This window comes from Variovorax paradoxus, from assembly GCF_009498455.1.
In the GTDB taxonomy this organism is placed as follows: Bacteria; Pseudomonadota; Gammaproteobacteria; order Burkholderiales; family Burkholderiaceae_C; genus Variovorax; species Variovorax paradoxus_H.
Map to the genome: position 1 here is coordinate 3,144,051 of NZ_CP045644.1, position 55,069 is coordinate 3,199,119.

Annotated in this window: 57 protein-coding genes (1 of these 57 running past the window's edge); 44 read left to right on the forward strand and 13 right to left on the reverse strand. The window is 68.3% G+C overall.

What is annotated here, in order from left to right:
* Nucleotides 1-162: 162 nt before the first annotated feature.
* Nucleotides 163-477, reverse strand: a complete 315-nt coding sequence (gene rpsT, locus GFK26_RS14330) for a 30S ribosomal protein S20 (protein WP_056571937.1) — start codon at nt 475-477, stop codon at nt 163-165.
* 118 nt (nt 478-595) lie between these two features.
* Between rpsT and murJ the strand changes: the two genes are divergently transcribed.
* From murJ to GFK26_RS14355, 5 genes are all read left to right on the forward strand, one after another.
* Nucleotides 596-2,149 (forward strand): murein biosynthesis integral membrane protein MurJ, encoded by a 1,554-nt coding sequence (gene murJ, locus GFK26_RS14335; RefSeq protein ID WP_153282531.1) that lies wholly within the window; start codon nt 596-598, stop codon nt 2,147-2,149.
* A 65-nt stretch (nt 2,150-2,214) separates the two neighbouring features.
* Nucleotides 2,215-3,066 (forward strand): SirB1 family protein, encoded by an 852-nt coding sequence (locus tag GFK26_RS14340; RefSeq protein WP_153282532.1) that lies wholly within the window; start codon nt 2,215-2,217, stop codon nt 3,064-3,066.
* A 10-nt stretch (nt 3,067-3,076) separates the two neighbouring features.
* Complete coding sequence (locus GFK26_RS14345) at nt 3,077-3,508, forward strand: bleomycin resistance protein (RefSeq protein ID WP_101489310.1); 432 nt, start codon at nt 3,077-3,079, stop codon at nt 3,506-3,508.
* A 124-nt stretch (nt 3,509-3,632) separates the two neighbouring features.
* Nucleotides 3,633-4,055, forward strand: a complete 423-nt coding sequence (locus GFK26_RS14350; RefSeq protein WP_153282533.1) for a YciI family protein — start codon at nt 3,633-3,635, stop codon at nt 4,053-4,055.
* Between the two features lie 31 nt (nt 4,056-4,086).
* Nucleotides 4,087-4,506, forward strand: a complete 420-nt coding sequence (locus GFK26_RS14355) for a YciI family protein (protein WP_153282534.1) — start codon at nt 4,087-4,089, stop codon at nt 4,504-4,506.
* Between the two features lie 7 nt (nt 4,507-4,513).
* Here the strand turns inward: GFK26_RS14355 and GFK26_RS14360 are convergent, their stop codons facing one another.
* Nucleotides 4,514-5,509 carry a formylglycine-generating enzyme family protein gene (locus GFK26_RS14360; RefSeq protein ID WP_153282535.1) on the reverse strand — a complete coding sequence of 332 codons (996 nt, stop codon included), beginning with the start codon at nt 5,507-5,509 and terminating at the stop codon, nt 4,514-4,516.
* 38 nt (nt 5,510-5,547) lie between these two features.
* Between GFK26_RS14360 and GFK26_RS14365 the strand changes: the two genes are divergently transcribed.
* Complete coding sequence (locus GFK26_RS14365; protein ID WP_153282536.1) at nt 5,548-6,840, forward strand: RNA polymerase sigma factor; 1,293 nt, start codon at nt 5,548-5,550, stop codon at nt 6,838-6,840.
* Here the strand turns inward: GFK26_RS14365 and GFK26_RS14370 are convergent.
* The 5 genes from GFK26_RS14370 to purM all read right to left on the reverse strand — a co-directional run bounded on the left by GFK26_RS14370 (nt 6,837) and on the right by purM (nt 11,353).
* Nucleotides 6,837-7,832, reverse strand: coding sequence for a GlxA family transcriptional regulator (locus GFK26_RS14370; protein WP_153282537.1), 996 nt, complete (start codon nt 7,830-7,832; stop codon nt 6,837-6,839). The two genes, GFK26_RS14365 and GFK26_RS14370, sit on opposite strands and share 4 nt — an antisense overlap.
* Nucleotides 7,802-8,431, reverse strand: coding sequence for a DJ-1/PfpI family protein (locus tag GFK26_RS14375; protein WP_153282538.1), 630 nt, complete (start codon nt 8,429-8,431; stop codon nt 7,802-7,804). The genes GFK26_RS14370 and GFK26_RS14375 overlap by 31 nt, the downstream gene beginning before the upstream one ends.
* 61 nt (nt 8,432-8,492) lie before the next feature.
* Nucleotides 8,493-9,065, reverse strand: coding sequence for a cysteine hydrolase family protein (locus tag GFK26_RS14380; RefSeq protein WP_153282539.1), 573 nt, complete (start codon nt 9,063-9,065; stop codon nt 8,493-8,495).
* A 110-nt stretch (nt 9,066-9,175) separates the two neighbouring features.
* The gene (locus GFK26_RS14385) at nt 9,176-10,264 is read right to left on the reverse strand and encodes an AI-2E family transporter (RefSeq protein ID WP_153282540.1); all 1,089 of its coding nucleotides are present in this window, start codon (nt 10,262-10,264) and stop codon (nt 9,176-9,178) included.
* Nucleotides 10,265-10,312: 48 nt separating this feature from the next.
* A complete protein-coding gene (gene purM / locus GFK26_RS14390; RefSeq protein WP_153282541.1) occupies nt 10,313-11,353 on the reverse strand; it encodes a phosphoribosylformylglycinamidine cyclo-ligase in 1,041 nt (346 codons plus the stop codon).
* 151 nt (nt 11,354-11,504) lie between these two features.
* Here purM and hda point away from each other — a divergent pair, with 151 nt between their 5' ends.
* The 6 genes from hda (at nt 11,505) to GFK26_RS14420 (ending at nt 16,522) form a co-directional block, all read left to right on the forward strand.
* Nucleotides 11,505-12,194 carry a DnaA regulatory inactivator Hda gene (gene hda / locus GFK26_RS14395; RefSeq protein ID WP_056571899.1) on the forward strand — a complete coding sequence of 230 codons (690 nt, stop codon included), beginning with the start codon at nt 11,505-11,507 and terminating at the stop codon, nt 12,192-12,194.
* Nucleotides 12,195-12,240: 46 nt separating this feature from the next.
* A complete protein-coding gene (pcnB, locus tag GFK26_RS14400; protein ID WP_153282542.1) occupies nt 12,241-13,881 on the forward strand; it encodes a polynucleotide adenylyltransferase PcnB in 1,641 nt (546 codons plus the stop codon).
* On the forward strand, nt 13,878-14,561 hold the full coding sequence (gene folK, locus GFK26_RS14405) for a 2-amino-4-hydroxy-6-hydroxymethyldihydropteridine diphosphokinase (RefSeq protein ID WP_153282543.1): 684 nt from the start codon (nt 13,878-13,880) through the stop codon (nt 14,559-14,561). Before pcnB ends, folK begins: the two co-directional genes overlap by 4 nt.
* A 38-nt stretch (nt 14,562-14,599) precedes the next feature.
* Nucleotides 14,600-14,725: a hypothetical protein gene (locus GFK26_RS34470; RefSeq protein ID WP_265590134.1), complete on the forward strand. Its 126-nt coding sequence runs from the start codon at nt 14,600-14,602 to the stop codon at nt 14,723-14,725.
* A gap of 125 nt (nt 14,726-14,850) precedes the next feature.
* Complete coding sequence (locus tag GFK26_RS14415; RefSeq protein ID WP_099791791.1) at nt 14,851-15,495, forward strand: DUF47 domain-containing protein; 645 nt, start codon at nt 14,851-14,853, stop codon at nt 15,493-15,495.
* A gap of 16 nt (nt 15,496-15,511) precedes the next feature.
* Nucleotides 15,512-16,522, forward strand: a complete 1,011-nt coding sequence (locus GFK26_RS14420) for an inorganic phosphate transporter (protein WP_153282544.1) — start codon at nt 15,512-15,514, stop codon at nt 16,520-16,522.
* A gap of 136 nt (nt 16,523-16,658) precedes the next feature.
* Here GFK26_RS14420 and GFK26_RS14425 read toward each other — a convergent pair whose 3' ends face one another.
* Both GFK26_RS14425 and GFK26_RS14430 read right to left on the reverse strand, forming a co-directional pair.
* Entirely contained in the window at nt 16,659-17,105 is a 447-nt protein-coding gene (locus GFK26_RS14425; protein ID WP_070062592.1) for a TM2 domain-containing protein, read from the reverse strand.
* Between the two features lie 8 nt (nt 17,106-17,113).
* On the reverse strand, nt 17,114-17,638 hold the full coding sequence (locus tag GFK26_RS14430; protein ID WP_153282545.1) for a GNAT family N-acetyltransferase: 525 nt from the start codon (nt 17,636-17,638) through the stop codon (nt 17,114-17,116).
* 179 nt (nt 17,639-17,817) lie between these two features.
* Here GFK26_RS14430 and rpsP point away from each other — a divergent pair, with 179 nt between their 5' ends.
* From rpsP to GFK26_RS14470, 8 genes are all read left to right on the forward strand, one after another.
* Complete coding sequence (gene rpsP, locus GFK26_RS14435; protein WP_153282546.1) at nt 17,818-18,081, forward strand: 30S ribosomal protein S16; 264 nt, start codon at nt 17,818-17,820, stop codon at nt 18,079-18,081.
* A gap of 15 nt (nt 18,082-18,096) precedes the next feature.
* Nucleotides 18,097-18,651, forward strand: coding sequence for a ribosome maturation factor RimM (gene rimM, locus GFK26_RS14440; RefSeq protein ID WP_153282547.1), 555 nt, complete (start codon nt 18,097-18,099; stop codon nt 18,649-18,651).
* A gap of 16 nt (nt 18,652-18,667) precedes the next feature.
* On the forward strand, nt 18,668-19,414 hold the full coding sequence (trmD, locus tag GFK26_RS14445; RefSeq protein WP_153282548.1) for a tRNA (guanosine(37)-N1)-methyltransferase TrmD: 747 nt from the start codon (nt 18,668-18,670) through the stop codon (nt 19,412-19,414).
* Between the two features lie 109 nt (nt 19,415-19,523).
* A complete protein-coding gene (rplS, locus tag GFK26_RS14450; protein WP_056572437.1) occupies nt 19,524-19,907 on the forward strand; it encodes a 50S ribosomal protein L19 in 384 nt (127 codons plus the stop codon).
* Nucleotides 19,908-20,034: 127 nt separating this feature from the next.
* The gene (locus GFK26_RS14455; protein WP_153282549.1) at nt 20,035-20,778 is read left to right on the forward strand and encodes a CoA pyrophosphatase; all 744 of its coding nucleotides are present in this window, start codon (nt 20,035-20,037) and stop codon (nt 20,776-20,778) included.
* Between the two features lie 58 nt (nt 20,779-20,836).
* Nucleotides 20,837-21,838: a CobD/CbiB family protein gene (locus tag GFK26_RS14460; protein ID WP_153282550.1), complete on the forward strand. Its 1,002-nt coding sequence runs from the start codon at nt 20,837-20,839 to the stop codon at nt 21,836-21,838.
* 4 nt (nt 21,839-21,842) lie between these two features.
* The gene (gene hisC / locus GFK26_RS14465) at nt 21,843-22,928 is read left to right on the forward strand and encodes a histidinol-phosphate transaminase (RefSeq protein WP_153282551.1); all 1,086 of its coding nucleotides are present in this window, start codon (nt 21,843-21,845) and stop codon (nt 22,926-22,928) included.
* A gap of 22 nt (nt 22,929-22,950) precedes the next feature.
* On the forward strand, nt 22,951-23,976 hold the full coding sequence (locus GFK26_RS14470; protein ID WP_153282552.1) for a hypothetical protein: 1,026 nt from the start codon (nt 22,951-22,953) through the stop codon (nt 23,974-23,976).
* A 25-nt stretch (nt 23,977-24,001) separates the two neighbouring features.
* Here GFK26_RS14470 and rsgA read toward each other — a convergent pair whose 3' ends face one another.
* Genes rsgA through GFK26_RS14485 form a run of 3 tightly spaced genes read right to left on the reverse strand, consistent with a single transcriptional unit; the run spans nt 24,002 to nt 26,627 of the window.
* Nucleotides 24,002-24,961 carry a ribosome small subunit-dependent GTPase A gene (rsgA, locus tag GFK26_RS14475; RefSeq protein ID WP_099791770.1) on the reverse strand — a complete coding sequence of 320 codons (960 nt, stop codon included), beginning with the start codon at nt 24,959-24,961 and terminating at the stop codon, nt 24,002-24,004.
* Between the two features lie 12 nt (nt 24,962-24,973).
* On the reverse strand, nt 24,974-25,324 hold the full coding sequence (locus GFK26_RS14480; protein WP_095746391.1) for a 4a-hydroxytetrahydrobiopterin dehydratase: 351 nt from the start codon (nt 25,322-25,324) through the stop codon (nt 24,974-24,976).
* A gap of 37 nt (nt 25,325-25,361) precedes the next feature.
* Nucleotides 25,362-26,627 carry a M48 family metallopeptidase gene (locus GFK26_RS14485; protein ID WP_153285970.1) on the reverse strand — a complete coding sequence of 422 codons (1,266 nt, stop codon included), beginning with the start codon at nt 26,625-26,627 and terminating at the stop codon, nt 25,362-25,364.
* A 62-nt stretch (nt 26,628-26,689) separates the two neighbouring features.
* Between GFK26_RS14485 and orn the strand changes: the two genes are divergently transcribed.
* From orn to GFK26_RS14515, 6 genes are all read left to right on the forward strand, one after another.
* A complete protein-coding gene (gene orn, locus GFK26_RS14490; RefSeq protein ID WP_070062329.1) occupies nt 26,690-27,286 on the forward strand; it encodes an oligoribonuclease in 597 nt (198 codons plus the stop codon).
* A gap of 250 nt (nt 27,287-27,536) precedes the next feature.
* Nucleotides 27,537-29,483 carry a DEAD/DEAH box helicase gene (locus GFK26_RS14495; protein WP_194274079.1) on the forward strand — a complete coding sequence of 649 codons (1,947 nt, stop codon included), beginning with the start codon at nt 27,537-27,539 and terminating at the stop codon, nt 29,481-29,483.
* A gap of 214 nt (nt 29,484-29,697) precedes the next feature.
* The gene (locus tag GFK26_RS14500) at nt 29,698-30,771 is read left to right on the forward strand and encodes an NAD/NADP-dependent octopine/nopaline dehydrogenase family protein (RefSeq protein WP_101489331.1); all 1,074 of its coding nucleotides are present in this window, start codon (nt 29,698-29,700) and stop codon (nt 30,769-30,771) included.
* Nucleotides 30,761-31,765: a 3-hydroxybutyryl-CoA dehydrogenase gene (locus GFK26_RS14505; RefSeq protein ID WP_153282554.1), complete on the forward strand. Its 1,005-nt coding sequence runs from the start codon at nt 30,761-30,763 to the stop codon at nt 31,763-31,765. The genes GFK26_RS14500 and GFK26_RS14505 overlap by 11 nt, the downstream gene beginning before the upstream one ends.
* Nucleotides 31,762-32,565: an alpha/beta fold hydrolase gene (locus GFK26_RS14510; protein WP_153282555.1), complete on the forward strand. Its 804-nt coding sequence runs from the start codon at nt 31,762-31,764 to the stop codon at nt 32,563-32,565. Before GFK26_RS14505 ends, GFK26_RS14510 begins: the two co-directional genes overlap by 4 nt.
* Nucleotides 32,562-33,440, forward strand: coding sequence for a quinone oxidoreductase family protein (locus GFK26_RS14515; protein ID WP_153282556.1), 879 nt, complete (start codon nt 32,562-32,564; stop codon nt 33,438-33,440). The genes GFK26_RS14510 and GFK26_RS14515 overlap by 4 nt, the downstream gene beginning before the upstream one ends.
* Here GFK26_RS14515 and GFK26_RS14520 read toward each other — a convergent pair.
* Nucleotides 33,437-33,913: a MarR family winged helix-turn-helix transcriptional regulator gene (locus GFK26_RS14520; RefSeq protein ID WP_153282557.1), complete on the reverse strand. Its 477-nt coding sequence runs from the start codon at nt 33,911-33,913 to the stop codon at nt 33,437-33,439. The genes GFK26_RS14515 and GFK26_RS14520 overlap by 4 nt on opposite strands.
* A gap of 144 nt (nt 33,914-34,057) precedes the next feature.
* Between GFK26_RS14520 and GFK26_RS14525 the strand changes: the two genes are divergently transcribed.
* From GFK26_RS14525 to GFK26_RS14610, 18 genes are all read left to right on the forward strand, one after another.
* Entirely contained in the window at nt 34,058-36,250 is a 2,193-nt protein-coding gene (locus tag GFK26_RS14525; protein ID WP_153282558.1) for an indolepyruvate ferredoxin oxidoreductase subunit alpha, read from the forward strand.
* Nucleotides 36,251-36,254: 4 nt separating this feature from the next.
* On the forward strand, nt 36,255-37,760 hold the full coding sequence (locus GFK26_RS14530; RefSeq protein ID WP_099791751.1) for an indolepyruvate oxidoreductase subunit beta family protein: 1,506 nt from the start codon (nt 36,255-36,257) through the stop codon (nt 37,758-37,760).
* A gap of 21 nt (nt 37,761-37,781) precedes the next feature.
* Complete coding sequence (locus tag GFK26_RS14535; RefSeq protein ID WP_153282559.1) at nt 37,782-38,768, forward strand: PDR/VanB family oxidoreductase; 987 nt, start codon at nt 37,782-37,784, stop codon at nt 38,766-38,768.
* Between the two features lie 31 nt (nt 38,769-38,799).
* Complete coding sequence (locus GFK26_RS14540) at nt 38,800-40,113, forward strand: aromatic ring-hydroxylating dioxygenase subunit alpha (protein WP_153282560.1); 1,314 nt, start codon at nt 38,800-38,802, stop codon at nt 40,111-40,113.
* Nucleotides 40,113-40,601: an aromatic-ring-hydroxylating dioxygenase subunit beta gene (locus GFK26_RS14545; protein WP_153282561.1), complete on the forward strand. Its 489-nt coding sequence runs from the start codon at nt 40,113-40,115 to the stop codon at nt 40,599-40,601. Before GFK26_RS14540 ends, GFK26_RS14545 begins: the two co-directional genes overlap by 1 nt.
* Nucleotides 40,602-40,611: 10 nt before the next feature.
* Complete coding sequence (locus tag GFK26_RS14550; protein ID WP_153282562.1) at nt 40,612-42,246, forward strand: AMP-binding protein; 1,635 nt, start codon at nt 40,612-40,614, stop codon at nt 42,244-42,246.
* Nucleotides 42,243-43,418, forward strand: a complete 1,176-nt coding sequence (locus GFK26_RS14555) for a thiolase family protein (protein WP_153282563.1) — start codon at nt 42,243-42,245, stop codon at nt 43,416-43,418. Before GFK26_RS14550 ends, GFK26_RS14555 begins: the two co-directional genes overlap by 4 nt.
* Complete coding sequence (locus GFK26_RS14560) at nt 43,415-44,668, forward strand: SDR family NAD(P)-dependent oxidoreductase (protein WP_153282564.1); 1,254 nt, start codon at nt 43,415-43,417, stop codon at nt 44,666-44,668. Before GFK26_RS14555 ends, GFK26_RS14560 begins: the two co-directional genes overlap by 4 nt.
* 16 nt (nt 44,669-44,684) lie before the next feature.
* A complete protein-coding gene (locus GFK26_RS14565; protein WP_153282565.1) occupies nt 44,685-45,497 on the forward strand; it encodes a cyclase family protein in 813 nt (270 codons plus the stop codon).
* Between the two features lie 145 nt (nt 45,498-45,642).
* Nucleotides 45,643-46,365 (forward strand): SDR family oxidoreductase, encoded by a 723-nt coding sequence (locus GFK26_RS14570; RefSeq protein ID WP_153282566.1) that lies wholly within the window; start codon nt 45,643-45,645, stop codon nt 46,363-46,365.
* A 66-nt stretch (nt 46,366-46,431) separates the two neighbouring features.
* The gene (locus GFK26_RS14575; protein WP_153282567.1) at nt 46,432-47,598 is read left to right on the forward strand and encodes an ABC transporter substrate-binding protein; all 1,167 of its coding nucleotides are present in this window, start codon (nt 46,432-46,434) and stop codon (nt 47,596-47,598) included.
* Nucleotides 47,599-47,623: 25 nt separating this feature from the next.
* A complete protein-coding gene (locus GFK26_RS14580; protein ID WP_153282568.1) occupies nt 47,624-48,769 on the forward strand; it encodes an ABC transporter substrate-binding protein in 1,146 nt (381 codons plus the stop codon).
* 26 nt (nt 48,770-48,795) lie between these two features.
* A complete protein-coding gene (locus GFK26_RS14585; RefSeq protein WP_153282569.1) occupies nt 48,796-50,115 on the forward strand; it encodes an aromatic ring-hydroxylating dioxygenase subunit alpha in 1,320 nt (439 codons plus the stop codon).
* Entirely contained in the window at nt 50,112-50,576 is a 465-nt protein-coding gene (locus GFK26_RS14590) for an aromatic-ring-hydroxylating dioxygenase subunit beta (protein WP_153282570.1), read from the forward strand. Before GFK26_RS14585 ends, GFK26_RS14590 begins: the two co-directional genes overlap by 4 nt.
* Nucleotides 50,577-50,615: 39 nt before the next feature.
* The gene (locus GFK26_RS14595; protein ID WP_101489348.1) at nt 50,616-51,779 is read left to right on the forward strand and encodes an ABC transporter substrate-binding protein; all 1,164 of its coding nucleotides are present in this window, start codon (nt 50,616-50,618) and stop codon (nt 51,777-51,779) included.
* Nucleotides 51,780-51,834: 55 nt separating this feature from the next.
* Nucleotides 51,835-52,890 (forward strand): branched-chain amino acid ABC transporter permease, encoded by a 1,056-nt coding sequence (locus GFK26_RS14600; protein ID WP_153282571.1) that lies wholly within the window; start codon nt 51,835-51,837, stop codon nt 52,888-52,890.
* Nucleotides 52,887-54,674 carry an ABC transporter permease subunit gene (locus GFK26_RS14605; RefSeq protein ID WP_153282572.1) on the forward strand — a complete coding sequence of 596 codons (1,788 nt, stop codon included), beginning with the start codon at nt 52,887-52,889 and terminating at the stop codon, nt 54,672-54,674. Before GFK26_RS14600 ends, GFK26_RS14605 begins: the two co-directional genes overlap by 4 nt.
* Nucleotides 54,671-55,069 carry the 5' portion of an ABC transporter ATP-binding protein gene (locus GFK26_RS14610; protein ID WP_101489351.1) on the forward strand. Its footprint extends 333 nt past the window's final position, so the window shows 399 of its 732 coding nt (coding positions 1-399); it begins with the start codon at nt 54,671-54,673; the stop codon falls past the right edge of the window. The genes GFK26_RS14605 and GFK26_RS14610 overlap by 4 nt, the downstream gene beginning before the upstream one ends.

Here is a 55,069-nt window from a genome sequence, read left to right on the forward strand (position 1 = left end):
TCCAGGTCTTTTTTTTGGGCTGCGCGGGTCGCTTTTGCCTGGATGGTTTTCGAGCGCCCATGAAAAAACCGCCCGAAGGCGGTTTTTCACTTTTGCTTGCTGCAGCGCACCCCGATCAAACGGCGGACTGGAGAATTCCGGTCCGGGCTTGCCTGACAGGTGTCAGGCTGCGGCCTTTTCAGGCGCGAGGGCGAGGGCCTTGACCTTGGCCGACAGGCGGCTCTTGTCGCGGGCTGCCTTGTTCTTGTGGAAGATGCCCTTGTCGGCGACGGTGTCGACGATGCTCTGGGCCTTCGCGAACAGTTCGCTTGCCTTGGTCTTGTCGCCAGCCAGAACAGCCTTTTCGACGTTCTTGACAGCGGTACGGTATTTGGAGCGCAGCGAGGTGTTCGCAGCGTTGAGCTTGACGTCCTGGCGGACGCGCTTGCGGCCCGACGCGAGGCGGGGGTTCTTCTTCTTGGGCTTGGCGGATGCCATATTTAGTGTTCCTTAGGTGTCTGAGGATGATGCAGCAAAGCCCTCCATTATAGGCCGGGTTCCGGTTTTTGCCGAATTGCCTGCTTTTGTCACCTTTCGGAGCCCTACACTCGCCCCCGTGTCCCTGTTCAAATCCGCCTCCACCGTCTCCCTGCTGACCCTCGCTTCGCGGATCACGGGCCTCGTGCGCGACGTGCTTTTTGCCTCGGTCTTCGGCGTCAGCGCACTCACCGACGCCTTCAACGTCGCCTTTCGCATCCCCAACCTGTTTCGCCGCGTGTTCGGCGAGGGCGCCTTCAGCCAGGCCTTCGTGCCGGTGCTGGCCGCGCGCAAGGCCGAGGCGGGGCAAGAGGGCGCCCGGGAGCTGGTCGACCACGTCGCCACGCTGCTGACCTGGGCCCTGGTGGTGCTGTGCGTGGCGGGCGTGGCCGGCGCGCCGCTGCTGGTCTGGGCCATGGCCAGCGGGCTGCAGGGCTTCGACGCCGCCGTGGTCATGACGCGCTGGATGTTCCCCTACATCGGCTTCATGTCGCTGGTGGCGCTGGCGGGTGGCATTCTCAACACCTGGCGCAAGTTCGCGGTGCCAGCGGCGTCGCCGGTGCTGCTCAACATTGCGCTGATCCTGTCGATCTCGGTCGGCGCGCCGCTGTTCCGCCGGTACGGCATCGAGCCGATCTATGCCCAGTGCGTGGGCGTGATGGTCGGTGGCGTGCTGCAGCTGGCCCTGCAGATTCCGGCGCTGCGCGCGCTGGGGCTCATGCCGCGCATCGGCGCCAGCTTCAAGGCGCTGCGCACCGCGTGGAACGATCCGACCACCCGCAAGGTCATGAAGCTCATGCTGCCGGCGCTGCTGGGCGTGAGCGTGGCGCAGATCTCGCTGCTCATCAACACGCAGATCGCCTCGCACCTGGCCACCGGCAGCGTGACCTGGGTCACCAACGCCGACCGGCTGATGGAATTTCCCACCGCCATGCTCGGCGTCGCGCTCGGCGTGGTGCTGATGCCGCAGCTCGCGGGCGCCCGCGCCGCAAAAGACGACGCGCGTTACTCGTCGCTGCTCGACTGGGGCTTGCGGCTCGTGGTGCTGCTGGCGGCGCCGTGCGCCGTGGCGCTGCTGCTGTTCGCCAAGCCGCTGGTGGCCGTGCTGTTCCACAACGGCGCCTACACCGGCGAAGACGTGGGCCGCACCACCGTGGCGCTCATGGGCTACGGCGTGGGGCTGGTCGGCCTCGTTGCGGTGAAGGTGCTCGCGCCCGGCTACTACGCCAAGCACGACACGCGCACGCCCATGCTGATCGCCGTGTGTGTGCTGGTGCTCACGCAGGTGCTCAACTTCTTCCTGGTGCCGCTGCTGCAGCACGCGGCGCTCACGCTGACCATCGGCATCGGTGCATTGGTCAACGCGCTGTGGCTGCTGATCGGCCTGGTCCGCCGCGGCAGCTACACCCCCGAGCCCGGCTGGGGAAAGTTCGCGCTGCAGGTGCTGCTGGGCACCGTGGTGCTGGCGGTTTTGCTGGCCTGGGGCGCGCACTATTTCGACTGGGTCGGCCTGCGCGCGCAACGCCTGCACCGCATCGGCCTCTTGGCCGCGCTCATCGCCGGCGCCGCGCTGCTCTATTTCGCCGTGCTCACGGCCACGGGCGTGCGCCTTCGCAGTTTCATGCGCCGTTAAGGTGCCGTTGGCGAGCCGGAAAACCACTGCCTTGACGCTCCCCGCGGGCTCCTCTACAAAGCCATATGACGTTCAGCTACCAGGTTCCCACGGCACTGGAATATTTCGAGTCGCTGGTCGGCAGCGATGACCACTTTCCGCTGCTCGAAGCGGCCGCCAGCATCGCGCAGGACGAATACCCCGAACTCGACGTGCAGCAGGTGCTGGGCGACGTCGACCAGCTGCTCGCGCGCCTCAAGCGCCGCCTGCCGGCCGACGCCGCGCCGCTGGCCCGGCTGCGCGCGCTGAACCAGTTCTTCTTCAGCGACCTGAATTTCGGCGGCAACGTCAACGACTACTACGACCCCGACAACAGCTACCTGAACGCCGTGTTGCGCACCCGCCGCGGCATTCCGATCTCGCTGGCCGTGCTGTGGATGGAGCTGGCGCAGGGCCTCGGGCTGCAGACGCGCGGCATCAGCTTTCCGGGGCACTTCATGGTCAAGGTCACGCTGCCCAAGGGGCAGGTCGTGATCGATCCGTTCACCGGCAAGTCGCTCTCGCGCGAAGAGCTGGGCGAACGGCTCGAACCTTACAAGCGCGGCAACGGGCTGGTCGGCGAGTTCGACGTGCCGCTGGGCCTGTACCTGCAGCCCGCGAGCCCGCGCGAGATCATTGCGCGCATGCTGCGCAACCTGAAGGAAGTGCACCACGCGCAGGAAGACTGGCCGCGCTACATCGCGGTGCAGAACCGCCTCATTGCGCTCTTGCCCAGCGCCTGGGGCGAGCACCGCGACCGCGGCGTGGCGCATGCCGAGCAGGGCCATGCGGCGCTGGCCGTGTTCGACCTCGAGACCTACCTCGCCAACGCCGAAGACGCGCTCGACATCGACGCGATCGCCGAGCGCGTGGCGCTGCTGCGGCGCCTGGCCAACTAGCTACAAGCCCATGACCGACACCCGCACCGGCGTGAGCGCGGCGCCGCCCGACCTGGGCACGCTGCACGAATTCCACGGCGTGCAGCCGGTGTTGCCGGTGTCCGACGTGTCGCGCGCCGCGCGCTGGTTTTCCGAGGTGCTGGGTTTCGAGATCGACTTCATCGCCGGCGAGCCGCCCAGCTACGCCCGCGTGAAGAAGGGCGACCGCAGCTACGGCGACCCCGTGTACCTGCGTCTGTGGCAATGCGGCAGCCGCGAAGCCCGGCCCTGGCGCGGCGAAATCGTGATCCACGTCGGCAAGGACATCGACGGCCTGCATGCCGCCTACGTGAAGCGCGGCGTGACCGTGATCGAACCGCCCACGTCCCAGCCCTGGGGCCTGCGCGAATTCGCGATCCGCGAACCCGATGGCCACGTGCTGCGGTTCTGCGGCTACCTCTGACACACAAAATTACAAGCAGATCGACGCGGCCGTGTCGATCCGCTGTCCGCTCGTGCGACGTGTGAACAGGAGGCGCGCAGATTCCCGTGCCTCCCGATCTTCATCAACCCACAGGAGAAACGACATGCGATTCATGGTTCTGGTCAAGGCGAGCCCCGATTCCGAAGCCGGCGTGATGCCGAGCACCGAGCTGCTCACCGAGATGGGCCGGTTCAACGAAGAACTGGTCAAGGCCGGCGTGCTGCTGGCGGGCGAGGGGCTGCACCCGTCGTCCAAGGGTGCGCGCGTGCGCTGCGAAGGCAAGAATCGCACCGTCATCGACGGCCCCTTCACCGAGACCAAGGAGCTGCTCGCGGGCTTCTGGCTGCTGCAGGTCAAGTCGAAGGAAGAGGCCATCGAGTGGATCAAGCGCAGCCCGTTCCAGGAAGGCGAGATCGAGATCCGCCAAGTCTTCGAGGCCACCGATTTCGGCGAGGCCATGACGCCCGAGCTGCTGGCGCAGGAAGACCGCCTGCGCGCCGAGTCGGCCGCCAAGGCCGGCCGCTGAACCCCGTCCATCCTTCAAAGGAGAAACGACCATGCGATTCATGCTGCTGATGATTCCCCACGGCTACGAAAGCGCGGCGCCCGGCACCGTGCCCGACGACGTCGAACGCGTGGGGTCGATGATGGCTTTCAACGAGTCCCTGCAGAAGGCCGGCGTGCTGATCGGCTGCGAGGGCCTGCACCCGCCGTCGATGGGCGCGCGCGTGAGCTTTCCGGGCGGCAAGCCGAAGGTGGTCGACGGCCCCTTCGCCGAAGTCAAGGAAGTGCTGGGCGGTTATTGGCTGATCGATGTTGCCTCGCGCGCCGAAGCCATCGAATGGGCGAGCCGCTGCCCGGGCAGTGAGAACGAAGTCATCGAGATCCGCCAGGTGCAGGAGATGGAAGACTTCTCGCCCGAGGTGCAGGACGTGGCGAGCGAGTTCACGTCGATGCAGCAGACGCTGAAGAAGTGAACGGGTCCTAGTCTTCCCGCACCAGCCGGATGCCCACCAGCGTGTAGCGCGTGCTCGGCGCATTCCAGTTGCGAAAGGACGAGCGGGCGTAGAAAGCCCAGGTGTGCCAGGAGCCCCCGCGGCGCACGCGCACGGTGCCCGTGGCCGGGCCTTGGGGGTCGTCGACCGGTGCGCGCGCGTAGTATTCGTCGCCATGCCAGTCGGCCACCCACTCCCACGCATTGCCGTGCATGTCGTAGAGGCCCCAGGCGTTCGGCGCGAAGCTGCCGACCGGGGCGGTGAAGGCAAAACCGTCGTCGCCCGCGAGCGCCATCGCGCGCCAGCGCGGCCAATGGGTGGCGCTGCGTGTGTCGAACACATTGGCTCCGCGCCGCAGCGTGGCCGGATCGTTCCCCGTGCTGTAGCGCGTGCGCGTGCCGGCGCGGCAGGCGTACTCCCACTCGGCCTCGGTCGGCAGGCGGTAGCGTCGGCCCTCCGTCTGGCTCAGCCATGCGGCCAGCGCCTGCGCGTCGTTCCAGCTCACGTTGACGACGGGGTGGCTGTCGTCTTGCGCGAAGCCCGGGTTGCGCCACGAGTAGCGTGGGTCGCGGCCTTCGAAGGCGTCGCCGCGCCGCGTGGTGGCGGGGTCGTAGTCGGCACGCCAGCCGTAGCCGCCCGTGCCGTCGGCCACCGATTCGGGCACATGGCCCGAGGCTTCGAGGAAGCGCCGGAACTGGCCCACCGTCACCTCGTGCTGCCCCATCCAGAACGCGCGCGTGATGCGCACCTTGTGCACCGGCCCTTCGTCGGCCAGCTGGGTGAAGCGCTCCTTCGGCAACGCGGGGTAGTCGCGTGCCAGGGCCTCCGGCGCCTCGTCGCTGCCCATGAGGAATTCGCCGGCCGGCAATCGCACGAAGGCCATGCCCAGGCTGTTTCGTTCCACTGCGGGGCCATCCGCCCGGACGCCGCCGGACGCGAGGCTGAATGCAATGCCCAGGCTCAACAAGACGAGGCGTGGTGTCATGGCCGCATGCTATCCGGCGTGTCGACCGGAGGGGGCGCATGAGCGACGACCGGGGCCCCGCCGCTATCCACCGCGCCATCGAGGCGGTCTGGCGCATCGAGTCTGCGAAGATCATCGCCACGCTCGCGCGCAAGGTGCGCGACGTGGGCCTGGCCGAAGAGTTGGCGCAGGACGCACTGGTGGCCGCGCTCGAGCAATGGCCCGTCGAGGGCCTGCCCGACAACCCCGCCGCCTGGCTCACGCAGGTGGCCAAGCACCGCGCCCTGGACCGCCTGCGCCACGTGCAGCTGGCCGAGCGCAAGGCGCCCGAGATCGGCCGCGAACTCGACGCGCTGCACGCCATGGCCCAAGCCGATTTCGTGCAGGCCGTGGATGCAGCGCTCGATGACGACATCGGCGACGACCTGCTGCGCCTCGTGTTCACCGCCTGCCACCCGGTGCTCTCGACCGAGGCGCGCGTGGCGCTCACCTTGCGGCTGATGGGCGGCCTCACGACCGACGAGATCGCGCGCGCCTTTCTCGTGCCCGAAGCCACCGTGGCGCAGCGCATCGTGCGCGCCAAGCGCACGCTGGCCGAGGCGCGCGTGCCCTTCGAGGTGCCACGCCGCCACGAGCTCGAAGCCCGGCTGGCCTCGGTGCTCGAGGTGCTCTACCTGATCTTCAACGAAGGCTATTCGGCCACCGCCGGCGACGACTGGATGCGCCCCACGCTGTGCGACGAGGCCCTGCGCCTGGGCCGCATCGTGGCCGAGCTGGTGCCCGGCGAAGCCGAGGTGCACGGGCTGGTCGCGCTGATGGAAATCCAGGCTTCGCGCACCACTGCGCGCGTTGGCGCGTCGGGCGAGCCGGTGCTGCTGCTCGATCAGAACCGCGCGCGCTGGGACCAGATGCTGATCCGCCGCGGCCTCTCGGCGCTGGCGCGTGCCGAATCGCTGGGTGGCGCGCTCGGCCCCTACGCGTTGCAGGCCGCCATTGCTGCCTGCCACGCCCGCGCACGCACCGCAGGCGAGACCGACTGGGCGCGCATCGCGGCGCTGTACGACGCGCTGGCCGTGCTGTCGCCATCACCCATCGTCGAGCTGAACCGCGCGGTCGCGCTGTCGATGGCCTTCGGGCCGGCGGCCGGGCTGGAGGCGGTCGATGCGCTGAGGGACGAGCCCGCGCTGAAGGGCTACCACCTGCTGCCGACCGTGCGCGGCGACCTGCTCTTCAAGCTCGGTCGCCACGACGAGGCACGCCGGGAGTTCCAGCGCGCCGCCTCGCTCACGCGCAACACGCGCGAGCAGGCGCTTCTGCGGGCGCGCGCCGACGCCTGTCTCGGCAAATCCTAGCCGGCAGAGGCCGAGCTGCCTGCGGAAGGCGACCCCGGCAACCCGAACTGATGCCACGCGCGGCGCAACTGCGTGTCCGAACCGAAGCCCGACAGCTCGGCCGCCCGCGTCACGCTGGCGCCCGAGGCCAGCGCCAGTTGCGCGGCCGCCAGCCGCAGCCGGCGCAGGTAGGCCAGCGGCGCCACGCCCGCGTGCTCGACGAAGAGCCGCGTCAAGTGCCGCGCCGACGTGTGGGCGACCTCGGCCATGCGCGGCACGCTCCAGTCGGCCTGGGGCTGTTCGCTGACCGCGTCCTGCACCCGGTGCAGCGCTGCGTGCAGGTGGTTGCGGTAGGCGAGAAAGGGCGACAGCTCCGGGTCATGCGGGCCGCGCCGCAGCGCCACCACCATCGTTTGCGCCACCTGGGCTGCCAGCGCCTCGCCGCAGGTGTCGGCGATGCGGTGCAGCATCAGGTCGATGCCCGTCGTGACGCCCGCGCTGCTGTAGACCGGCGGGTCGAGCACGAAGACGCGGTTGCTCACCACCTCGCAGCGCGGCTCCACGGCGCGCAGTTCGTCCAGGTGATGGTGGTGCGTGGTGACGCGCCGGCCCGCGAGCGCGCCCGCATGCGCTGCGAGCAGGGCGCCCGCGCAGACCGTGACCAGCTCGACGCCGCCGCGCGTGAAGCGCTGGCCGCGAAGCCAGTGCAGCAGGTCCTGTGCCTCGGGGCTGTCGGTCGCGATGGTGTCGCCCGGCAGGCCGACCAGCACCACCCAGCCGGGGCCGTCCCACTGCGTCGGCAGCGGCGCCAGCCCTGACAGCGCAACGCCGACCGAGCCCTTCATGCTGGGCCGCGGCCCCGCGAACTCGATGACAAAACGCTCGGGCTGGCCCGCCGCGCGCAGCCGCTGGTTGGCAATGCGCAGCGCCTCGGCCGGCCCGGCCCAGTCGAGCACCAGGCTGTCGGGCAGCAGCACGAAAACTACGCGGATGGGGTCTCGTTGCGGGTCCATGCGTAGTCCATCTGGCGCGCCGTGCGCTCGGCCAAGTCGCGTCCGGCCAGGCGCTCGACCAGGTGCAGGCTCATGTCGATACCCGCGCTGATGCCCGCCGAGCTGACGATGCGACCGGTGTCGACCCAGCGCACGCCTTCGCGCACGTCGAGCTGTGGAAACTGCGCGCGCAGGTCAACGAGGTCTTCCCAGTGCGTGGTGACCGCTTCGCGCGTCACCACGCCAGCTTGTGCGAGCAGGAAGACGCCGGTGCAGACCGAGGCGACGAGCTGCGCGTGGGCCGCGCGCTGCGCGATCCAGCGCAGGGTGTCGGGGCTTGCCATCGGCGCATCGACCACGCCGCCAGGGATGATCAGCACGTCGGCGGCTGCGGCGGCGCCGGCCAGCGTGTGGTCGGCGAGCAGCCGCAGGCCGGCACGCGCCTGCACCGGCTCTCCGGCGCGGGTGTGGGCGACCGAGGCGACCTCGAAGGGCGCGGGGGCGCCGGCGTTCAGACGCTGGTGGACGCGCGCGGCGGTGGTGAAGACCTCGAAGGGGCCGGCAAAGTCCAGCGCCTCGACGCCGTCGTAGGCCAGGATGCGCACGCGCAACGGGGTCATCGAAATACCTCCGTGCTTCGCACTTCGGTGCGAGCTTGCTTGGGGCGGCCCGGCGCGGCGCTCATGCCATCGCGCCTTCCGTCGCACGCGCCAACGCCTGCGCCACGCCGCAGACCGTGGCGAAGCGCCCGTCCAGCACGGTCGCTGTGCGCGCCTTGATGTCGGCGACGGACAGCGGGCGGCCGTCGGGCTGCACCATGTCGAAGGTGAGGGTGGCGTCGGTCACGTAGTCGACCTCCCAGCCCAGGTCCGAGGCGTGGCGCGTGGTGGTTTCGCAGCACTGCTCGGTGCGGATGCCGCTCACGATCAGGCGGCGGATGCCGTGCTGCGTGAGCCACACGTCCAGGCCGCTGTTGACCAGCGCGCTGTGGCGGTACTTGGTGAAGGTGGCGGCCGCCTCGAAGGGCGCGAGGCCGTCGATCGGGCGCACATGGCCCGATTCGAGCGCGAAGGGGTTCGATGCGTTCTGCGGCGCGTCGACGTGGAACACGCGCACCACCGGCAGTCCGGCCGCCACGGCGCCGGCGATCAGCGCGTTCTGGGCGTCGAGGTAGGGCGCGAGCAGGGCGGCGTTCCAGTACGGGCGGTGGCGGAACGATTCCTGGGCGTCGATCACAATCAGACAGGTGGTCATGGCGGTGGCGGGCAAGGCAAAGTGGATGATGCCGCCTATTCTTGGGCGCCGCCAGCGGTTCGTCCGCGCCGAAGCGGACCGGAACCGATCAGATCAGGACATCAGGCAGCCTAGACCAGGCCGCCCGCGTGCAGCTCTTTTTTCAAGTACGCGTAGTACAGCGGCGCCGCCACCAGCCCGGCCGGGCCGAACACCGCCTCGGCCACGAACATCACCGACAGCAGCTCCCACACGCGCATCTGCGTGCGCGCGCCGACCACCTTGGCGTTGATGACGTACTCGGCCTTGTGGATCAGGATCAGGAAGCCCAAACAGGCCGCGGCCGTGACCGGCGACACCGACAGCGCCACCAGCGTGATCACCGAGTTGCAGACGAGGTTGCCCACGATCGGCACCAGCCCGGCCACGAAGGTCAGGGTGATGAGCGCGGGCGTGTAGGGCAGCTCGAGGCCCCACAGCGGCATCAGGAACAGCAGGAAGATCGCGGTCAGCAGCGTGTTGAAGGCCGCGATCCAGAACTGCGCCGCGACGATCTGGCCGAAGGCCTCGCCGAAAGTGCTGATGCGCTGGAACATCTGCTGCGCCAGCGGCCGGCGCTGGGCCGGTGGCGGCGCCACGGCGGCCAGCGCGCCGATGATCAGGCCCACGTAGGCGAACAGCAGCCCGCCCAGCCAGGCGCGCCCGGCCATCGCGAGCGAGCCCGCCTGCGTGCGCAGGTAGTTGGCGACGATGCGCTGCACCTCGGCCGCGCCCTCGGGCAGGTAGACGGCGATGTCGGGCGGCAGCTTGGAGCGCAGCTCGAGCACCGTGCGGGCCGTGTAATCAAGCAGTTCGCGGTACTGGTCGGGCGCATCGAGCACGTACTCGCGTGCCTGCGAGAACCCCAGCGTGCCCAGGCCGATCGGGCCGAGCAGCACCAGCGTGACCGCCACCACCCGGGCCAGGCTGTCGGCGCCGGAACGCAGGGGTTTCAGGCGCGACAGCCAGCCGCCCAGCAGCCGGGTGAACCAGCGCGCGACGAGGAAGCCGATGCACACGCACAGCAGCCCCGGCAGCAGGTGCTGCCACATCACGAGCATCAGCCCCGCGAGCATCAGCAGGTAGCTGGCCACGACCACGTGGCGGGAGGTTGCGGCCTGGGGCGCCTGGGGCACTTGGGGCGGGGCGGCGAGGGTGACGTCGGGCAGCGGCGTGGCCATCCGGGGAGCGGGGCGTGCGGTGAGAAAAAGAAAAGAACGGGCGCGCGGTCAGGCGACGACCACGGCCGCGCCGTCGCCGCGCTCGGCGATCACGCCGATCTCGTGCACCGACTCACCGGCGGCGCGCAGCGTGGCGGCGCAGGCGGCGGCGTCGGCCGCGTCGATCACCACGACCATGCCGATGCCGTTGTTGAAGGTGCGGTTCATCTCGATGTCGTCGATGCCGGCCACCTTCTGCAGCCAGGCGAACAGCTCGGTCTGCGGCCAGCTGCCCTTCTTGAGGTGGGCGGCCGTGCCTTCGGGCAGCACGCGCGGGATGTTCTCGAGCAGGCCGCCGCCGGTGATGTGGGCCAGCGCCTTGATCGGGTGCTTGCCCAGCGCTTCGAGCACGGGCTTCACGTACAGGTGGGTGGGCGCCATCACGGCCTCGCGGAAGGGCTTGCCGTCGAGGGTGGCGGGCAGGTCGGCGCCAGCGCGCTCGATGACCTTGCGCACGAGGCTGAAGCCGTTGGAATGCACCCCGGCCGAGGCCAGGCCCAGCACCACGTCGCCGGGCTTGACGTTCTGGCCCGTGAGGATCTTCGACTTTTCGACCGCGCCGACCGCAAAACCGGCCAGGTCGTACTCGCCGGCCGGGTACATGCCGGGCATTTCGGCGGTCTCGCCGCCGATGAGGGCGCAACCCGAGAGTTCGCAGCCGCGGGCGATGCCGCCGATGACGGCCGCGGCCGTGTCCACGTCGAGCTTGCCGCAGGCGAAGTAATCGAGGAAGAACAGGGGCTCGGCGCCCTGCACCAGCACGTCGTTGACGCTCATGGCCACGAGGTCGATGCCGACCGTGTCGTGCATGTTCCACTCGAAAGCCAGCTTGAGCTTGGTGCCGACGCCGTCGGTGCCGCTCACCAGCACCGGCTCGGTGTAGCGCTTGGGCACTTCGAAGAGCGCGCCGAAGCCGCCGATGCCGGCCAGCACGCCTTCGCGCATGGTTTTCTTCGCCAGGGGCTTGATGCGGTCAATCAGGGCGTCGCCTGCGTCGATGTCGACACCGGCGTCCTTGTAGCTGAGCGGGGTGGGCGTGGAGGAGGTCATGGGCGGGCGGTGTCGAGAAGAAGGAGCGAAAGGGTCGCGAAGCGGCGAGGAAGGGCGGGCAGGGGAGGCGCCGGCGACCGAGGCGGCCGGGCCGATAGAATTCCTCACGATTTTAAGGGCCCTCCGGGCCCCCTCCATGAACCTTCCCGGGATGAAACAGCTCGCGCTCGATATCGGCATTGCGACGGGCCCCAGCTTCGACGCCTTTTTTGCCGGCCCCAACGAGGCGGCGCTGCGACACCTGCAAGTGTGGGTGGGCGGTGCCGACGGCAGCCCCGCGCTGCACTCGCCGGTGCCGACCTACCTCTGGGGCGACAGCGGCAGTGGCAAGACCCACCTGCTCGAATCCGTGCGCGTTGCGCTGGCCGAGCAGGGCGCCAGCGTGGGCTGGCTGCATGCCGGCCTGCTGGAGCCGCCCGAGTTCGACGAGCGCTGGGGCGCCGTCCTGCTCGACGACGTCCACCTCTACACCGCGGTGCAGCAGCACGCGGCCTTCAACTGGTTTGTCAACGCCCAGACCCTGCAGCGCGGCGTGGTCGCCGCCGGCGCCTTGCCGCCGGCCGACCTGCCGCTGCGCGAAGACCTGCGCACCCGCCTCGGCTGGGGCCATGTGTTCCACCTGCAGGTGCTGAGCGAAAGCGAACGCCGCGCGGTGCTGCGCCAGGCGGCCGACGCACGCGGCGTGATGCTGTCCGACGACGTGCTCGACTTCATGCTGCACCGCTTCAGCCGCGACCTCGGCAGCCTGATGGAGCTGCTGTCGCAGCTCGACGGCTACGCACTGCAGACCCAACGCGCGATCACCATTCCGCTGATCCGCTCCATGCTCGAAAACGAATAAGCGAATAAATAAGAAGAAGCGCCTGCTTCTCCTCGAAAAACAACCAATGATCAAGAAATTCATCGACAAGCTGCTCGGCAAGTCCGCCGGCGGCACGCAGGGCAAGAGCCGCTTCGGCAAGCGCCAGGAGGTGCCGGCAGAGGTTCACAAGATCGATCCCGCCCTGGTCGACGAACGCGCGAAGAACGTGGTCACCACGCTGCAGCAGGCGGGCTACGAGGCCTACGTGGTGGGCGGCGCGGTGCGCGACCTGCTGCTGGGCCTGCGACCGAAAGATTTCGACGTGGCCACCAACGCCACGCCCGAGCAGGTCAAGTCGCTGTTCCGCCGCGCCTTCATCATCGGCCGGCGTTTTCGCATCGTGCACGTGGTGTACGGCCGGGGTCGTGAGCATGAGGTGATCGAGGTCTCGACCTTCCGCGCCTACATGGACAACGCCGCCGCCGAGCAGGTGGCCGGCAACGAACGCACCAGCAAGGGCGAGCTCGCGAGCATGAAGCACGCCGTGGACGCCAGCGGCCGCGTGCTGCGCGACAACGTCTGGGGCCCGCAGGAAGAAGACGCGGCGCGCCGCGACTTCACCGTCAACGCCATGTACTACGACCCGGCCAACCAGGTCGTGGTCGACTATCACAACGGCATCAAGGACGCCCAGAAGCTCACGCTGCGCATGATCGGCGACCCGGTCACGCGCTACCGCGAAGACCCGGTGCGCATCATTCGCGCGATCCGCTTCTCGGCCAAGCTGGCCGCGCTGGGTTTCAAGATGGAAGCCAAGACCGCCGCGCCGCTCATCGAGTCGAGCAAGCTGCTGGCCGACGTGCCGCAAAGCCGCATGTTCGACGAGATGCTCAAGCTGCTGCAGACCGGCCATGCCATCGCGACGGTCGAGCAGTTGCGCAAGCTGGGGCTCGCCACCGGCATCTATCCGCTGCTCGACGTGGTGGTGGAGCGCGCCGACCAGCCCTTCGTGAAGGCCGCCCTGCAGGACACCGACCGCCGCGTCGGCGAAGGCAAGCCCGTGGCGCCGAGCTTTTTGCTGGCCTGCGTGCTGTGGGCCGACGTGCGCGACGGCTGGGCCCAGCGCCAGGAAGGCCGCCACGGCCAGCGTCCGCAGCCGCCGTTCCCGGCGCTGCAGGACGCCATCGACGATGTCTTCAATTCGCGCATCGGCGACGTGTCGGGCCGCGGCAAGCTGGCCGCCGACATGCGCGAGATCTGGATGATGCAGCCGCGCTTCGACAAGCGCACCGGCTCCACGCCCTACAGCCTGGTCGAGCAGGCGCGCTTCCGCGCCGCCTTCGACTTCATGCGCCTGCGTGCCGACGTGGGCGAGGTCGGCGAAGCCATCGCCGAGTGGTGGCAGGAGTTCAGCACCGCCGACGACCTGCGCCGCCAGGACCTGCTGGAGCAGGTTCGCGAAGAACAGAAGGTGCGCCAGCGCGTGCGCGTGCGCGATCCGGTGGCTGCGCCCAAGCCGCGCAGCGAGCAACCGGCGCGCCAGAAACAACAGGCCGAAGCCGAGGCGAACGACGGCGACGGACCCGACATCGAGGCCGATGCCGTGCCGCCGGATGGTGAGGCGGCGGCCCCGCGCAAGCGCAAACGCCGGCGCAAGCCGCGCCCGGTGGGCGGCGGTAGCGGTGGTGGCAGCAGCGAGGGCGGCGGGAGCGCCGCAGGCGAATGAGCGCGACCGACCGGCCGAAGGACGGCAAGAAGATCCCCGCAGCCAAGACGGTGGGTAAAGCCGCGGCCAAGACAGCGGACAAGAAGCCCGCACCGCCGCGTGCGGGCGGTGCCAAGCCGTCATCGTCTTCATCGGCCGGCGCCAGAAGCGGTCCACCCGCGCGCCGCGCCCCCGCCGGAGTCCCCGTGCGTCGTCCGCGCGGTCCGCGCGAGGACTACCCGACCGTGCAGGCCTTCGTTGCCATCGGCGCCAACCTGGGCGATGCCGAAGCGGCCGTGAAGGCCGCCATGGCTGCGATCGGCGCGCTGCAGCGCACCCAGGTCACGGCCCGATCCTCGCTGTATCGCAGCGAGCCGGTGGATGCCGAAGGCCCCGATTTCATCAACGCCGTGGTCGCCGTACGCACCGGCCTCGATGCCGAGCAGTTCCTGGTCGCATTGCAGCGCCTCGAGACGCTGGCCGGCCGTGAGCGGCCGTTTCCCAATGCGCCGCGCACGCTCGACCTCGACCTGCTGATGCACGGCAATTCGGTGATCGACACGCCGGCGCTGACCCTGCCGCACCCCCGCATGCGCGAGCGCGCCTTCGTGCTGAAGCCGCTCGCCGAAATCGCACCCGACAAGGTGCCGCGTGCCGCACTGGCGCGTGTCACGGGCCAAGTGGTCAAGCGCATCGTCTGACGGTCGCGCCGCTGCGCTACGTCCTCGATCTCGCCGGTGTGGCGGTCTTCGCGGTCAGTGGGGCGCTGGCGGCCGGCCATGCGGGCGTGGGGCTGATCGTGGCGCTGCGGCCGGGCGGCATCTACGGCGGCTGGCACCTGCCTTTGCTGCGGTTGCCGGCCTGAGTGGGCTTGCAGGGCAGGGGCCCGAAGGTCGGCCCGACCGGTCGTTCCGGTCGCGCCCGTTAAACTCGGCAGGTTTTCACGAAGGCGTCATGAAATTGTGATTGGCGCGTCCCAGGAGTTTTTCCATGTTCGGCAAGCTGCTGCCCCGAGAGGGCAATTTTTTTGAAATGTTCAACCAGCATGCCGAGCGCATCGTGGAGGCGGCGCGTGCTTTCGAGCAACTCGTCGCCAACTATGCGGACGTGCATCTGCGTGAACAGTACAACCGCGATGTCGACAACGCCGAGCGCGCCGCCGACCGCGTGACGCACGACGTCAACCGCCTGATCCACAAGACCTTCATCACGCCCATCGACCGCGAGCAGATCCACAAGCTCATCAACACGATGGACGACGTGGCCGACCTGATCCAGGACTCGGCCGAGACCATGGCGCTGTACGACGTGCGCCACATGACCGACGAGATCGTGCGCCTCACGGCCCTGAGCGTGAAGTGCTGCGACCGCCTCAAGGACGCCGTCAAGTACCTGGGCAAGATCGCCGACCCGGCCGTGGCCGAAGCCACGCTCAAGACCTGCGAGGAAATCGACCGCCTCGAATCCGACGCCGACCGCGTGATGCGCAGCGCCATGAGCAAGCTGTTCCGCGAAGAGCCGGACGTGCGCGAGGTCATCAAGCTCAAGGCGATCTACGAACTGCTCGAGACGATCACCGACAAGTGCGAGGACGTGGCCAACGTGATCGAGGGCATCGTCCTCGAGAATTCCTGAAAACGGGTAGCAACCGATGACAACGGTGCAGGTCGCCCTCTGGGTGGTGGTGGTTCTGGTCGCGCTCGCGATCCTGTTCGACTTCATGAACGGCTTCCACGATGCCGCCAATTCGATCGCGACGGTGGTGTCCACCGGCGTGCTCAAGCCGGGGCAGGCCGTGGTGTTCGCGGCTTTCTTCAACCTGATCGCGATCTTCGTCTTCCACCTGAGCGTGGCGGCCACCGTGGGCAAGGGCATCGCCCAGCCCGGCGTGGTCGACGTGCACGTGGTGTTCGGGGCGCTCATCGGCGCGATCAGCTGGAACCTCGTCACCTGGTACTACGGCATCCCGAGCAGCTCGTCGCATGCGCTCATCGGCGGCATCGTGGGGGCCGTGATCGCCAAGACGGGCACCAGCGGCCTCGTGGCTTCCGGCATCTGGAAGACGGTGGCCTTCATCTTCGTGTCGCCGCTGCTGGGCTTCTTGCTGGGCTCGCTGATGATGATCGTGGTGGCCTGGGGCTTCCGGCGCGCCACGCCGTCGCGGGTGGATCGATGGTTCCGGCGATTGCAGCTGGTGTCTGCCGGCGCCTACAGCCTGGGCCACGGTGGCAACGATGCGCAGAAGACCATCGGCATCATCTGGATGCTGCTGATCGCCACCGGTTATGCCTCGACCAGCGACGCGGTGCCGCCGACCTGGGTCATCGTGAGCTGCTACGCCGCGATTGCGCTGGGCACCATGTTCGGCGGCTGGCGCATCGTGAAGACCATGGGCCAGAAGATTACCAAGCTCAAGCCCGTGGGCGGCTTCTGCGCCGAGACCGGCGGGGCGCTGACGCTGTTCCTGGCCACTGCGCTGGGCATTCCGGTGTCGACCACCCACACCATCACGGGCGCCATCGTCGGCGTCGGTGCCACTCAGCGCGCGAGCGCGGTGCGCTGGGGCGTGGCGGGGAACATCGTCTGGGCCTGGGTCCTGACCATTCCCGCCTCTGCCTTCGTCGCGGCGATGGCTTACTGGTTCAGCTGGCAGATTTTCTAAGTCGCTGAATCAGCGCGCGCTGTCTCTTCTTCATTCGTGGGGCCGCCGCGCACGGCCGCCCGAAGCGGCCGGCCCGCCCCCGGTAGGGGGTTGGCGAAGCGACACGAAGTGCGCGCAGCCTGGGGGCGAGCAACAGTTACTGTGAAATCTTGCGGCCTTCTTCGATCTGGTGTTCGAAGTAGTGCTGGAAGCTGTACACGATGCTCGCCATCAGGATCGAGCTGCCGAAGAACAGAGAAGCGACCACGGCACCGATCGTGAGCCAGTTGGTCTGGCCCGGTGCGGCGTCGGGCGCTGCGCCGGCGTTGAAGCGGGCATTCCACTTCTCGGGCGTCATCAGGCCGTAGATGATGGCCATCAGCGCGCAGCCCGCGATCGTGAAACCGAGCAGCGGAATCAGCGCCCAGCTCACACCGTCGTCCACGCCGTACATGCGCAAGCGCTCGATGCCGTAGATGCCCAGCGCGGTGGGAATGGGCAGCAGCCAGCCGAGCCAGTCGCCCATGCCGCGCAGGTAGAAGCGGTGCAGGCCCAGCGGGCCACCGAGGAAGGAGAGCCAGGCGGCCACGGTTTTGCTTTTCATCTTCGTCTTCATTCGGGTTTCGTGCGGCTGCCTTCGCCGAGCACTTTTTCCATCAGGACCACGTCGCGCCAGGCGTCGAACTTCCAGCCGCAGTCTTTCAGCACGCCCACGTGCGTGAAGCCCTGGCTGCGGTGCACGCCGACCGAGCCGACGTTGGCCGAATCGCCGATCACCGCGATCAGCTTGCGCACGCCGACCGCTTCGGCCGCCTGCGAGAGCGCCGCCAGCAGCTGCGTGCCCAGGCCTTTGCCGCGTGCGGCGTCGGACATGTAGATCGAGTCTTCGGCCGAGAACCGGTAGGCCGGCCGCGGCTTGAACCAGTTGCAGTAGGCAAAACCCAACACTTCGCCGTTGGCTTCGGCCACGAGGTAGGGCAGGTTCTTGCCCATCACATCGGCACGCCGGGAGGCCATGTCGGCCTCGGACGGAGGCTCGGTTTCGAAGGTGCCGGTGCCGTGCAGCACGTGGTGGGCATAGATGGCCGTGATGGCTGCGATGTCTTCGTCGCGGCTGGGGCGGATGGTGAGGGTCATGCGGGTGGGGCGGGCGGCGCAGGGCCGGAATTCGGAGAAAAACCCGGGTCGGGCTATAATCGTGGGCTTTTCAGCGTGCGCTGGCCGGGTGGCCATGTCGCGTGTCTCGACGCTGGAAGAACATCGTGAGCGGGCCTCTTTCTATTTGAACTGGCTCGCTGACCACCCAAGGATAAATCATGGTCGTCATTCGACTCTCCCGCGGCGGCTCCAAAGGCCGTCCGTTCTTCAACATCGTCGTGTCGGACAAGCGCGTTCGCCGCGATGGTCGCTTCATCGAGCGCCTGGGTTTCTACAACCCGGCCGCCAAGGAAAACGAAGAAAGCATCCGCATCGCCCAGGACCGCCTCGCGTACTGGACGGGCGTCGGTGCCCAGGCGTCGCCCACGGTGCTGCGCCTGATCAAGCAAGCCGCTGCTGCGGCCCCCAAGGCGGCCGCCTAAGCCGCCCGCACGGCGATGCTGCCCACACTCGAAGCCGCCGAACTGCCGGCGGATGCGATCGAGGTCGGACGCATCGCCGATGCCTGGGGCATCAAGGGCTGGTTCAAGGTCCTGCCCCACAGCGCCCAACCCGAGGCGCTTTTTTCTTCCAAGCGCTGGTTCCTGCAGGCCCCCGGAGCCTCCACACCTGCCGCTTTCCGGCTCGCGGTTCGCGAAGCCAAAGAACATTCCGACTGCATCGTCGCCTCGTCCGAGGATGTGCCTGACCGCAATGCGGCCGAGGCCCTGCGCGGCGCGCGCGTGTTTGTGCCGCGCTCGAGCTTTCCGACTGCCGGCGACGACGAGTACTACTGGGTCGACCTGATCGGCCTGTCGGTCGTCAACCGCGAAGGCGTCGTGCTCGGTGCGGTGCGCGAGCTGCTCGCCACCGGCCCGCAGACCACGCTGGTGCTGACGGCCGAAGAAGACGGCAAGACCATCGAGCGCATGGTGCCGTTCGTCTCGGTCTTTGTCGACAAGGTCGACCTGCCCGGCCGCCTCATCTCGGTCGACTGGCAACCCGAGTTCTGACCCGGGCCGCGCGCGCATGCGCTTCGACGTCCTCACGCTTTTTCCCGAACTGTTGGCGCCCTTCGTGGCCAGCGGCGTGACGCGTCGCGCCTACGAATCGAAGCAGGTCGAGGTCGTGCTGTGGAACCCGCGCGATTTCGCGCAGGGCAACTACAAGCGCGTCGACGACCGCCCCTTCGGCGGCGGTCCCGGCATGGTGATGATGGCCGAGCCCCTGACGGCGTGCCTCGATGCCGCGCTGGCGGCACGCGGCGCACCGGCGCCGGTGGTGTTGTTCTCGCCCATCGGCGAGGCGCTGCGCCATGAGGCGGTCGAGCGTTGGTCGGCGAGCGAGGGGGCGGTGCTGGTCTGTGGCCGCTACGAGGGCATCGACCAGCGCTTCATCGATGCGCGCGTCACGCACCAGATCAGCCTCGGCGACTTCGTGCTGTCCGGTGGCGAGATCGCGGCGATGGCGTTGCTCGACGCCGTGGCCCGGCTGCAACCCGGCGTGCTGGGCGACGAGGCCAGCCACGTGCAGGACAGCTTCAATCCGGCGCTCGACGGCCTGCTCGACTGCCCGCACTACACGCGGCCCGAGCAGTGGAACGGGCAGGGCGTACCGGCGCCGCTGCTCTCGGGCCACCATGCGCAGATCGAGCGCTGGCGGCGCGACCAGCGCCTGGCCATCACGGCCGCGCGGCGCCCCGAACTGATCGAGGCCGCCCGGACCGCCGGCAAGCTGAACAAGGCCGATGAGGCCGCGCTGAAAAAAAAGCTATAATCCGCGGTTCCCCGATCCTCTGTCCGGCCGCGCCCGGTTTCCTGGCGGTTCTTCCGCCAAAGCCACGGCGCCTTTAGTGCAGCCCGAAACGATCGATATCCAGGAAATCATGAACCTCATCCAGACCCTCGAGCAGGAAGAAATTTCCCGTCTCGGCAAGACCATTCCCGATTTCATGCCCGGTGACACGGTCATCGTCAGCGTGAACGTCGTCGAAGGCAGCCGCAAGCGCGTGCAGGCCTACGAAGGCGTCGTGATCGCCAAGCGCAACCGTGGCCTCAACAGCGGCTTCACCGTGCGCAAGATCTCCAGCGGCGAAGGCGTGGAGCGTACGTTCCAGACCTACAGCCCGCTGATCGCCGGCATCGAAGTCAAGCGCCGCGGCGACGTGCGCCGTGCCAAGCTGTACTACCTGCGCGAGCGCAGCGGTCGTTCGGCACGCATCAAGGAAAAGCTGCCGGGCAAGTCGCAGAAGGCTGCGTCGGCCGCTTAATCAGCCGTCGTCCTTTCTGCTCAAAAAGCCGCCGTTATGGCGGCTTTTTGCGTTGGCGCCGCGCTTTCAAGACAGCTTTTCATTTTTACGCTCTACTCACTTCATCCGTCACAGGCCGCTTCCTCTCTTGACCTCTTCCACTTCCGCCCCCACGCCCTCTGCCGTCGTCGAACCCGTCAATGCCGTGGTGCCGCCCGCGTTGCTGCAGATCGACCCGCGCCAGGTGCCCTTCGTGGACGGAAGCGACGGTCTGCCGGCGGTGGCGCCGGCGCAGTTGGCGGCAACGGCCTTGCGTGCGCGCTTTGCCTCGCCGCCCGTGTGGACGCCCGAGCTGCGCCGCGAGCCTCGCATGAGCGACCGGGTGCCGGCCCAGGCCGCGGTGCTGGTGCCAATCGTGCAGCGCCCCCAGGGCGCGACCGTGCTGCTCACCGAGCGCACCACGCACCTGTCGACCCATTCGGGGCAGGTCGCGTTTCCCGGCGGGCGCGTCGATCCTGAAGACGCCAACATCCAGGCCGCCGCATTGCGCGAAGCCTGGGAAGAAGTGGGCCTGTCGGCGCAGTTCATCGAAGTGCTCGGCTCCCTGCCGACCTACACGACCGTCACCTCGTTCGTCGTGACCCCGGTGGTCGCGCTGGTGCAGCCCGACTTCGTGCTGGAGATCAATCCCTTCGAGGTGGCCGAGGCCTTCGAGGTGCCGCTGGCCTGGCTCATGGACCCGGCCAATCACCGCCGCCACGCCGTCAGCGCCACCGATGGTGTCCGTCGCACGTGGTACTCGATGCCGTACGTCGACGGCCCCCACGAACGCTTCGTCTGGGGTGCCACGGCGGGCATGCTGCGCAACCTCTATCGCTTCCTGGCTGCCTGAACCTGATGGGGCGCAACCTGGGGCCAAAACCTTCAGGTGCTCTCGCTATCATCGAAGGATGAGCTTCTTTGCCATCCTGTGCGCGTTGCTGATCGAGCAGGTGCGGCCCCTGGGTCCGCACAACCCCGTGTACGGCGGCGTTCTGGCGTGGACGCGCTGGACCAGTCGCAACTTCGATGCGGGCAAACCGCACCACGGATGGATCGCCTGGGGGCTCGCAGTGTTCGTGCCCACGCTGCTGTCGCTGGGCGTGCACTGGCTGCTGGTGCTCACGCTGGGCCTGCCGTTCGCCGTGCTGTGGAGCGTCGCGGTGCTCTACATGACCCTCGGCTTTCGCCAGTTCAGCCACCATTTCACCGACATCCGTGACGCGCTCGACGAGGGCGACGAGCCGCTCGCACGCTCGCTGCTGGCGCACTGGCAGGGCGTCGATGCCGCCGAGCTGCCGCGCAGCGAAATCGTGCGCCATGTGATCGAGCATTCGGTCATTGCGGCGCACCGCCATGTCTTCGGCGTGCTGGCCTGGTTCTCGGTGCTCGCCGCCCTGGGCCTCGGGCCGGCGGGCGCGGTGTTCTATCGCATGAGCGAGTTCGTCGCGCGCTACTGGGCCCACAAGAACGGCGCGCCCGTGCAGCCTTCGAGCGTGGCGGTGCAGGACGCAGCCGAGCGCGCCTGGCATGCCGTCGACTGGCTGCCCGCGCGCATCACCGCGCTCGGCTTTGCCGTGGTCGGCAGCTTCGAAGAGGCGATCGATTGCTGGCGCAACGACGCACGGCGATTCCCCAACGAGAACGACGGCGTGATCCTCGCGGCCACGTCCGGCGCCGTCAACGTGCGCCTGGGCGGCGGCTCGTTGAGTCCGATCCCGGTGGCCGATCCGCTGTCGCGCGCGCAGGCGGGCGAGTCGCCGGGCGTCGGGCGGCGCCTCGACAGTGGCAGCACGCCGGGCCGCGAGCCCGAACCCGGCCATCTGCGCAGCGTGGTCGGCCTCGTCTGGCGATCGGTCGTGATGTGGATGGTGCTGCTGGCCTTGCTCACGCTCGCGCGGCTGCTGGGCTGAGCCCATGACCACGCCGCCCGCACCGGCCTTCTGGAGCCCGCGCATCGGCGCGCTCGAACCCTACGTGCCCGGCGAGCAGCCGCGCATCGCCAACCTCGTCAAGCTCAACACCAACGAGAACCCGTACCCGCCGTCGCCGAGCGCCATTGCGGCGATCCAGCGCGCGGCCGCCGACGGCCTCGAGCGCTACCCCGACCCCACCTCGCTCGCGCTGCGCGAAGCCGTGGCGCGCCGCCACGGTCTGCAGGTCAATGAAGTGTTCGCGGGCAATGGCTCGGACGAAGTGCTCGCGCACGCGTTCTTCGCCTTCTTCCAGCAGGCCGAGCCGCTGCTGATGCCCGACGTGAGCTACAGCTTCTACAAGGTCTATGCCCAGCTCTACGGCATCGCCTGCGAGCAGCTGCCGGTGGATGATGGCCTGCGCATCGACATCGATGCGTTCGCGGCGCGTGCGCGCCAAGGCTGCGGCGGCGTCGTCATCGCCAACCCGAACGCGCCGACCGGCATCGGCCAGCCGCTGGCGCGCATCGAGCGGCTCCTGGCTGCGCGTCCCGATCGCGTGGTGCTCGTCGACGAGGCGTATGTCGATTTCGGCGGCGAGAGCGCGCTCTCGCTCATCGGCCGTTATCCGAACCTGCTCGTGGTGCAGACCCTGTCCAAGTCGCGTTCGCTGGCCGGCCTGCGGGTTGGCTTCGCCTGCGGGCAGGCACACCTGATCAATGCGCTCGTGCGGGTCAAGGACAGCTTCAATTCCTACCCGATCGACCGACTGGCCTCCGCGGGCGCCGTGGCCTCGCTCGAGGACGAGGCATGGTTTCGCAAGACGCGCGACCAGGTCGTCGACACGCGCGAAGGCCTGAGCCTGCAGCTCGAAGACCTCGGCTTCGAGGTGCTGCCGTCGCAGGCCAACTTCGTGTTCGCACGGCATCCGCAACGCGATGCGGCCGAGCTGGCCGCCTTGTTGCGCGAGCGTGCCGTGCTGGTGCGGCATTTCAAGCAGCCACGCATCGCGCAGTACCTGCGCATCAGCATCGGCACGCGGGACCAGTGCAGCGCGCTCGTGCAGTGCCTGCAGGACATCCTTGCCTGAAACCCTGAGAGAAAGCTTGTCGATGTCGACCCTTCATGCCGACCCGCGCGCCGTTGCCTGCGCATCGTTCTGGCAGGCCTTGAGCGACAAGCTCGAGAGCCTGCAGTCCTTGTCCGGCCACGCGCTCGTGGGCGAACTGAATGCGCTGCTGCAGCCCTTCTTTCCGAACCTGGCGGCCGAAGTGCTGGGCGATCCGCCGGCCTTCACGCTCGTGCTGACAGCACACGGCGCCGAAGACGATTTCGAGGATCTCATGGCGCTGGTGCACAGCGCGCCACCGTTGCCGCAGGTCACGGTGGAGGCCTTCCGGCAGCGCATGCGCGAAGGTTTCAGCATGCGCATGAACGACTTCGAGCTGGCCTGCTCGGATGTTCTGGTGAAGCACGAGCCCTACAGGGGGCGGGTGGCGCTGGAGCTCGGCTTTGCCAAGCCCATTCCGATGGACATGCAGGACCACGCGCGCCACATGAGTCTGATCATGCTCGACCACATCCTGGGCGAGTACGACTTCGCGGTGAAGGTCGGTCCGGTCGATCATGTCGAGGCCGATGCGCAAGCGGATTTCGATGGTGTGCCGCTCGATGAGTTCGTGCCTCTGTTCGACGCATGCTGGCGCGAGGATCTGGGCCACACGGGCGTGTTTCCTGCGGGCGAGCATGGCTGGTCCGGCCTGACCGCCACGCGCACCGCCGACGATGGCAGCGAGGTCAAGGCGGTCGTGATGCGAAACGATGCCGCGACTGCGCTGCTGGGGCGCGCCGACCTGGGACATCGGCTCTCGGCCGCCGTCCCCGTCGAATCGGGCGAAGAACTGGACGAGGCCCGTGTCTACGAAGACCGGCTGACCGCGCTGCTGCAGACGCACGGCGAAGGCTGCTGCACGCACATCGTGCTGGAGGAGGGCGTTCGCACCGTTCACTTCCATGTGGCCGATCCGCAGGTGGCCATTGCGCATGCGCAATCGGTTCAGGACGCGTTGGAATTGCCGGTGACGCTGGCCCTTGCCTTCGACCCGACCTGGAAGTCGTACCGCACCTGGCTGGCCTGAGCGCAGCCGGCTCCGCGGTGCGTCGTCAGTAGCGCGTCTGGCTCAGCTCGGCGAACAGCTCGCCGTAGATCCTGTAGCGCGACGCGCTGATCGGGCCGGGTTGCGTCGGCGTTTCGACGTTCGAGATCACGCCGCAGCCGGGTTCGTGCAGGTGGGTGCAGTTGTAGAACTTGCAGTCGCCCGTGTGCTCGGCGATGTCGGGCATGAGGCCGGCGAGCTGCATCGGCTCGATGTGGTTCAGGCCGAATTCCTGGAAGCCCGGCGAGTCGATGAGGCCGGTGGTGCGGGCCTCGTCGATCCAGTACCAGGTGGTGCTCGTGGTCGTGTGCTTGCCCGAATTGAGCGCCTGCGAAATCTCTTGCGTCAGCACGCTCGCACCGGGCACCAGCAGGTTGGTGAGCGTGCTCTTGCCCGAGCCGGACGGGCCGAGCACCAGGGTCGACTTGCCCGCCAGCAGCTTCATCAACGACGCGTAGTCGGTTTCGCCCGAGGCCTTGAGCGACAGCGGCAGCACGCCGTGGTGCATGCGGCGGTAGGGCGCCAGCTTGTTCCAGGCGCGCGCAAAGGGTTCGACGAGGTCGCTCTTGTTGAGTGCAATGATGGGCGTGATGCGTTGGGCCTCGGCCGCGATCAGCGCGCGTGCCAGCTGGTGTTCGGAGAACTCCGGTTCGGCCGCGATCAGGATCAGCACATGGTCGAGGTTGGCCGCGAACGACTTGGTGCGGATCTCGTCCTGACGGTAGAAGAGGTTGCGGCGCGGCAGCACCTCTTCGATGGTGCCTTCGTCTTCGGTGGCCTGCCAGCGCACGCGGTCACCGACCACGGCCTGGCTCTTCTTGCCGCGCGGATGGCAGATCAGCCGCTCGCCCGTGGGCGTTTCGACGAGGCAGTGACGCCCGTGGCTGGCGACGACGAGGCCGTCGTGGTGCGCCTTCCCCGTGTTGTGTGCTGCGGGAGTGAAGGCGGCGCGGCCCGGCTTAGCCACAGGCGTGTGTCCTCATGCGGCGGGGCTCGCAACCAGTGCGTCGGCCTGCCGAGCGCAATCGAAATCGGTGATCGAGAGGCCGTTCACGTCGTGCGTGTTGAAGCGCACCACGCAGCGGTTGTAGTGCACCGACAGGTCGGGGTGGTGGTCTTGCGTGTGGGCCACCATGGCCAGCGCGTTCACGAAGGCGATGGTCTCGAAGTAGTTCGCGAAGGTGAAGGTTTTCTCGATCGCGACATCGGCGCCGTCGCCGGTGAGCTTCCAGCCGTCGAGCTGGGCCAGGCCCGAGACGATCTCGGTGGCGCTCAGGGCCTTGCGGGGCGGGAGATTTTTCCAGTCCTTGGGTTTGAACATGCTGCTCATGGTGCGCTTCGAAGAAGAAAGAAATGGAAGGGGTCGATCACGCTGCGGTCATGCGCGCAAGGCGCTCGGAGGCGGGCGGGTGGGAGTAGTAGAACTTGACGAACACCGGGTCGGGCGTGAGCGTCGATGCGTTGTCCTGGTAGAGCTTGAGCAGGGCGGCCGACAGGTCGGCGCCGCTGGTCTGCGCCACGGCGTAGGCGTCGGCCTCGAACTCGTGCTTGCGCGACAGGCGCGCCGGCAGCGGGGCGACGAAGAAGCTGAACACCGGCACGGCCAGCATGAACAGCAGCAGCGCCAGCGCGTTGTTGGGCGCGGCCGGCGACAGGTTGGGCTGCACGCCCAGGCCGGCGTAGAACCAGACCTGGGTCGAGACCCAGCCCAGCAACGCGAAGCCGGCAAGGCTCAGCGCGAACATCGCGACCAGCCGCTTCACGATGTGGCGGTGCTTGAAGTGGCCGAGTTCGTGTGCGAGCACGGCCTCGACTTCACCCGCGTTGAGCTGGCGCAGCAGCGTGTCGTAGAACACCACGCGCTTGCTGGCGCCAAAGCCCGTGAAGTAGGCGTTGGCGTGCGCGCTGCGCGTGCTGCCGTCCATCACGAAGAGGCCCTTGGCCGCGAAGCCGCAGCGCTTCATGAGCGCGGTGACGCGCGCCTTGAGCGTGGGGTCGTCCAGTGGCTTGAACTTGTTGAACAACGGCGCGATGAAGGTCGGGTAGATCAGCATCAGCAGCAGGTTGAAGCCCATCCACGCGGCCCAGGCCCAGAGCCACCAGAGCGTGCCGGCCGCGCCCATGAGCCACAGGATGAGTGCCGCAATCGGCAGCCCGATCAGCGCGCCAAGCAGCGTCGACTTGAGGGTGTCGGTGAGCCAGAGCTTCCAGGTCATCTTGTTGAAGCCGAAGCGCTCTTCGAGCCGGAAGGTCTGCCAGAGCGTGAACGGCAGTTCCAGCAGGCCGCCGATGAGCGCAAAGGCCGCCAGCAGCGCCAGTTGCTGCAGCATGCCGCCGCCCAGCCACACCAGCAGCAGCTTGTTCAGCATGTCGAGCCCGCCGAGCAGCGTCCAGCCCAGCAGCAGGGCCGCGCCCCACGCCATCTCGATGAGCCCGAAGCGCGCCTTGGCGATGGTGTAGTCGGCCGCCTTCTGGTGCGCGGCCAGCGTGATGGTCTGCGCGAAGGCGGCCGGCACGGCGCCGCGATGGCGCGCCACGTGGCGCACTTGGCGCGTGGCCAGCCAGAACTTCACGAGCAGGCCCGCAACGAGCGCCACCGCGAAGGCAAGGGTGAAGATGAGCGAATAAGACATCATGAAGCGGCGAGTTTAGTCCCCGGTATATCGGGGTGCAGGCCTTCGACGACAATCCTGCGATGCCCGAATCCCTTGACCCGACGCCCCCCGCAGCCGCCCCCACCCTGAAGAAAAGCGACCAGAACCTGGTCTGGCTCGACTGCGAAATGAGCGGCCTCGACCCCGAGAAAGAGCGCCTGCTCGAGATCGCCGTGGTCGTCACCGGCCCCGACCTCACGCCCCGCATCGACGGCCCCGTGCTCGTCATTCACCAGAGCGACGCCGTGCTCGACGCCATGGACGCCTGGAACAAGGGCACCCACGGCCGCAGCGGCCTGATCGACAAGGTGAAAGCCTCCACGCTCGACGAAGCCGCGGCCGAGCAGCAGCTGCTCGAATTCATCGCCAAGTACATCCCCCGCAGCGGTTCGCCGATGTGCGGCAACACCATCGGGCAGGACCGGCGCTTCCTGGTCAAGTTCATGCCCAAGCTCGAGGCGTACTTCCACTACCGCAACCTCGACGTCAGCACCCTCAAGGAACTGGCCAAGCGCTGGAAGCCGGCCGCCTACACCGCCTTCAAGAAGCAGCAGGCGCACACCGCGCTGGCCGACGTGCACGAGTCCATCGAGGAGCTGGCGCACTATCGGGAAACCTTCCTGCGATTGGTGGATTGATAACGATTAGGTGAAAACCCGAAGCCGTGCCATAATCGCAGGCTTCGCTGATTTGAACGCGTCTTTGGACACAGATCAGCGTCTCTTGCATCTCCCTATCTTGCACACCGCGCCCGATCGCATCCGCTGATCAAAAAGGGCCGCAGCCTCCGACGAAAGCCGGAAGTTGAATGTCGTTGGATGGTTGATGTTTTTAACCACCAACGGGGCGCCGCCTACGGCAGCGCTCGCGTTTGAGATTGATATCTACATGACCGACGCTTTTGAAGCGCAGGGCGAACTCGCGCCTGTGCAATCCGCTACCCATAACGAATTCACCGCTGTCGCGGAAACCGTGTCCGAGGCTCCGATCCTCGACGCGCTCGACGCAGCCGCCCCCGAGATCGCTGCGGCCGAAGAACCCAGCCTGCCCAACGGCTTCATCCGCCTGGGCCTCGCACCCGAACTGATCGCCGCCGTGGCCGACCTGGGTTTCACCCAGCCCACGACCGTGCAAGACAAGGTGATCCCGCTTGCCATGGGCGGCGAAGCCGGCCAGGACGGCAAGGCCCGTTTTGTCGACCTGATGGTTTCCAGCCAGACCGGTTCGGGCAAGACCGCGGCCTTCCTGCTGCCCGTGCTGCACACGCTGCTCAAGCGCCAGGCCGAAGCCGAAGCCGAAGCCAAGGCCGAGTTCCAGCGCTTGGCCGCTGAAGCCGCTGCCCGCGGCGAAGCGCCGCTGAAGAAGCCCAAGCGCAAGGACCCGACCAACGCCCGTCATTTCAAGGCCGCCACCCCCGGCGCCCTGATCCTGTGCCCGACGCGCGAACTCGCGCAGCAGGTTGCACACGACGCCATCGAACTGGTTCGCCATTGCCGCGGCCTGCGCGTCGCCAACGTGGTGGGCGGCATGCCTTACCAGCTGCAGATCGCCAAGCTGCAGAACGCCGACCTCGTGGTCGCCACGCCGGGTCGCCTGCTCGACCTGCAGCGCTCGCAGCAGCTCAAGCTCGACCAGGTCAAGTTCCTGGTCGTCGACGAAGCCGACCGCATGCTCGACCTCGGCTTCTCCGATGACCTGGCCGAAGTCAACCAGCTCACCATCGAGCGCCAGCAGACGATGATGTTCAGCGCCACCTTCGCGCCGCGCATCCAGCAGCTGGCCCAGCGCGTCATGCGCGAGCCGCAGCGCATCACCATCGACAGCCCGCAAGAGAAGCACGCCAACATCAAGCAGTCGCTGTACTGGGCTGACAACAGCCAGCACAAGCGCAAGCTGCTCGACCATTGGCTGCGCGACACCAGCATCAACCAGGCGATCGTGTTCGCCAGCACGCAAGTCGAGTGCGACGGCCTCGCCAACGACCTGCAGCAAGAAGGCTTCAGTGCCGTCGCGCTGCACGGCGCCCTGAGCCAGGGCCTGCGCAACCGCCGCCTGATGGCACTGCGTCAAGGCCAGGTGCAGATCCTGGTGGCCACCGACGTTGCCGCCCGCGGCATCGACGTGCCGACCATCACCCACGTCTTCAACTTCGGCCTGCCGATGAAGGCCGAGGACTACACCCACCGCATCGGCCGCACCGGCCGTGCCGGCCGCGATGGCCTGGCCATCACGTTTGCCGAGTTCCGCGATCGTCGCAAGATCATGGACATCGAGCAGTACAGCCGCCAGCAGTTCAAGGCGGAAGTGGTTGCCGGTCTCGAGCCGCAACAGCGCATGCCGCAATCGCGTCCCCCGATGGGCGAGTACCGCGGTGGCCGCGGCGACAACCAGTCGCGTGACCGCAAGTTCGGCAACGGCGGTGCAGGCGGCGGCGGTGGCTACCGCGGCAACAACGGCGGCGGCTATGCCGGCGCCAGCGGTTTCAACGACCGCAACGCGCGCGGCCCGGCTCCGAGCCACGGTCACCAAGCCCCGCGCGGCTTCCAGCGCGGCGGCAACAACGCCGGCTTCGGCGGCGGTCGTGACGAAGGCGGCGGTGGTGGCGGCTACGGTCGCAAGCCGGGCTGGGGCGACAGCGCCCCGCGCGGTGGCCACGGCCATGGCGGCGGTCGCGGCGACGGTGGCTTCGCGCCCCGTGAAGGCTTTGCACCCCGTGAGGGCTTCGCGCCCCGCGAAGGTTTCGCACCGCGCGGCAACGGCGCCGGTCACGGTGGCCCGGGCAAGGTGTTCGTGCCCCGCGACGCGCAAAAGCGCGCGTTCAAGCCCAGCCGCTGATCGCCCCTGCAAGCGGCCCTGAAAAAGGCTGCTTCTCCCCAAAAGCCCGCGCTTCTCACGAACGCGGGCTTTTTCGTTGTCGGGTTTCCGAGCAGCCCGATCTGCACGAAGTTGGTTGACACCTGAATCGATGAAAAGTAATGTAATAGCGCATTGCTTCTCCCGGTCCGTTCGCGGCTGCCGGTTCATCGACACCTGTTCTCGACTTTCGATCATGAAAATTGCGATCCTTGGGGGTGGCCACGGCGCCTATGCGGCTGCTGCGGACCTGTCTGAAACCGGCCATGAAGTGCGCCTGTGGCGCCGCGACGCCGCCGCGCTTGAGCCCGTCGTGCAAGCCGGCGCGATCACGCTGAAAGACGCTGCCGGTGTGCGCGAGGTGCCCATCGCGCTGGCCACCGCCGACATCGGCGCGGCGCTGAAGGGCGCCGAGCTCATCGTCATTCCCACGCCCGCCATCGCCCAGCACGACATCGCGCTGGCCATGGCGCCGCACCTGGTCGACGGCCAGGTCGTGTTCCTGCCGCCGGGCACCTTCGGCAGCTACGTGATGGCGCAGGCGGTGAAGGCCGCCGGCAACCGCGCCGACGTGGCCTGGGCCGAAACCGGCACCTTGCCGTACCTTGCGCGCAAGCACGGCGAGCGCGAAGTCAACGTCACCATCCGCGCGATCCGCCTGCCGACCGGCGTGTACCCGGCGCGCAAGGAGGCGCAGGCCATCGAGGTGATCCGACGCGCCTATCCGGCCGTGCACGGCTGCGGCGATGCGCTCTCGGGCGCGCTGATGAACGCCGGCCCCGTCATCCATCCGCCGCTGATGGTGATGAACGCCGCGCCGCTGCAGCACTTCGAGCGCTGGGACATCCACAACGAAGGCACGCAGCGCGCCGTGCGCGACGTGACCGACCGGCTCGACCGTGAGCGCATGGCCGTGCGCGAGGCCTTCGGGCAGGGCGCGCCGCACTATCCGCTGGCCGACCACTACAACAACGACCAGTGGATGTACGGCGACGCGCACAAGCAACTCGTCAAGTCGGGCGACTGGCGCGAGAACATCGACCTGCACACGCACCGCTACATCACCGAAGACACCGAACTCGGCCTGGCCTTCCTGGCCTCGGCCGCGCGCCATGCGGGCGTCGATGCGCCTATTGCGCACGGCCTGCTGGCCATCGTCGGCGGCTTCCTCGGGCGCGACCTGCGCCAGGGCCCGCGCACCTTCGAAAGCCTGGGCCTGGCCAGCCTGAGCGCGACCCAGCTCAAGCAGAGGCTGCACGATGGCGAATGAGCCCGCGCCGCCGCGCTTTGCCGCCGTAGGCGCCGGCCGCATGGGCCGCGGCATCGCCATCGCGTTCGCCTATGCGGGCCATCGCATCGCGCTGATCGACCTGCGCCCGCGCACGCCCGAGGCCTGGCAGCGGCTGCGCGACGAGGCGCAAGCGGAAATTGCGGCGAGCCTCTCAGGCCTTGCGCAGCTCGGCGTGATCGACGCCTCGCAGGTCAAGCGCATCACCGCGCGCGTGGATTTCGTGAATGCAGCAGAAGCACCGCGCGCACTGGCCGCCGCCGAACTGGTGTTCGAAGGCGTGCCCGAAACCATGGACGCCAAGCGCGAGGCCTTCGAGCACCTCAACCGCCATTGCAGCGACGATGCGATCCTCACCTCGACCACCAGCAGCATCCTCGTGACGCAACTGGCCGCGCTGGTGCGTCGCCCCGAGCGCTTCCTGAACATGCACTGGCTCAATCCCGCGTACGTGATTCCCGTGGTCGAACTGAGCTGCCACCCCGGCACCGACGCCGGCGTGCTCGCACGCACGAAGGCACTGATGGAGGCCATCGGCAAGCTGCCCGTGGTCTGCGGCGCGTCGCCGGGCTACATCGTGCCGCGCCTGCAGGCGCTCGTGATGAACGAGGCGGCCCGCATGATCGAAGAAGGCGCTGCCACAGCGGAAGAAATCGACAAGGCCACGCGCTACGGCCTGGGACTGCGCTTCGCGGCACTCGGCGTGGTCGAGTTCATCGACTTCGGCGGCTGCGACATCCTGCATCACGCGAGCCGCGAGATGTCGGCCTCGCTCGATGCGGGGCGCTACACCGCACCGGCCATCGTCGGGCGCATGGTCGAGGAAGGGCGGCTGGGCCTCAAGTCCGGCAGCGGCTTCTACGACTACGCGGGCCGCGACACTGCCGCCTACCGGCGCGACGTGCTCTCGCGCACGCTCGGCGAACTCAAGCATGCGGGCCTGTGGCGCGCACCGGCCGACGAGACGCTGTCATGACGATCCGCCGCGCCTTCGCCGACCTGTCGGTGGGGCAGGTGCACCACGCCGTCTGCGGCGATGCGCAGGCGCCTGCAGTGCTGCTGCTGCACCAGTCGCCGCGCAGCTGGGCCGAATACCGCGAGGTGCTGCCGCTGATCGCCGGCGCGGGTTACCGCGCCATCGCGATGGACACGGCGGGCTTCGGCGATTCGGCCGACGGCGGTGTGCCCGCGAGCATTGCGCTGTGGGCGCGCGTCGCGTGCGAGCTGCTCGATGCACTTGGCGTTGCGCAGGCCCACGTGGTGGGGCATCACACCGGCGGCGTGATCGCGATCGAACTGGCCGCTGCGTTTCCCGAGCGCGTGCGCAGCCTCGTGCTCTCGTCCACGCCGTACACCGACGAGGTGTTTCGTCGCGCCCGCGCGCAGCGTCCGCCCATCGACGAAGTGGCGCCGAGTGACGACGGCAGCCACCTCGCCGCGCTGTGGCAGAAGCGACAAGCCTTCTATCCGCCGGGGCGCCCCGACCTGCTCGAGGCCTTCGTGCGCGATGCGATGAAGGTCGGCCACCGTGTCGAAGAAGGACACCGCGCCGTGGCCTCGTACCGCATGGAAGAGCGCATCAGCCGCGTGACGCAGCCGACGCTCATCGTGCGCGCCACGCTCGACCCTTTCGCGGCGCCGCATGCGGCGGAGTTGCAGCATCACCTGCCGCAGGCGCGCATCGTCGACATCGACGGCGGCATGGTGCCCTTGCCCGACCAGATGCCCGAGGCCTTCGCGCACACGGTGCTCGACTTTCTGGCGACGCGGCCATGAAGGCGGTTCGCATTCATGGCTTCGATGCGGTGCCGGTGCTCGAAGATGTGGCCGAGCCCGAGGCGCGATCCGGCCGCACCCTCGTGCGCATGCAGGCCGCCACCGTCGGCCACATCGATCGCACCGTGTGGCAAGGCCGCTTCCTGCGGCATCCGCCGTTGCCCTACACGCCGGGCGTGGAAGCCGCGGGCGTTGTCGTCGCGAGCGAGCGCTATGCAAAGGGACAACGCGTGTGGTTGCGTGGCAGCGGCTTGGGCACGCTGTTCGATGGCACGTGGTGCGAGCTGATCGATGCACCCGACGACGCACTCGGCGTGCTGCCCAATGCCGTGCCGATGACGCTCGGCGCGGCGTTCTTCTCACCCACCACGTCGGCGTGGGTCGCCTTGCATGACGTTGCCCGATTGCAGCCTGGAGAGCAAGTGCTGGTGACGGGTGCGAGTGGCGCCGTGGGTTCTCTCGTGATGCAGCTGGCACGCGATGCAGGCTGTACTGCAACTCCTCTCGATCCGAAGGCGCCGCCGCCTGAAGTCGCCAGCGCCGACCTGCTCATCGACACCGTTGGCGGCGACGTGCTCGCCACCGCCTTGCCTGCCGTGCGCCCCGGCGGTCGCGCCGTGCTGATCGGCTACACCGCCGGCCCGACGCTGCACCTGGACATCGCGCACTTCCTGCAGCGCGACGTGGCGCTGCTGCCGCTCAACATGTTCAGGCGCGAAGCCGCGGGCCGCGCAGCCGCTCCAGAGTTGCTTGCACGGCTGGCCGATGGCCGCCTGCACCTCGACGTGCAGCCCTTCGCGCTCACCGATGCAGCCCTCGCACTCGACTGGATTGCGCAACGTGGCCACCGCGGCCGCGCGGTGCTCGTGCCTTAGTCTTCGTCGGGTACTTCGACCGGCACGTGCACGTGCAGGTCGATCATCTGCCGCAGCGTCTGCTTGAGCTCTTCAGCGCGTCGCAGGCCGAAAGGCTCGAGCACGCGGCGCTCGTGCTCGCGCGCCAGTTCCATCAGATGCTCGACCGCCTGCAGTCCCGCGGGCGTGATGCGCACCAGCGTGATGCGCCGATCACTTTCATGGGGCAGGCGTTCGACCTGGCCGCGCGCTTCCATGCGGTCGAGCAGCCGCGTCACCGTCGGCTGCTTGGTCACCGTCACCTGCGCGAGCTGGCCGATGCTGACCGCATCGCTGCCCGCCAGCGACGCCATCACGCGCCACTCCGACACCGAAAAACCCTGCTGGCGCGCCACCTCGTGGAACTCCGAAGAGATCAGCTGGCTGGCCTGCGCCAGCAGCGCGGGCAGGTAGTCGTCGACGAAGCGATGCGTTTCCTTGAGCGGTTCAGACATGACGGTGCCTCCTGTTTGCCGCAGGCATGCGGATTGCATGGCTAGGGTAATTCATGATTGTGGATACATTCATTTCTAAACATTATAGGAACCGTGATGTGACCCCGGGGCCGCATCCTCCCACGAGAAAGAAGAAGGACATCCATGGCTGAGCGTTCGTTCGTCGAAGAAGTCAAGAAGCTGCGACTTACTGGTGGAGAAGTGTTCCGCGGCGAAGGCATTCTGGCCGTCACCAAGGCCCTGCTGGAGTCGGGCGTGTCGTATGTGGCGGGCTACCAAGGCGCTCCCATCTCGCATCTGATGGATGTGCTGGCCGATGCACAAGACATCCTGGCCGACCACGGCATCCGCTTCGAGAACAGCGCCAGCGAAGCCACTGCCGCTGCCACGCTGGCCGCTTCCGTCAACTACCCGCTGCGCGGCGCCGTCACCTTCAAGGCGACCGTGGGCACCAACGTGGCGTCCGATGCACTGGCCAACCTGGCCTCGGGCGGCGTTACCGGCGGCGCGCTCATCATCGTGGGCGAGGACTACGGCGAAGGCTCGTCGATCATGCAGGAGCGCAGCCATGCGTTTGCCATGAAGTCGCAGATCTGGCTGCTCGATCCGCGGCCCAACCTGCCGAGCATCGTCGATGCGGTGAAGACGGGCTTCGATCTCTCGGAGGCCAGCAACACGCCCGTGATGCTGCAGCTGCGCATCCGCGCCTGTCACGTGCACGGCCACTTCATCGCGGGTGACAACAAGCGCGCCAAGTTCACGCTGAAAGAGGCGCTGGAGAACCCGCAGCGCGACGTCAGCCGCATCGTGCTGCCGCCCGCGAGCTTCGTGCACGAACAAGAGAAGGTGAAAGACCGCTGGCCCGCCGCCGTGCGCTTCATCGAGGAGCGCCAGCTCAACGAGTTCTTCTCCGAAGACGCCGACGACATCGGCATCATCGTGCAGGGCGGCAGCTACAACACGCTGCTGCGTGCGCTCGAACGCCTGGGCCTGGCCGACGTGTACGGCGAGACCCGCGTGCCGCTGTACGTGATGAACGTGGCCTACCCCGTCATCGAGAGCGAAGTGATCCGCTTCTGCGAAGGCAAGCGCGCCGTGCTCATCGTGGAAGAAGGCCAGCCCAACTTCGTCGAGCAGAACCTCGCCACCATCCTGCGCCAGGCCGGCTCCACCACCGCGCTGCACGGCAAGGACATGCTGCCCGTGGCCGGCGAATACACGACGCTCGAACTGCTCAAGGGCACGCGCACCTTCTGCGAGCGCTACGAACGCCTCGCGCCGCTGCCCGTGCCCGCACCGGTGCGCAAGGTGATTCCGCTGAAGGAAGTGGCCGCCATCGGTGTTGACGATGCACCCGAGCCCGCGCAGTTGGCGAGCGCGCTCGGCGACGTGGTGCATTCGCGTCCGCCGGGCTTTTGCACCGGCTGCCCCGAGCGCCCGATCTTCAGTGCGATGAAGCTGGTCGAACGCGAACTCGGTGCGCACCACGTGAGCGCCGACATCGGCTGCCACCTGTTCTCGATTCTTCCGCCCTTCAACATCGGCAACACGACCATGGGTTACGGCCTCGGCGGCGCGGGCGCCTCGGCATTGAACGCACCGGCCGGCAAGCGCGCGATCTCGATGATGGGCGACGGCGGCTTCTGGCACAACGGCCTGACGAGCGGCGTGGCCAACGCGGTCTTCAACAAGAGCGACAACCTCACCATCATCGTCGACAACAACTACACCTCGGCCACGGGCGGGCAGGACATCCTCTCGTCGACCGCCGTCAACAAGACGCGCAGCACCGGCCACGAAATCGAGCGCGCCGTGCGCGGTGTGGGTGTCGAATGGGTGAAGACGATCCGCCGCACCTACGACGTCGCCGGCATGCGCGACGCGCTGAAAGACGCACTCACCACCACGAAGAAGGGCCCCAAGGTCCTCATCGCCCAGTCGGAGTGCATGCTCAACAAGCAGCGCCGTGAGAAGCCGCTGGTGCGCAAGGCCATCGCCGACGGCAAGCGCATGGTGCGCGACAAGTTCGGCGTCGATGCCGACACCTGCACCGGCGACCACTCGTGCATCCGCCTGTCGGGGTGCCCCTCGCTGTCGATCAAGCCCAACCCCGATCCGCTGCGCATCGACCCCGTCGCCACCGTGCTCGACAGCTGCGTGGGCTGCGGCAACTGCGGGGACGTGTCGCACGCCGCCGTGCTGTGCCCCTCGTTCTACAAGGCCCAGGTCGTGAGCAACCCGACCGCGTGGGACCGTTTCCGCCAGCGCGTGCGCAGCACCGTCATCGGCTGGATGCAGCGCGGCGACGCGCGCCGCCGTGACGCTTATGCCTTCTGACGCCATGACGAACACCGTTCAACCCATCAAGATCGCGATCCTCGCCATGGGCGGGGAGGGCGGCGGCGTGCTCGCCGACTGGATCGTCGACATGGGCGAGGCCAACGGCTACGTCGCCCAGACCACCTCCGTGCCGGGCGTGGCCCAGCGCACCGGCGCGACCATCTACTACGTCGAGCTGTACCCCGATGCGCAGGCGCACGCCGACGGCGGACGCCCCGTGCTCGCGCTGATGCCGCTGCCGGGCGATGTCGACGTGGTGCTCGCCTCCGAGCTCATGGAAGCCGGCCGCGCGGTGCAGCGCGGGCTGGTCACGCGCGACCGCACCACGCTCATCGCCTCCACGCATCGCGTCTTCTCCATCGCCGAAAAGAGCGCCATGGGTGACGGCCGTGTCGACAGCGACCAGCTGCTCGCCCACACCGCGCGCGCCGCCAAGCGCTTCATCCGCTTCGACATGGCGCAGGCCGCCGAAGCCTCGGGCAGCGTGATCAGCGCCGTGCTGTTCGGCACGCTCGCGGGCTCGGGCGTGCTGCCCTTCGGCCGCGCGCAGTTCGAAGCCACCATCGAGCGCGGCGGCGTGGGCGTGAAGCCCAGCCTCAAGGCCTTCGGTGCGGCATTCGATCGCGCACAGGACGGCGACGACGGCGAACCCGCCAAGGTGGCACCGGCCGCCACGCCCGCACCGCAGCCGCGCCACCCGGCCGTGCGCGCGCTGGTCGAACGCGTGCAGCGCGACTTTCCGCTGCCCGCGCAAGACTTCCTGCTCGAAGGCGTGCGCCGCCTCATCGACTACCAGGACCTGGCCTACGCCGGCCTCTACCTCGACCGCATGGCCGCTGTGGCCAAGCTGCCCGACGACGCCCATCGCCTGCTGCGCGAAACCGCGCGCCACCTCGCGCTGTGGATGTCCTACGAAGACACGGCCCGCGTCGCCGCCCTGAAGACCCGCGCGACCCGCTTCGAGCGCGTGCGCGGCGAGGCCGGCGTGCAGCCGGGCCAGGTGCTCGCCATCCACGAGTACATGCACCCGCGCCTGCAGGAAATCTGCGAGACGCTGCCCGGCGGCATCGGCCGCTGGCTCATGCACTCCACGCTGCCCAGGAAGATCGTCGAGCGCTTCACGCAGCACGGCCGCGTGATCCGCACCAGCTCGCTGCGCGGCTACCTGATGCTGCGCACCGTGGCCGCGATGAAGCGCTGGCGCCGCTCGACGATGCGCTACGCCGACGAAAACCGCCGCATCGAAGAGTGGCTGCAACGCATCGCCGCCACCGCCCAACGCAACCCCGCGCTCGCCGTCGAACTCGCCCAGTGCCAGCGCCTGGTCAAGGGCTACAGCGACACGCACGAGCGCGGCCTGCGCAACTACGACACCGTGATGCGCGCGTTCGAACGTGCGGGTGCCGCGCTGGCGCCCGCCACTTTGCGCGAACTGCGCGACGCCGCGCTCGCCGACGAACACGGCCACAAGCTGCAAGCCGCGCTGGCGCAGCACGCCCTGGCCTGAAGAGACGAAGGGAACCGCCCCATGACAGCCCCCACGCTCCAGCTTCGCGTTGTCGAAGCGCGCGCCCTCAACCCGCTGATCCGCCTGCTGCGCCTGCGCGCCGAAGACGGCCGCGCGCTGCCCGGCTTCGCCGCCGGCGCGCACATCCGCGTGCAGGTGACGCTGGCTGACGGCACCGCCGACTGGCGCCACTACTCGCTCATCAACTTCGCGACCGAGCGCAACGCCACCAACGCCCCGACCGATTACGTGATCGCCGTGCGCAAGGAGGCCGACGGCCGCGGCGGCTCGCGCTTCATGCACGAAGGGCTGGCCGAGGGCAGCGTGCTCACCATCGAGCCGCCGAAGAACGACTTTCCGCTGCACACCGGCCCGGGCGGCTCGGTGCTGGTGGCCGGCGGCATCGGCGTGACGCCGCTCGCGTCGATGGCCGCGCGCCGCCGTGCCGAAGGCGCCGCCGTGCGCATGCACTACGCCGGCCGCAGCCGCGACCTCATGGCCTTCCTGCCCGAGCTGCAGGCGCTGCTGGGTGACGACCTGTGCGTGCATGCCGACGCCGAGGCTGGCGCGCCGCTGGACATCGACGTGCTGCTCGACGGCGTGCCCGCCGGCGACCGCCTCTACGTCTGCGGCCCCAAGGTCATGCTCGACGCCGTGCTCGCCCGCACCCAGGCCCGCGGCTGGGAACATGACCGCGTGCACTTCGAGCTCTTCACCGAACCCGTCGTGGAGGAGGGCGACCAGCCCTTCGAGGTGGAGCTTGCCCAGTCGGGCCAGCGCTTCACCGTGCCGGTCGGCCAGAGCATCCTCGACTGCCTCATCGAACACGGCTGCGACCCGATGTTCGATTGCAAGCGCGGCGAATGCGGCGTGTGCGCCGTGCCCGTGATCGAGGGCGAGATCGACCACCGCGACTACGTGCTCACCGCCCGCGAGAAAGCGGAAGGCACCGTCATGCAGATCTGCATCTCGCGCGCCAAGGGTGCGCGCCTGGTGCTCGACCTCTGAAAAGAAAAGCCAGGAAGGAGCCAGGAGAACCATGCCTTCGTACCGAGACAACCCCGATGCCGTTCGCGCGCTCGTGCAGAACGACCGCGTGCACCGCGACCTGTACATCAGCCAGGACCTCTTCGAGATTGAGCAGGAGCACTTCTTCGCCAACACCTGGAACTACGTCGGGCACGAAAGCCAGCTGCCGAAGTCGGGCGACTGGATCACCAACGAGATCGCGGGCCGCCCGCTGATCGTCGTGCGCCACAGCGACGGCAGCGTGCGCGTCATGATGAACCGCTGCGCCCACAAGGGCTCGCGCCTCGTGAACGGGCCCTGCGGCAACACCGGCAAGTTCTTTCGCTGCCCGTACCACGCCTGGACCTTCAAGACCGACGGCGCGCCGCTGGCCATTCCGCTGAAGACCGGCTACGAAAACACCCAACTCCACGAATGCGAGTCGGGCAAGGGCCTCACCCCCGTGAAGCACGTGCGCAGCCACCGCGGCTTCATCTTCGTGAAGATCAACGACGCGGGCCCCGACTTCGAAGAGTACTTCGGCGATTCGCTCAGCTCCATCGACAACATGGCCGACCGCTCGCCCGAGGGCGAACTCGAAATCGCCGGCGGCTGCCTGCGCTTCATGCACCAGTGCAACTGGAAGATGTTCGTCGAGAACCTCAACGACACCATGCACCCCATGGTGGCGCACGAGTCGTCGGCCGGCACCGCCAAGCGCATGTGGGCCGACAAGCCCGAAGACGAACCCAAGCCCATGGCCGTGGAGCAGTTCGTGCCCTTCATGTCCGACTACAAGTTCTTCGAAGACATGGGCATCCGCACGTACGACCATGGCCACAGCTTCACGGGCGTGCACTTCAGCATCCACAGCAAGTACAAGGCGATCCCCGCCTACGACGACGCCATGAAGGCGCGCTACGGCGAAGAGAAGACGGCGCAGATCCTGGGCATGGCGCGGCACAACACCGTGTACTACCCGAACCTCACGATCAAGGGCGCGATCCAGGCGATTCGCGTGGTGAAGCCTATCTCGGCCAACCAGACGCTCATCGAGAGCTGGACCTTCCGCCTCAAGGGTGCGCCGCCCGAGCTGCTGCAGCGCACCACCATGTACAACCGCCTCATCAACTCGCCGTTCTCGGTGGTGGGCCACGACGACCTGCAGGCCTACCGCGGCATGCAGGCCGGCCTGCACGCCAGCGGCAACGAGTGGGTGAGCCTGCACCGCGACTACGACGCATCGGAGTTGAAAGGCGGCGAGATCACCACGGGCGGCACCAACGAGCTGCCGATGCGCAACCAGTACCGCAGCTGGGTGCAGCGCATGACGGAGACGATGTGATGGCCGCCGTCAATATCACCCGTCAGGACCTCGTCGACTTCGTCGTCAACGAAGCGCGCCTGCTCGACACCCGCCGCTACGAGGAGTGGAACGCGCTCTTCACCGACGACGCGTTCTACTGGATTCCGCTCGTGCCCGAGCAGGAAGACGGCCTCAACCACACCTCGCACCTGTACGAAGACAAGCTGCTGCGCGAGCTGCGCATCGAGCGCCTCAAGAGCCCGCGCGCGTTTTCGCAGCAGCCGCCCAGCCGCTGCCACCACCTGCTGCAGGTGCCCGTGGTCGAGGCCTTCGACACCGAGGCCCAGCGCTTCGTGGTGCGCACCGAGTTCCACTACACCGAGTCGCAGGGCGACGAGCTCCAGTTCTACGTCGGCACCTTCTTCCATCACCTCACGGTGCAGGACGGCGCGCTGCGCATGACGCTCAAGCGCGTCGACCTGCTCAACTGCGACGCGGCCCTGCCGGCCGTGCAGCTCTTCATCTAGCAAGGACGCGATGACCCACGCCACCGTCCACCAGGTGTTCGCCGCGACTGCCGCGCGCACGCCGCAGGCCGAATTCCTCTTCACCGAATCGGTGACCGCCGCCGCCTACGGCATCGCCGCCGGCGCCATCCGCTGGGGCGAAGCCGCCGAAGAAATCGAGCGGCTGCGCAGCGCCTACGCACAGGCCGGCTACGGCCACGGCCACCGCATTGGCCTGCTGCTGGAGAACCGGCCCGCCTTCATCTTCCACTGGCTCGCGCTGAACGCGCTGGGCGCGAGCGTGGTGCCGATCAACGCCGAGATGCGCTCGGCCGAGCTGGTCTACCTCATCGGCCACAGCGAGATCGGCCTGGCCGTCACGCTGCCCGAGCGCGCCGCCGACCTGCAGGCCGCTGCCGCGCAGGCCGGCGTGGCCTTCGAGACCATGGGGCCCGACGACGCCGTGCCGCCCGCGAAGACCGCCGCACCGCGCGCCGGCGAGCCCGTCGGCACCGACACCGAATGCGGCCTGCTCTACACCTCGGGCACCACGGGGCGGCCCAAGGGCTGCATCCTGAGCAACGCGTACTTCCTGCGCGCGGGCGAGTGGTATGCCGCGCTCGACGGCGTGTGCAGCATCCGCCCCGATGCCGAACGCGTCATCACGCCGCTGCCGCTCAACCACATGAACGCGATGGCGTTCTCGACCATGGTCGTGCTCATTGCAGGCGGCTGCCTCGTGCAGCTCGACCGCTTCCACCCGAAGAGCTGGCTGGCCAGCGCGAAGGAAAGCGGCGCGACCATCGTCCACTACCTGGGCGTGATGCCCGCGATGCTGCTGTCGGCCCCCGCGTCGGCGGCTGACCGCGACCACGCGATCCGCTGGGGCTTCGGCGCCGGTGTCGACCGCAAGAACCACGCGCCCTTCGAAGAACGCTTCGGCTTCCCGCTGGTCGAGGCCTGGGCCATGACCGAGACCGGCGCGGCCGCCTGCATCATGGCCAACCGCGAGCCGCGCCTCGTGGGCACGAGCTGCTTCGGTCGGCAGGAAGACTTCGTCGAGATCCGCCTCATGGGCGAGGACGGCAGCGACGTGGGCACCGATATGCCCGGCGAACTGCTCGTGCGCTCGGCTGGCGCCGACCCGCGCCGCTACTTCTTCTCCGGCTACCTGAAGGACGAAGAGGCCACGCGCGAAGCCTGGGCCGACGGCTGGTTTCACACCGGCGACCTCGTGCGCCGCGACGCCGACGGCAACTTCTTTTTCGTCGACCGCAAGAAGAACGTGATCCGCCGCAGCGGCGAGAACATCTCGGCCGTCGAGGTCGAGAGCGTGCTCAACCAGCACCCGGCCGTGAAGACCTCGGCCGTGGCCGCCACGCCCGATGCGGTGCGCGGCGACGAGGTGCTCGCCTGCATCGTGCTGCGCGAAGACACCGGTGCGGCGCAGCGCGAAGCGGTCGCGGCCAGCATCGTCCAGCACGCGCTCGCGCAGCTGGCGTACTACAAGGCGCCGGGCTACGTCGCCTTCGTCGAGGCGCTGCCGCTCACGCCCTCGCAGAAGATCCAGCGCGGCCAGCTGCGCGAGATGGCGCAGTCGCTGCCGGGGCAGGGCCATTGCATCGACACGCGCTCCATGAAGAAACGACAAGTGGGGCAGGCATGACCAAGCGCAATCGGCTTTCCTACGAAGGCGTCGCGGTCGCGGTGCCCATCACCGTGCCCTACGTGCGCTACTCCACGCGCACCGCGCACTGGTTCGTCGGCCAGGCCATCGACGCGCTGGTGCAGGCCAGCGGCGTGGCCAAGGAGCAGATCGACGGCCTGTGCCTCAGCAGCTTCTCGCTCTCGCCCGACACGGCCGTGGGCGTCACGCAGCACCTGGGCCTGTCGCCGCGCTGGCTCGACCACATGCCGACCGGCGGCGCTTCGGGCGTGATGTGCCTGCGCCGCGCGGCGCGTGCGGTGCAGGCGGGCGATGCCGACATCGTCGCCTGCGTGGGCGCCGACACCAACCACGTCGACTCCTTCCGCCAGACGCTGGGCAGCTTCAGCAACTTCGCGCGCGATGCGAGCTACCCCTACGGCTCGGGCGGCCCGAACTCGATCTTCGCGTTCATCACCGCCAACTACATGCGCACCTACGGCGCCACGCGCGAAGACTTCGGCCGCATCTGCGTGGACCAGCGCACCAACGCGCTCGGCAACCCGAACGCCATGTTCAAGAAGGGCCTCACGCTCGACGAGTACATGGCCGCGCGGCCCATCTCCGACCCGATCCATCTGTTCGACTGCGTGATGCCTTGCGCCGGCGCCGACGCCTTCCTCGTGATGAGCGAGGAGCGCGCGCGCGACCTGGGCCTGGCGCACGTGGTGATCCGCGGCGCCATCGAGCGCCATAACGCCTACGCCGAAGACCCGGTGATGGTGCAGGGCGGCTGGCGCATGGACCGCGACGACCTGTATGCACAGGCCGGCGTGCAGCCCGCCGCGCTCGACTTCGTGCAGACCTACGACGACTACCCCGTCATCGTGATGATGCAGTTCGAAGACCTGGGGTTCTGCGAGAAGGGAGAAGGCTCGGCCTTCGTGCAGGCCAACACCATGACCTTCGACGGCAGCTTTCCGAACAACACCAGCGGCGGCCAGCTCTCGGCCGGGCAGGCCGGTGCGGCGGGGGGCTTCCTCGGCATGGTCGAGGCGATCCGCCAGCTGACGGACCAGGCCGGTGCGCGCGCCGTGCCCAACGCCCAGCTGGGCCTTGTCGCCGGCTTCGGCATGGTGACCTACGACCGCTGCCTGTGCACAGGCGCCGTCATCCTAGGGAGACCCGCATGACGATGCCGATGATGCGCCCCCCGCGCAAGAACCCGGTGCTGCGCACCCGGCAGATGAACCTGCCGCCCGGTGCGCGTGGCCGTGTCGCGCTCGGCCTCACGGCCGCTGCCGCCGAAGGCCGCTTCGAGCTGCAGACCTGCGAGGACTGCGGCACGGTGCAGTACCCGCCGCGAGAGGTCTGCCACAAGTGCCTGTCGTCGGCGCTGCGCTGGCGCGCACAGAGCGGCGAGGGCGCGCTGCTCGGCAGCACCACGCTGCACCACAGCAACGACCTGTTCTTTCGCGAGCGGCTGCCCTGGCGGCTGGGCCTGGTGCACCTCGACGCCGGCCCGACGCTCATGGTCCACCTGCACGGCGAGGTCGGCGAAGCGCCACAACGTGTGCGCGTGGGCGCCCGGCTCGACCGTGCAGGCCAGGCCGTTCTCATTGCTTTTCCGAATGAAGGGAGTCCCCACATGGCCGACGACAAGATGCTGCGCGAAATGACCAGCGACCCGAAGTTCCGCAAGGTGCTGGTGACCGACGGCAAGACCGAAACGGGCCAGGCCATCGTGCGTGCGCTGGTGAAGGCCGGCGCCGACATCGTCTGGGTCGGCCATGCCGAACCCTGGAAGAAGATGGGTGACGGGCTCGACGATATCTCGGCGCTGCCGCAGGTCACGCTCGTGCCGCTGGACCTCACCAACGGCCGCCGGGTGACAGAGCTGGCCGGTTCCATCGGCGGAAAGGTCGACATCGTGATCAACAACGCCGAGGTGCACCGCACCTTCGGCATCGGCGCACGGCGCGGCACCGACGTGGCCAAGGCCGAGATGGACATCAACTACTTCGGCCTGCTGCGCCTGGCGCAGGAGTTCGGCCCCGCGCTCAAGGGCCGCTCGGCCGATGGCGAGACAGGCGCGACCGCGTGGGTCAACCTGCTGTCGATCTACGCGCTCAGCAACTTCCCGCCGCACGGCACCTTCAGCGCCTCGAAGGCGGCGGCGCATTCGCTTGCGCAGTGCCTGCGCGCCGAGATGCGGCCCGCCGGCATCCGCGTGATCAACGTGTTCCCCGGCCCCATCGACGACGAATGGAACCAGCACACGCCACCGCCCAAGCTGGCACCGACCACATTGGCCAACGCCATCGTGAAGGCGCTGCGCGACGGCGTGGAAGACGTGTACCCAGGCGACGTGGCGCAGGAGTGGCTGGAACGCTGGCGCGACAACCCGAAGGTACTGGAGCGCGAACTGGCCGCTGGCGGCTGAGCAGAGGAATCACACGATGACAACCACCACCGAACTGATGTCCGCCGCCGAAATCCTCGGCGGCCTCGTGACCGCCATGGCCAGCGGTCGCATCCGCGTGATCGACCTCACGCAGACGCTCACGCCCGAGTTTCCGCAGATCGCGCTGCCGCCCGAGATGGGCCAGTGCTGGCCCTTCCGCATCGAGGAAGTGTCGAAGTACGACGAGCGCGGCCCGGGCTGGTACTGGAACAATTTTTCCTGCGGCGAGCACACCGGCACGCACTTCGACGCGCCGATCCACTGGATCTCGGGCCGCGACCTGCCGAACAACTCGGTCGACACGATTCCCGTGCAGCACTTCGTGGCACCGGCCTGCGTGATCGATTGCTCGGCCGATGTGCAGGGCAACGACGACTACCTGCTGAGCGTGGCCGACATCGAACGCTACGAAGCCGCGCACGGCCGCATCCCCAAGGGCGCGTGGGTGCTGATGCGCACCGACTGGTCCAAGCGCACCGACCCCGAGGCGTACCAGAACTTCGATGAAACGGGCCAGCACACGCCGGGCCCGAGCACCGAGGCCGTGCGCTTCCTGGTCGAGCAGCGCGACGTGCTGGGCTTCGGCTCCGAAGCCATCGGCACGGATGCCGGGCAGGGCTACCACCTGCGTCCGCCGTACCCCTGCCACTACTACATGCACGGCGCGGGCCGCTACGGCCTGCAGTGCCTGAGCAATCTTGACCTGCTGCCGCCCGCGGGCGCGGTGCTGATCTGCCCGCCGCTGAAGATCGAGAAGGGCAGCGGCAGCCCGCTGCGCGTGCTGGCTTTGGTGGGAGCTTCGCTATGACTCGCTGCTGCGGTTTTGGCTTTGGCTCCTTCTCCCGCTCGCGGGAGAAGGCGGGGGATGAGGGGGCTTGCCAAGGCCTCGGGGGTCACCCTCACCCCAACCCTCTCCCGCAAGCGGGAGAGGGAGAAATGCGGGGGGCGCGCGCATGAACAAGATTGCAGCAGTGACGGGCGGCAGCGCCGGCATCGGCAAGGCCATTTGCGAAGACCTGCTGGCGCAAGGCTACGAAGTGATTTCGCTCGCACGCCGCAAGGCCGAGATCGACCATCCCAAGATGCACAGCCTCGAGGTCGACCTGGCCGACCGCGCCGCCACCGGCGAAGCCGTGCGCGAACTGGTCGAGCGCTTCGCACCCACCACCATCGTCCACAACGCCGGCGTCATCCGCGCTGCGTTGCTGCCCGAGGTGAAGCTCGACGACCTCGACGCGCTGGTCGACCTGCACCTGGGCTGTGCCATCCAGCTCGTGCAAGGCGCACTGCCCGCGATGCGTGCGCAGCGCTTCGGCCGCGTGGTGCTGCTGTCGTCGCGCGCCGCGTTGGGCCTGGCCACGCGCACCAGCTACTCGGCCACCAAGGCCGGCATGCTGGGCATGGCGCGCACCTGGGCGCTCGAGCTTGCCGCAGACGGCATCACGGTGAACGTGGTGGCACCGGGCCCGATCCGCACCGACATGTTCTACGACGTGGTCGAGGCCGGCAGCGAGAAGGAGCGTGCCCTTGCGGCCTCGGTGCCCGTCAAGCGCCTGGGCGAATCGGCCGACGTGGCACGCGCCGTGCGTTTCTTTGCCGACGCCGACAACAGCTTCGTCACCGGCCAAGTGCTCTACGTCTGCGGCGGCACCAGCGTCGGCAGCCTCGCCCTCTAGTTTCATTTCAGCGTTCGTCTCGTCTCGTTCCGTTCCGTTCAAAAACATCACCTCTGGAGCACCGCCATGAAAGTCATGAACCGAATTCGCACCCTCGCGGCCGTTGTCGCGGGCCTCGGCGCGCTGGGCGCCACCGGCGCCTGGGCCGCCGATCTCAAGGTCGGTTTCATCACGTCGCTGTCGGGGCCGGTGTCGTCGCTCGGCATTCCGTACGAAAAGGGCATGAAGGCCGCGCTCGCCTACAAGGCCGAACTCGGTGGCCGCAAGATCCAGCTGGTGCAGCTCGACGATGCGTCCGACCCGACCACGGCCGCACGCAACGCACGCAAGATGATCGACGAGGACAAGGTCGACGTCATCATCGGCACGGCCGGCTCGCCCGGTGCGCTGGCCATTGCCGGCGTGGCGCGCGAAACGAAAACGCCGCTGATCTCCATCGCCAACGCCAACCTGCCGGGTGACGAGGGCGCGTGGATGGTCACGCTGCCGCAGCCCGCACCGCTCATGGTGAGCGCGGTGGTCGAGCGCATGAAGAAGTCGGGCGTGAAGACGGTCGGCTACATCGGTTTCTCCGACGCCTGGGGCGACCTGGTGTACGGCGCGCTGCAAAAGAGCGCAGAGCCGGCGGGCATCAAGATCGTGTCGAACGAACGCTATGCGCGCGGCGATTCGTCGGTGACGGGCCAGGTGCTGAAGATCGTGGCGTTGCGCCCCGACGCGGTGATCACCGGCACCTCGGGCACGCCCGGCGCGCTGCCGTACCTGGCACTCGCGGAGCGCGGCTACAAGGGCCAGATCTACGGCATGCATGCGCTCATCAACCCCGACTTCGTGCGCGTGGGCGGTGCCTCGGTCGAAGGCCTGCTGGCCCCCACCGGTCCGGTGATCGTGGCCGAGCAGTTGCCCGCCGACAACCCGATCCGCAAGGTGTCGATGGACTTCCGCGCGGCGTACCAGAAGGCCAACGGCGCACCGCCGACCGACGCCTTCTCGGCCTACACCTTCGATGCATGGCTGCTGTACCTCGACGCCGCCCAGCGCGCGCTCGCCACCAAGGCCGAGCCCGGCACGCCGCAGTTCCGCCTGGCACTGCGCGACGCCATCGTGAGCACCAAGGAGCTGGTGGGCACGCACTCGGTCTACAACTTCAAGCCGACCGATCGCTACGGCTCTGACGAGCGTTCGCGTGTGGTGGTGAAGCTCGAGAAGGGCCAGTGGAAGCTGGTTCCCTGAAAAAACACACGCTGGAGCCACCCCCATGAAAAAGAACCTGACCCGGATTCTCGGCCTCACCGCCCTTGCACTGGCCGCCGCCCAAGCCGCGGCAGCCGACCTCAAGATCGGCTTCATCAGCTCGCTCTCGGGGCCGGTCGCGGCGCTGGGCGTGCCGTACGAGAAGGGCATCCGCGCGGCCATCGCCGAGCGGCCCGAGATCGGCGGGCGCAAGGTGCAGCTCATCGTGCTCGACGATGCGTCCGACCCGACCACGGCCGGGCGCAACGCGCGCAAGCTGGTGACGGAAGACAAGGTCGACGTGCTCATCGGCACCTCGGGCGTGCCGGGCGCGATGGCCATCGCCTCGGTGGCGCGCGAACTCAACACGCCGCTCATCTCGCCCACGCCCGTGACCATTCCGGGGGCGGACGGCGCGTGGACCGTCACCGTGTCGCAGCCGTTCCCGCTCATGGTGGCGGGCGTGGTCGAACGCATGCAGAAGTCGGGCGTGAAGACGGTCGCCTTCATCGGTTTCTCGGACGCGCTGGGCGACCTGGCCTACGACTCGCTTATGAAGAGCGCCGCCACCGCCGGCATCAAGGTGGTGGCCAACGAGCGCTATGCGCGCAGCGATTCGTCGGTGGCCGGGCAGATCCTGAAGATCGTCGCGACGCGGCCCGACGCGGTGTTCGCGGGCAACTCGGGCACGCCGGGCGCGCTGCCCTACCTGGCACTGGCCGAGCGCGGCTACAAGGGCAAGATCTACGGCACGCACGGCCTCATCAACGCCGACTTCGTGCGCGTGGGCGGTGCCTCCATCGACGGCCTGCAGGTGCCCAGCGGCCCCGTGCTGGTGGCCGACCAGCTGCCCGACAGCAACCCCATCAAGAAGGTCGCGATGGGCTTTCGCAACGCCTACCAGAAGGTGAACGGCGCGGTACCGACCGACGCGTTCTCGTCGTACACCTACGACGCCTACCTGCTGCTGGCCGACGCGGCCTCGCGCACCAAGGGCGAGCCCGGCACGCCGCAGTACCGCACGGCGCTGCGCGATGCCATCGTGGGCACGAAGGAGCTGGTGGGCACGCACGGCATCTACACCTTCAAGCCCGACGACCGCTACGGCTCCGACCAGCGGGGCGTGGTGATCGTGCAGATGAACAAGGGCCAGTGGAAGCTCGTTCCCTGACCTTGGTCTAACCGAAGCCCACCGCCATGACCACCTACCGCAACCGCCCCGATCTCGTCGCGGCGCTGGTCCGCGACGACCGGGTGCACCGCGACCTGTACCTCAGCGACGAGCTGTTCGCGCTGGAGCAGGAGCGCCTGTTCGCCAACACCTGGGTCTTCCTGGGCCACGCGAGCCAGGTGCCGGAGGCGGGCGATTTCGTCACGCAAGAGATCGCGGGCCGCCCGCTGCTCATGGTGCGCCAGCCCGACGGCGCGGTGCACGTCATGTACAACCGCTGCGCCCACAAGGGCACGCAGCTCGTGACCGACGAGAGCGGCAACACCGGCCGCTTCTTTCGCTGCCCGTACCACGCGTGGACCTACAAGCTCGACGGCGCGCCACTGGGCCTGCCGCTGAAGAACGGCTACGAGGGCACGCAGCTCAAGGCCTGCGAATCGGGGCAGGGGCTGTCGGTGGTGAAGCACGTGAAGGTGTACCGCGACTTCGTGTTCGTGCGCCTCGCGGACGCGGGCCCGTCGTTCGAGGACTACTTCGGCGACGTGCTCGGCGCCCTCGACAACATGGTCGACCGCTCGCCCGAGGGCAAGCTCACCGTGGGCGGCGGCGTGCTGCGCAACATCGTCCACTGCAACTGGAAGATGTACCTGGAGAACATCAACGACACGGTGCACCCGATGTCGACGCACGAGTCGGCCACCAAGGCCGCCGAGGCGCTGTGGGAAGGGCATGCGCCCACCGACCCCAAGCCGATGGCGATGGAGCAGATATTGCCCTTCGGCTCGGGCTACGAATTCTTCGACAAGATGGGCGGGCGCGTGTTCGCCAACGGCCACAGCGTGCTGGGCGTGAACTTCAGCATCCACTCGAACTACGCGCAGCTGCCCGAGTACGAAGCGGCGATGCAGGCCGCGCACGGCGTAGAGCGCGCCACTAACATCCTGCAGCGCTCGCCGCAGAACTCGGTGCTGTACCCGAGCCTGTCGGTCAAGGGCTCGCCGCAGGCCATCCGCGTGATCCGCCCGCTGGCGGCCAACCGCACGCTCATCGAAGCCTGGAGCTTCCGCGCGGCCGGTGCGCCCGCGCTGCTGTTCGAGCGCGCCATGAGCTACAACCGGCTCGTGTTCTCGCCCATGTCGGTGGTCGCGCACGACGATGTGCACCTGTTCGAGAGCATCCAGCAGGGCCTGCGCGCGGGTGGCAACGAATGGGTCAGCCTGCACCGCAACCACGACCCGGCCGAGACGCAGCAGGCCACGGTGACCACCAACGGCACCAACGAGCTGCTCATGCGCAACCAGTTCCGCGCGTGGGCGAAGGCGATGACCGTGGAGGCGACGGCATGAACGACCCGCGCGACTTCATCGCCCACGAAGCGGCCCTGCTCGACGAGCGCCGCTTCGATGACTGGCTGGCCCTGTTCGCCGACGACGGCCACTACTGGGTGCCGCTGCTCGGTGCGGCGCAGGCCGATCCGTTCTCGCACAACTCGCTGGCCTACGAAGACCGGCTGCTGCTGCAGCTGCGCGTGGAGCGCCTGAAGAACCCGCGTGCGCATTCGCAGCATCCGGCGAGCCACAGCCAGCATGTGCTGCAGCCTTCACGCATCGAGGAAGAAGCCGCCGACGAAGTTCGCCTGCGCACGCCGTTCCTTTACGTCGAGGCGCGCGGCGACGACCAGATCCTGTTGAGCGGCACCGCCCGCCACCACCTCATTCGCACCCCCACGGGCTGGTCGATCCGCGAGAAGCGCATCGACCTGCTCAACGCCACGCGCGCGTTGCCCGCGATCCAGTTGTTCATCTGAGTGACCTGTCCTTCTAACCATCCTCTCTGGAGCTACGACATGAAGAACCTGATGCAGACCTTGACGCGCGGTGCCCTCGCCGCAGCGCTGACCGCCTGTGGTGTGGCGAGCGCGCTGGCGGCCGACCTCAAGGTCGGTCTCAGCGTGTCGCTGTCGGGGCCCAACTCCTCGCTGGGCGTGCCGTACGCCAAGGGCATGCAGGCCGCGCTGGCCTACAAGGGCGAGGTGAATGGCCGCAAGATCCAGCTCGTGGTGCTCGACGACGGCTCCGACCCGACCACGGCCGGGCGCAATGCGCGCAAGCTCATCGAGGACGAGAAGGTCGACGTGCTCATGGGCACCTCGGGCGTGCCGTCGGCCATCGCGATGGCGCAGGTGGGCAAGGAGGCCAAGACGCCGATGATCGGCCTCACGCCGATCCTGCTCGACCCCAACGAGAACCCGTGGGTCATGACGGTGGCGCAGCCCACGCAGCTCATGATCGATGCGGTGGTCGAACGCATGAAGCGCAACAACGTCAAGACCGTGGGCTACATCGGTTTCTCCGACGCCTGGGGCGACCTGGTGTACGAGGCGCTCAACAAGGCCGCGCCCGCCGCCGGCATCAAGGTGGTGAGCAACGAGCGCTATGCGCGCGGCGATTCGTCGGTGACCGGCCAGGTGCTGAAGATCGTGGCGCTGCGCCCCGACGCGGTGATGACCGGCGGCGCCGGCACGCCGGGCGCGCTGCCGTTCCTGGCGCTGCAGGAGCGTGGCTTCAAGGGCGGGGTGTACGGCCAGCACGGTCTCATCAACCCCGACTTCGTGCGCGTGGTCGGCGCGGCCGGCCAGAACGCGCTGATGCCCACGGGCCCGGTGATCGTCGCCGAGCAACTGCCGGCCGACTACCCGACCAAGAAGATCGCGACCGACTTCCGCGCCGTGTTCCAGAAGGTCAACAACGCCCCCACGAGCGACGCCTTCTCGGCCTACTCGTTCGATGGCTGGCTGGTGTTCGTCGATGCTGCTTCGCGCGCCATGAAGAAGGCCGAGCCGGGCACGCCCGAGTTCCGCGTGGCGCTGCGCGACGCCATCTTCAGCACCAAGGAAGTGGTCGGCACGCACGGCGTCTACACCTTCAAGCCCGGCAGTCTGTACGGCGTGGACGAGCGCGCCCGCGTGATCGTCAAGCTCGACAACGGCCAATGGAAGCTCGCCCCTTGAATCTCCTGTTTTTCTTCACGACAACGACAACGATGACTCCGACAGAGGTTTTTCTATGAACTGGGACGTGGCGCTGATCCTCGTCACCGACGGCCTGGCCAACGGTGCCGTCTATCTGCTCGCCGGCCTCGGGCTGGTGCTGATCTTTTCGGTCACGCGGGTGGTGTTCGTGCCGTTCGGCGACATCGCGGCCTTTGCCGCGCTGTCGCTGGCGGCCTTCGAAACCGGCCGCGTGCCGCCGACCATCGGCATGGTCGCGGTGCTGGCCGCGCTGGCGCTGGCCACCGAAGTCGGCAGCCTGCTGCGGCGCGGCGAGACCGCGCGCATACCGAAGGCGGTGCTCATGTGGGGCGTGCTGCCCGCCATTCCGTGCGTGCTCGCCTGGCTGGCGGCGCGGCCCGGCGTGCCGGTGGCGGTGCACATCGCGGTGGCGGTGCTGCTGGTGGTGCCCATCGCGCCGCTGCTGGCGCGCGTGGTGTTCCAGCCGATCGCCGATGCCTCGGTGCTGGTGCTGCTGATCGTGTCGCTCGCGCTGCACTTTCTGCTGTCGGGCCTGGGCCTGCTGTTCTTCGGGCCTGAGGGCTCGCGCACCACGCCGCTCACGAGCGCGGTGTTCACGCTGGGCGACGGCTTCACGGTCAGCGGCCAGGTGGTGCTGATGGTGGGGGCGGCCATCGTGCTGAGCGGGCTGTTCTTCCTGGTGTTCGAGCGCACGGTGGCCGGCAAGGCGCTGCGCGCCACGGCCGTGAACCGCGTGGGCGCGCGGCTGGTGGGCATCCGGCCGGTGCGCACAGCACTGCTGGCTTACGGCTGCGCCTCGCTGCTGGCGGGGCTCATCGGCGTGCTGATTGCGCCGGTGACCACCATGTACTACGACTCGGGTTTCATCATCGGCCTGAAGGCCTTCGTGGCCGCGATCATCGGCGGGCTCGTGAGCTACCCGATGACGGCCATCGGCGCGCTGGCGGTGGGCGTGGTCGAGAGCTTTGCGTCGTTCTGGAGCGGCGCGCTCAAAGACGTGATCGTGTTCAGCCTGCTGATCCCGGTGCTCATGCTGCGCTCCTTCATGGCGGCCCATTCGGAAGAGGAAGAAGACGAGGTGGACCAATGAACGGCAACACGAAACGCATGGCGTGGATCGCGGGCGTCATCGTCGTGCTGGCCTTGGTGCCGGCCGTGGCGGGCAGCTTCACGGTCTCGCTGCTGAACGACATCGGCATCGGCGCGCTGGTGGCGCTGGGCCTCGTGCTGCTCACCGGCGTGGGCGGCGCCACCTCGTTCGGCCAAGCGGCCTTCGTGGGCATTGCGGCCTACGCCACGGCGTGGCTCACGACCGCGCAGGGCCTGTCGCCGTGGCTCGGCCTCTTGTTCGCGCTGCTGCTCACGGGCCTGTCGGCACTGGCCATCGGCATGCTCACGCTGCGGCTCGGCGGGCACTTCTTGCCGCTGAGCACCATCGCCTGGGGACTGTCGATCGCGATGCTGTTCGGCAACGTCGATGCGCTCGGCCGGCACACGGGCCTGTCGAACATCCCGGCGCTGCAGATCGGCGGCTGGTCGCTGGCCGATCCGCGCGCGATGTACTACCTGATCTGGGTCGTGGTCGGGCTGGCCTGCCTGTTCAGCCACAACCTGCTGCAGTCGCGTCCCGGCCGCGCGATTCGCGGGCTGCGCGGCGGCGCGACGCTGCTGGCGAGCGTGGGGGCGGATGCCTACCGCGTGCGGCTGTCGCTGTTCGTCACGGCGGCGCTGTTCGCGGGGCTGGCAGGCTGGCTCTATGCGCACATGAACCGCTTCGTGAGCCCCTCGCCCTTCGACGTGCGCATGAGCATCGAGTACCTGCTGATGGCGGTGGCCGGCGGGCTCGGGCAGCTCTCGGGGGCGCTGGTGGGCGCGGCCCTCGTGCTGGTGCTGAAGAACGGCCTGCAGGACGTGCTGCCGATGCTCACGCAGCGCGCGGGCCAGCTGGAGGCCGTGGCCTTCGCGGCGCTGTTCATCCTGCTGCTGCACTTCGCACGCGGCGGCGTGATGGGCCTGCTGCGGCGCTGGACGCGCCGGCGCGGCACGACGCAGGGCGCCTCGCGCTACGCCGGTGCGCCGGTCGAGCCGCTGCCGCACCGGCAACTGCCGGCGCGCGGCACGCCGGTGCTGTCGGTCAACGGCGTGGTCAAGCGCTTCGGCGGGCTGGTGGCGGTGAACGACGTGAGCTTCGACGTCAAGGCGGGCGAGATCGTCGGCCTCATCGGGCCCAACGGCGCGGGCAAGTCGACCATGTTCAACCTGCTGACCTGCACGCTGCCGATGAGCGCGGGCCAGGTGCGCTTTCTCGAGCACGACATCGCCGGCATGCCACAGCGCGCGGTGGCGCGGCTCGGGCTGGCGCGCACCTTCCAGCACGTGAAGCTGCGCCCGCACATGAGCCTGCTCGACAACGTGGCGCTGGGCGCGCACTCGCGCACGCGCTCGGGCATCCTGAAGGCGGGCCTGCGGCTCGATCGCACGGAAGAAAGCCAGATCCTGCAGGAGGCGCAACGCCAGCTCGACCGCATCGGCCTGGGCGACCGCGCGAACGAACTCGCAGGCAGCCTGCCGCTGGGCACGCAGCGCATTCTGGAGATTGCGCGTGCGCTGGCCGCCGACCCCGTGCTGCTGGTGCTCGACGAGCCCGCGGCCGGCCTGCGCCGCAAGGAAAAGATGGCACTCGGCGACCTGCTGCGCAAGCTGCGCGAAGAGGGCGTGACCATCCTGATCGTCGAACACGACATGGACTTCGTGATGAAACTGGTGGACCGTTTGGTGGTGATGAACTTCGGCTCCAAGCTCGTGGAGGGCGTGCCGTCGGCGGTGCGCGCCGACGAGCGTGTGCAGGCGGCTTACCTGGGGAGCGTTGTATGACCGCGATGCTGGAGATTGGTGATCTGCACGTGTCGTACGGGCAGGTAGAAGCCGTGCGCGGCGTGTCGCTCGACGTGCAGCCGGGCCAGATCATCTCGGTGATCGGCCCCAACGGCGCAGGCAAGACCACGCTGCTGGCCGCGGCCATGGGCCTGCTGCCGTGCAAGGGCACGCTGCGCTTTGAAGGCGAAGACCTGCAAGGGCTCGATGTGGAGTCGCGCGTGGAGCGCGGCCTGTGCCTCGTGCCCGAGCGCCGCGAACTGTTCGGCGAACTCACCGTGCTCGACAACCTGCAACTCGGCGCCTATGCCAAGCGGCTGCGCGGCGACGCGATGAAGCGGCAGCTGCAGTCGGTGTACGACCGCTTTCCGCGCTTGGCGGAGCGCCGCGCCCAA

Bases quoted from the DNA above. Each gene is read 5' to 3' on its own strand.
- rpsT (WP_056571937.1), bottom strand. From the start codon at position 477: ATGGCATCCGCCAAGCCCAAGAAGAAGAACCCCCGCCTCGCGTCGGGC.
- GFK26_RS14340 (WP_153282532.1), top strand. From the start codon at position 2,215: ATGACGTTCAGCTACCAGGTTCCCACGGCACTGGAATATTTCGAGTCG.
- GFK26_RS14345 (WP_101489310.1), top strand. From the start codon at position 3,077: ATGACCGACACCCGCACCGGCGTGAGCGCGGCGCCGCCCGACCTGGGC.
- GFK26_RS14350 (WP_153282533.1), top strand. From the start codon at position 3,633: ATGCGATTCATGGTTCTGGTCAAGGCGAGCCCCGATTCCGAAGCCGGC.
- GFK26_RS14355 (WP_153282534.1), top strand. From the start codon at position 4,087: ATGCGATTCATGCTGCTGATGATTCCCCACGGCTACGAAAGCGCGGCG.
- GFK26_RS14360 (WP_153282535.1), bottom strand. From the start codon at position 5,509: ATGACACCACGCCTCGTCTTGTTGAGCCTGGGCATTGCATTCAGCCTC.
- GFK26_RS14365 (WP_153282536.1), top strand. From the start codon at position 5,548: ATGAGCGACGACCGGGGCCCCGCCGCTATCCACCGCGCCATCGAGGCG.
- GFK26_RS14370 (WP_153282537.1), bottom strand. From the start codon at position 7,832: ATGGACCCGCAACGAGACCCCATCCGCGTAGTTTTCGTGCTGCTGCCC.
- GFK26_RS14375 (WP_153282538.1), bottom strand. From the start codon at position 8,431: ATGACCCCGTTGCGCGTGCGCATCCTGGCCTACGACGGCGTCGAGGCG.
- GFK26_RS14380 (WP_153282539.1), bottom strand. From the start codon at position 9,065: ATGACCACCTGTCTGATTGTGATCGACGCCCAGGAATCGTTCCGCCAC.
- GFK26_RS14385 (WP_153282540.1), bottom strand. From the start codon at position 10,264: ATGGCCACGCCGCTGCCCGACGTCACCCTCGCCGCCCCGCCCCAAGTG.
- purM (WP_153282541.1), bottom strand. From the start codon at position 11,353: ATGACCTCCTCCACGCCCACCCCGCTCAGCTACAAGGACGCCGGTGTC.
- hda (WP_056571899.1), top strand. From the start codon at position 11,505: ATGAAACAGCTCGCGCTCGATATCGGCATTGCGACGGGCCCCAGCTTC.
- pcnB (WP_153282542.1), top strand. From the start codon at position 12,241: ATGATCAAGAAATTCATCGACAAGCTGCTCGGCAAGTCCGCCGGCGGC.
- folK (WP_153282543.1), top strand. From the start codon at position 13,878: ATGAGCGCGACCGACCGGCCGAAGGACGGCAAGAAGATCCCCGCAGCC.
- GFK26_RS14415 (WP_099791791.1), top strand. From the start codon at position 14,851: ATGTTCGGCAAGCTGCTGCCCCGAGAGGGCAATTTTTTTGAAATGTTC.
- GFK26_RS14420 (WP_153282544.1), top strand. From the start codon at position 15,512: ATGACAACGGTGCAGGTCGCCCTCTGGGTGGTGGTGGTTCTGGTCGCG.
- GFK26_RS14425 (WP_070062592.1), bottom strand. From the start codon at position 17,105: ATGAAAAGCAAAACCGTGGCCGCCTGGCTCTCCTTCCTCGGTGGCCCG.
- GFK26_RS14430 (WP_153282545.1), bottom strand. From the start codon at position 17,638: ATGACCCTCACCATCCGCCCCAGCCGCGACGAAGACATCGCAGCCATC.
- rpsP (WP_153282546.1), top strand. From the start codon at position 17,818: ATGGTCGTCATTCGACTCTCCCGCGGCGGCTCCAAAGGCCGTCCGTTC.
- rimM (WP_153282547.1), top strand. From the start codon at position 18,097: ATGCTGCCCACACTCGAAGCCGCCGAACTGCCGGCGGATGCGATCGAG.
- trmD (WP_153282548.1), top strand. From the start codon at position 18,668: ATGCGCTTCGACGTCCTCACGCTTTTTCCCGAACTGTTGGCGCCCTTC.
- rplS (WP_056572437.1), top strand. From the start codon at position 19,524: ATGAACCTCATCCAGACCCTCGAGCAGGAAGAAATTTCCCGTCTCGGC.
- GFK26_RS14460 (WP_153282550.1), top strand. From the start codon at position 20,837: ATGAGCTTCTTTGCCATCCTGTGCGCGTTGCTGATCGAGCAGGTGCGG.
- hisC (WP_153282551.1), top strand. From the start codon at position 21,843: ATGACCACGCCGCCCGCACCGGCCTTCTGGAGCCCGCGCATCGGCGCG.
- GFK26_RS14470 (WP_153282552.1), top strand. From the start codon at position 22,951: ATGTCGACCCTTCATGCCGACCCGCGCGCCGTTGCCTGCGCATCGTTC.
- GFK26_RS14480 (WP_095746391.1), bottom strand. From the start codon at position 25,324: ATGAGCAGCATGTTCAAACCCAAGGACTGGAAAAATCTCCCGCCCCGC.
- GFK26_RS14485 (WP_153285970.1), bottom strand. From the start codon at position 26,627: ATGTCTTATTCGCTCATCTTCACCCTTGCCTTCGCGGTGGCGCTCGTT.
- orn (WP_070062329.1), top strand. From the start codon at position 26,690: ATGCCCGAATCCCTTGACCCGACGCCCCCCGCAGCCGCCCCCACCCTG.
- GFK26_RS14495 (WP_194274079.1), top strand. From the start codon at position 27,537: ATGACCGACGCTTTTGAAGCGCAGGGCGAACTCGCGCCTGTGCAATCC.
- GFK26_RS14500 (WP_101489331.1), top strand. From the start codon at position 29,698: ATGAAAATTGCGATCCTTGGGGGTGGCCACGGCGCCTATGCGGCTGCT.
- GFK26_RS14505 (WP_153282554.1), top strand. From the start codon at position 30,761: ATGGCGAATGAGCCCGCGCCGCCGCGCTTTGCCGCCGTAGGCGCCGGC.
- GFK26_RS14510 (WP_153282555.1), top strand. From the start codon at position 31,762: ATGACGATCCGCCGCGCCTTCGCCGACCTGTCGGTGGGGCAGGTGCAC.
- GFK26_RS14515 (WP_153282556.1), top strand. From the start codon at position 32,562: ATGAAGGCGGTTCGCATTCATGGCTTCGATGCGGTGCCGGTGCTCGAA.
- GFK26_RS14520 (WP_153282557.1), bottom strand. From the start codon at position 33,913: ATGTCTGAACCGCTCAAGGAAACGCATCGCTTCGTCGACGACTACCTG.
- GFK26_RS14525 (WP_153282558.1), top strand. From the start codon at position 34,058: ATGGCTGAGCGTTCGTTCGTCGAAGAAGTCAAGAAGCTGCGACTTACT.
- GFK26_RS14530 (WP_099791751.1), top strand. From the start codon at position 36,255: ATGACGAACACCGTTCAACCCATCAAGATCGCGATCCTCGCCATGGGC.
- GFK26_RS14535 (WP_153282559.1), top strand. From the start codon at position 37,782: ATGACAGCCCCCACGCTCCAGCTTCGCGTTGTCGAAGCGCGCGCCCTC.
- GFK26_RS14540 (WP_153282560.1), top strand. From the start codon at position 38,800: ATGCCTTCGTACCGAGACAACCCCGATGCCGTTCGCGCGCTCGTGCAG.
- GFK26_RS14545 (WP_153282561.1), top strand. From the start codon at position 40,113: ATGGCCGCCGTCAATATCACCCGTCAGGACCTCGTCGACTTCGTCGTC.
- GFK26_RS14550 (WP_153282562.1), top strand. From the start codon at position 40,612: ATGACCCACGCCACCGTCCACCAGGTGTTCGCCGCGACTGCCGCGCGC.
- GFK26_RS14555 (WP_153282563.1), top strand. From the start codon at position 42,243: ATGACCAAGCGCAATCGGCTTTCCTACGAAGGCGTCGCGGTCGCGGTG.
- GFK26_RS14560 (WP_153282564.1), top strand. From the start codon at position 43,415: ATGACGATGCCGATGATGCGCCCCCCGCGCAAGAACCCGGTGCTGCGC.
- GFK26_RS14565 (WP_153282565.1), top strand. From the start codon at position 44,685: ATGACAACCACCACCGAACTGATGTCCGCCGCCGAAATCCTCGGCGGC.
- GFK26_RS14570 (WP_153282566.1), top strand. From the start codon at position 45,643: ATGAACAAGATTGCAGCAGTGACGGGCGGCAGCGCCGGCATCGGCAAG.
- GFK26_RS14575 (WP_153282567.1), top strand. From the start codon at position 46,432: ATGAAAGTCATGAACCGAATTCGCACCCTCGCGGCCGTTGTCGCGGGC.
- GFK26_RS14580 (WP_153282568.1), top strand. From the start codon at position 47,624: ATGAAAAAGAACCTGACCCGGATTCTCGGCCTCACCGCCCTTGCACTG.
- GFK26_RS14585 (WP_153282569.1), top strand. From the start codon at position 48,796: ATGACCACCTACCGCAACCGCCCCGATCTCGTCGCGGCGCTGGTCCGC.
- GFK26_RS14590 (WP_153282570.1), top strand. From the start codon at position 50,112: ATGAACGACCCGCGCGACTTCATCGCCCACGAAGCGGCCCTGCTCGAC.
- GFK26_RS14595 (WP_101489348.1), top strand. From the start codon at position 50,616: ATGAAGAACCTGATGCAGACCTTGACGCGCGGTGCCCTCGCCGCAGCG.
- GFK26_RS14600 (WP_153282571.1), top strand. From the start codon at position 51,835: ATGAACTGGGACGTGGCGCTGATCCTCGTCACCGACGGCCTGGCCAAC.
- GFK26_RS14605 (WP_153282572.1), top strand. From the start codon at position 52,887: ATGAACGGCAACACGAAACGCATGGCGTGGATCGCGGGCGTCATCGTC.